This is a genomic window from Paenibacillus lautus NBRC 15380, assembly GCF_004000945.1.
Taxonomy (GTDB): Bacteria; Bacillota; Bacilli; order Paenibacillales; family Paenibacillaceae; genus Paenibacillus_AQ; species Paenibacillus_AQ lautus.
Genome location: NZ_BIMF01000009.1, coordinates 57672 through 115342 on the forward strand (window position 1 = coordinate 57672; position 57671 = coordinate 115342).

A 57671-nucleotide genomic window follows, 5' to 3' on the forward strand; every position below is an offset into this window, starting at 1 on the left:
GCCGAATCCTTAGAGGATTTGAGCACTCCTTGGATTTGGGCCAATATACTGTTACTAACATACCCCCACTATGCCGGGTGAAAGGGGATACTACATGCCGATAAAGATTATTCAAGGACACCATCATACGTTGGACGCATCACACATCAATGTTGTAATTGATGTCATAAGGGCTTTTACCGTAGCGCACTATGCCTTTATCCATGGGGTACAGGGTATCATTCTGGCTGGAACTCTGGACGACGCCTTGCGCCTAAAGAAAATCTATCCTGACTTTTTATTAGCGGGAGAGATACAGGGACTGCCGATTCCGGGGTTTGAGCTGGATAATTCGCCTGTACGTTTACACAACTTTGATCTTCGGGAGAAATATCTGATCCAGAAGACAACAAATGGAGTTACAGCAACCCTAAACGCGCTGAGCACCGAGCACCTTTTTGTTACCGGGTTCACAAATGCAAGAACAACCGCAGCGTTTATAAAGAGGAACTTATTAAAAGACGATGACATGATGATTAATTTAATTGCTTCGCATCCGTCAGGGGATGATGATCTTGCCTGCGCACAATATATATCGGAGATTCTCCAAGACACTAACCGTATAACTGCCGAGGACACCATGGAACGGATTCGAAAGTCGGAAGCCGCCGAGAAATTTTACGATCATGAAAAACCGGAATTTTTACAGGAGGATATTTCGTTTTGCATCCAAGAGATCCCTTCCGACTTTGTAATGAAAGTGAATCTGAATAAAAACCATCCGTTGATTGAAAGGTTCCAGGTGGCGGTCTTTAATCACTGATTATGATAGATACCGCTTGTGAGTTCTGGTTCTTCATCATAAGGGTATAATTTACATTGATAAAAGAACGAATGTTCGCATATAATACAAACAAACGTTCCCGTCAATGAGGTGGTTAATGATGTTGAGTATTGGGTTGAAACCAGATGAAACCCAACTGGTGAAGGATTATATTTTATTACCCCTTTTACTTGATGTGTTAGAGCATGACCGTTCGATCCTATGTAGAGCAGATTTAAAGACTCTAGAGCTAACGAATGCGATCATCGACCATTTGCAGGCAGCCGCATTGTCCGATTTAGCTCAGGCTCGTAGAAAAATGCGTGAATATGCCATTAAGGTTTACGAGGATCGAAAAACAAAGCTTGGGATTGAGGTTGAATTCATCTGTAGAGGGTATCATCACAAGCTGTCCATACTGTGGGGGCTGATTGAGGCAGAGATCGAGCAGAGATCGTACACCTACCTGGGGCTGAAAATCGCAGATAAGGGGAGTCCGTTGTGAAATCATCTAACCGAGTGATCATGTTAGGGGATTGCCAGTCCTTTTATGCATCTGTTGAGAAAGCAGACCACCCAGAGTATAAAGATCGCCCTTTGGTCGTTGCAGGGGATCCGGAAAGACGTTCAGGCATCGTGCTGGCTGCTTGTCCGCTTGCTAAAGAAAAAGGAATAACGACGGCAGAGCGATTAGGGGAGGCGCTGTCAAAGTGTCCGGATCTGGTCGTCATCAAACCCAGGATGCAGAAGTATATTGACGTTTCGATGCAAATCACGGAGATATACAAGAGTTATACCGATTTAGTTGAGCCTTACAGTATCGACGAGCAGTTTCTAGACGTTACCGGTTCGCTGCATCTATTCGGCACACCCGATGAGTTAGCCCAAACCATTCAGCGTCATATCCTGGATGCTACGGGTGTTTACGCCCGCTTCGGCATCGGTGAAACCAAAATCCTTGCTAAAACGGCCTGTGATAACTACGCCAAGAAAAATCCGTCCGGCATCTACACTTTGTCCAAGGACTCGCTTGCGGATACCCTTTGGAAACTGCCCGTTAGCTGTATGTTTATGGCCGGCAGCAAGATGACCCGCCACTTTAACGTCATGGGGCTGCCCACGATCGGCAGCGTGGCTCAGACGCCTCTTGCTAAATTGAAGCAGATGATGCGCCGTAAATTCGGTAAAAATTCCGATATTTCAGCCGAGATGTACTGGCGAATTGCCAACGGAATCGATGATAGCCCGGTAAGGCCAGGTACGCACCAGGTTGACCCTAAATCGGTTGGACACATGATGACCCTCCCTCGGGATTATACCAAGCTGGAAGAAATCAAGGTCGTGCTGCTGGAGCTGACGGAGTTGGTTTGCCAGCGATGCCGCGGTCTTGGTTTTATGGGGCATGTGGTGTCGGTCGGTTGTATGGGAGCCGACTTTGATCGCCCCACGGGATTTAGCCGACAGATGAAAATGGAGGATCCATCGAATATTACGAATCAGGTTTACCGCTGGGCATGCCGGCTGCTTGAAACGTATTGGGACGGCCTGCCGATTCGGCGGGTCGGTATTAGCTTGTCACAGTTTTCCCCGGACACGGAATACCAATTGTCATTGTTTGATACCGGACGGGAGCGGTCGATGGCACTTGAACGGGTGACCGATGCCCTGAAAAATAAATACGGGAATTCGATTGTGATCCGAGCCGTATCCAAAACGGACGCAGGTCAAGCGCTGGATCGATCAGCCAAGATAGGAGGACACTATAAATGACAACACGAAAAAAGCTTGAGGGCAATGGGCTATGGGAATCCAGTCGGATGATGCTGCCGGAACACAAAGAAACCATCATTCGCAGGCAACTGGAAGAAGGCCGGAAAGGCCGGCCGACGCTGGATCCGCAAGAAATGGAATTAATCGAGGGGGCGCTCGCCGAGTCATTTCATGAACACCGTATGATTACCGTAAGGCTATTCGATGAATATGAGGACACGGAATTGACAGGAATTGTCGTGCTGATCCACACGTTTAGACGGGAGATCAAACTATCCATGGCCGAAGAGGAATCGCGTTGGATTAAAATTGATGAGATCATTTCAGCAGGATCATGATAAAACTAAACCCCCAGTGAGATAACGCATCATAAATACCTCTGATCTCGATCAGAGGTATTTATGTTCCTACACATTTGATCCAGAAAAGAATCGATGAGACTATATAGCTGGATACCGTATCCATTGTAATGAATATATGAATTATAATTATTCCTTAAGTGCAATCACGATGGACCCTGCAAATAAATCCGGAGTGAGCAAAAGGCCTTGTTCAGAAGTTTTGGCAACCGCTCCTATGACTGATTCTACTTCATTCATGTTTCTCAGCATAAGCTTCCATGGCTTGCCCTTTCCTTCCGCAGAAATCTTCACTATGCTGCCCATTCTTTCTACGCTGACATAAAGCTCTTCCACTGCTTTTGCATTATACACGGTCGCTTGCGCAGTCGCTCCATCCTGCAATTCGAACAAGTGAAGTTGCACATTGTCAGCATAATCATAGTCCGGGCGACGGTCATTTTGACCGATGGCGATCAAGCTGTTTTCCCTTACAAAGAGCGGCAGGCTGAAGTAATCATACGTCTCAGTGTACCACTGTCCGCCTGCTCTTTTTTCACCTGTGAGAAGATGCGTCCAGCTCCCTTTAGGTAGATAGTATCGCCCTGTACCCTGGTCGTTAAAAATAGGAGCGATTAAGATGGATTCACCTAGCATATACTGCAGATCAAGCGGGGCACAGTTCGGATCATCCGTAAATTCCAGTACCATGGATCTCATGATTGGAAGTCCGCTATTCGTTGTGTCCACGGATGCAGCGTAAAGATAAGGCATCAACGTGCTTTTCAGTTTCGTAAAATAACGGAGTACGTCCACCGATTCCTCATCGAACAGCCAAGGCACGCGGTATGATTCATTCCCGTGTAGACGGCTGTGGGATGACATCAGGCCAAAAGCAGACCAACGTTTGTACAAGTCCGGGGTTGCCGTTTGCTCAAAGCCACTGATATCATGGCTCCAGAATCCGAAGCCGCTCATCCCGAGAGACAACCCGCCGCGAAGCGTCTCCGCCATGGAGACATAGGTAGCGGAACAGTCGCCGCCCCAGTGAACCGGGAACTGCTGGCCGCCGGCCGTAGCGGAACGGGCAAACAACATCGCTTCATTATTACCGCGGGATTCTTCGAGCGCCTCGAATACGGTCTTATTATATAAGTGGGTGTAGTAATTATGCATTTTAACCGGATCGGAACCGTCATGGTAGACGACATTCGTCGGAATCCGCTCACCGAAATCTGTCTTGAAGCTGTCCACGCCCATATCAACGAGCTCAATAAGTTTGTCCTTATACCATCGAACCGCAGCCGGATTGGTAAAATCGACGAGTCCCATCCCCGACTGCCAGCGATCCCACTGCCATACGCTACCGTCCTTATTTTTAACGAGATAGCCGTTCTTCTTCCCTTCGTGAAACAGATAGGATTTTTGCCCGATATAAGGATTGATCCAGACACAGATTGAAAGCCCCTTGCTCTTAAGCCGGTCCAACATTCCTTGCGGGTCGGGGAACACATCCTCATCCCATTTAAAATCGCACCACTGGAATTCCTTCATCCAGAAGCAGTCGAAATGGAATACACGCAGTGGAATATCCCTCTCTATCATCCCGTCGACAAAGCTGTTCACCGTTGCTTCATCATAGTTAGTCGTAAACGAGGTTGTCAGCCACAAGCCGAAAGACCATGCAGGCGGAAGCGCCGGTTTTCCCGTAAGCGCGGTGTAATTGCCCAGCACTTCTTTCATCGAGTCTCCGCCAATGATGTAATATTTTAGGCTTTCTCCCGGAACGCTGAACTGTACCTTGGACACATTTTCGGATGCCACCTCGTAAGAGACGCGTTCCGGATGGTCAACGAAGATGCCATAACCGTAATTGGACAGATAGAATGGTACATTTTTATATGCCTGCTCACTGGATGTGCCCCCGTCCTCGTTCCACATATCAACCGCTTGGCCGTTTTTGACAAAGGGAGTGAATCGCTCGCCAAGTCCATAAATGTACTCGCCGATTCCGAGATCAAGCTGCTCCCTCATGTAAACGTCAGGCTGAAGCATGGATTTAATGTAAGCAGGTCCTTTGTAGCCTGTACCGGTCAGTCTTCGCTCTCCATAGCTATAGTCCACTTTCCAGCCGTGTTCAAGATCGATGCTTGCGCTAAGCTGACCGCTTGTCAAACGTGCGATGCCGTTATCTTTAGCAATATCAATCACCGGGTTCTCTTCTTTATTGATGTGGAACTTAGGGTATACCTCATCGACATCGTTATGAATGTATTCCACGCAAATGACGTTCTTCATGGGTGAACTGTACCGAACCGTAAGGAGCGTTGTATTCAATGTATGTCCTTTATGTTCGATTTTTTTAGTTGATGCATATACGGTAAAGGAGTCTTCCTTCAACTCGATATCACGAATTTCCACGGGATACAGTACATTTAAACCTGATCTTACGTGCCAGTAACCGTCTGTAAATTTCATATATATATTCTCCTATCTCTCTCTGGTTTATAGTTCTTATCTTTGAATGAGGTTAGTTGCTTTCGTTCTTATTTAGTCTTTCATTGAACCTGCTACAATACCGCCCACAACATAACGCTGCAGTGCCACGAAAATAATGATGATCGGGAGCGCCGCAATCGTGGCTACTGCCATCAAATTATTCCATTCGGTTCCGTACTGGCCGATAAACCGGTACAAGCCAAGCGTCAGTGGACGAATGCTGTCATCGGTCGTCAGTGTCAGTGCGAAGACGAAATCACCCCATCCGAAAAGGAAACAGAATACGGCAACCGTCATCATGCTTGGCACCACTAGCGGAAGCATAATTCGTGCAAAAGCCGTAAATCGATTACAGCCGTCAATAGAAGCGGCCTCTTCCAGCCCTTTCGGAAGCGCCATGAAAGCAGGTCTCAGAATGAGGACGGCGAATGGGAGCGCGTGAATCATATCCGCAAGAATAAGCCCCACATAGCTGTCGATCAGTTGGAACTTGGAAAACATGATGAACAATGGCATGGCCATTGTAATCCCTGGCAGCATTTGAATCGCTAGCAGTAAAATCATGATGATCGATTTCCCTTTGACACTCAGTCTCGCGAGTGCATATGCGCCCGGGACTGCGAACAAAAGGGTCAGGATCATCGTACCAATCGCCACAATGAAGCTGTTGCCGATATATCGGAGCATGTCCTGGTTCTTGAGAAAATTATCGACATACGCCTGGAAGGTCGAATTCAGCAGCCCGAATTTAGGCGGGGTTGAGAACAGGTCCGTAATCGGCGTAAGCGAGGTTTTGATCATCCAATAAACAGGAAACAGAAATAGCGCCGTAATAATAATCGATACCAGGGTCAGCAGATACGTTTTTCGAAATGGCATTTGCATCATTATTGAGTCTCCTCCTTACTGGTCATGCGCAGGTAGAAGACGGCAAGCACAATCAGAATGATGAACATAATCATGGATACGGCTGCCCCCTGGCTGAACTCGAATTTTAAGAAAGATAGCTGGTATGCGTAGATCGGCAGCACATTCGATGAGTTAACCGGACCGCCGGCTGTCATGATAAAGATCAGGTCGAAAACTTTAAACGTATTAATGATACCGAGCATAAGTAGGATCAGAATCGTCGGTTTCATCAGCGGAAGCGTAATGTGTCTGAATTGTTTCAAACGGCTAGCGCCGTCCAGTCTTGCAGCTTCATACAACTGCTCCGGCATGCCCTGAAGACCAGTGAGCAGGATGATCATGTTGAACGGGATCCCGATCCAAATGTTTGCAATGATGGTCGACAACAGCGACGTACCGTTATCACTGAGCCAGCTGTGCGGCTCATTAATGAACCCAAGCCATTGCAGCACGTAGTTGACTACCCCGTAGTCCCCGTTCAACATCCATTGGAAGACCGAAGCGGTAATGACCACCGGCAGCATCCATGCCAGCAGCATGAGTGATCGCATCAGGTTCCGCCCTGGGAATTTACGGTTAAAGAACAGCGCCAATGCAAATCCGATACCAAACTGAAAGACCAGACTGAGCACGGTAAACACAAGCGAGTTACGCAAAGCGGTATAGAATACCGGATCTTTAAAGGTACTCGCGTAATTTTCAAATCCGGCAAAATGATGCTCTTTCTTGAAGTTGTAGACATTCACGTCCTGAAGACTCAGTGTAATGTTGTATACAATCGGAAACAGGACGAACACAAGCATAAACAGGATGATCGGCAGAATGAATATATAATTGGTCCACGTTGAAAATAATTTGGATCCAGATTGGCGCTTAACCGAGGGCATCGTATTGGGCTCCATCCCAGATTCCTCCCTTCTGATATTAGGATTCATGTTAAACCCTTAATTCTCTTGTTGTTCATTAAGCAATTCATGAATGACGGCACTTGCACTCTTCTGCGCCGCCTCAGGTGTTTTCGCCCCGGTCAGAGACTCCTGCAGCATCGTCTGGATGGCTTCGGAGATGCTCGCATAGTTCGGTCCGTAAGCTCTCGCTCTCGATCCGAGCATGCTGTCGGCAAATACCTTCATGTTCTCATCTTCCTGCCAAAATGGATCCTTCAACAGGTCTCCGCGGCTCGGCAGGCGCCCGTTGGTCTGAAGAAGCTCCTTCAGCCGGTCCGGCTCATTCGCAAACTGAATGACATCAAATGCAATCTCTTTATGTTTAGATGCTTCGGATATGGCCCAGTTCTCGCCGCCCAGCACCGTTACGGATTGTTCATCCGCAGGCAGCTCTACGATGCCCCAGTTCACTTTCGAATTTTCTTTCAGGAATGGAATTTGCCACGTTCCATTGACCATCATGGCCAGCTTGCCTGCGGCAAATTGAGTTGCGGTGTCAGCCTGCTTCTGCGCCACGACATCTCTGGACATGTAACCTGCATTCACCATGTCCGTCATCATCGTTAGCGCTTTCAAAGTTCCGGGTGAGTCAAAATCGATAATGTCTGCACCTGCTTGCAGCATAAACGGGAGGAATTGAAAGGTTCCCTCTTCGGTTTTCACAGCACTTACAGCAAAACCGAATACATCACCCTGCGTTAGCTCTTTTGCTGTACTTTGCAGCTCTTCCCAGTTTGTAGGCGGTTTCAATCCTGCCTGCTCAAAGTAGTCCTTGTTATAGTACAGTGCCAAATTGTTGCTTCCCACAGGGACGCCGTAGTTTCGGCCGTCATAGACCGTGGAAGACCACGGTCCTTCTATATACTGATCCGCCTGCCCCCAAGCTTCGACTTCCTCTGTGACATCTGCAAGAACTCCAGCAGCTGCGAAAGTCTGATGATCGGCACTGTCGATCCATAGAATATCTGGTCCCTGATTGCCAATGGACCCGAGTAGCAGCTTTGTTTTGATATCGGAGTAAGAGACATACGTTCTCTGAATATCTACATTCGGATGGGCTGTTTCATATTCAGCGATGATTTTGTTAATGGCATTCACGCTTCCATCCGTTGTCATGGTATCCCACCAAGTGATGGTCTGCTTCTTGCCGGAATCCCTGGATTCCGAGCCGGCAGAGCATGCTGTAAGCAGGAGGATCGTCGTAAAAAGTACTGATAGCGCCTTCATTTTCTTGTTCATAGGTACGCTCCCCTCTTTGTATGTGAGTCCGATTTTGCTTCCATACTTTCTCTTTTAGTTTTTTTGCCTCACCTCTCTCACTGTGAGCTATCCTATTTTATAAAATTGCTATGAATTTTCAAAAAATGATGTACGTACATCATTTTGTTCCGCGAGGAGTCCCCCTCCTCTAAGTTATGCATACCAAACTAGTTTCCTCTACTAAATGTAATACCTTGCGTTTTCCTTGATTACTAGCTCTAGCTTTGTAATGTTTTCCTTTACATTGATCCGCTCACCGTAGGCAAGGTAACCAAAAAGTGTTTTGATTGCCAAATACCCCTGGTTTACGGGGTCTTGGCAGATCGTGGCGGTGACGACATCCCGTTGCAGATCATCATAAATTTCTTCCGTTATATCATGACCAATGAGTGCCTTCTTGCCGGCAAGCCCTAACTGTTCCAAATGTTTCCCAACGGCATGAAGCTTTGCGCTCGTCACATAGACTGCATCAACTTGATCAAAAAAGGATTCGAAAATCGAAGCGCTATCGTACTCTTCTTGCTTCAGCTTCAGCAACTGTGTTAATTCCACTCGATAATCAGCGATCACCTCGCGAAAGCCCATAATTTTCTGCTGTAGCTGGAATGTAGTCGCTGACGGCTCGGAAGATGCGTCAGACGTAATGAGGCCAAACTTCGCATCTGGTCCTGTTATTTTGCAGAGCATATTTGCAGCAAGTCTTCCGGCAATGCGATAATCGCATCCCACATAAAACAACCGTTTGCTGAGCGGTGAATCGTTGTTGAACGTGCAGATCGCGATCCCGGCTTCTATGCCTCGATCGATGAGGTCTGCCATTTCCTCCGAGTCATTCGGCGAAATCGCAATAGCATCGAAAGCCTTAGAAGCAATGATATCCTCAACGACTTGCTTCTGCTTCTCCATATCATACTTTTCCGATTTGAACAGCTCGACATACAGCCCATAGTCTCGCAATTCTTCATATGCGACATTTACACCTTTCTCGACCTGCCACCAAAAGTAGTCAGGTAGTTCGGGAAATACGACTGCTATGGACAGTTCTTTCTTCCGGGAAAGGAAGCTCGCCGATTTATTAGGCGTATAATTCATCTCATTCAATTTGTCCATGACCTTGCGATAGGTCTCTGGCTTCACATTTCCCCTATTATTGAGAACCCTGTCAACGGTCGCCACAGAGATACCAATGCGCTGAGAGATTTCCTTTAATGTCAAACGTTTCATGTCGTTCATATTTCGCCTCAATTTTGTACTCGCTTTCATCATAGATCCAACAAAAGCAATTTTAATGTATTGATCATAACGCCCGTTTTGTTGGGTGTCAATCACGAATTGAAGTAAATTGTAATTTAATGATGTTCGTACATCATATTAATTCGGATCAATGGTGCAATTTGAAACGAATTTTACTTTTTGAGTACTACAAAAAGACGGACTACCATTGTCCGTCTTTCATAATCGATAAATTGCCGATTAATACGGCTAAAAGCCCGGGAAGGATCGGGTACCCGGTCGGCGCGGCTATTTCTTCAAAGCGTTCCACGCCTTAAAACCGTCCTTTCTTCTTCGCTAAATTGCATGTTCATTTCTCTTTCCGAGAAATCCACTTCCGTGAGAGCCATAGGAAGATAGTCTGATCTGCTCAGAGGTTTTTGTTGTTTAAGTACATTTTTCTGATATCCAATTTAACTAAGCCTCAAAAAATTCTGTCCCCGTTTCATCCCCAAATCAGTGATTGCTGACCAACCATGTTCTGTCAATCCTCTGCCAATAAATCTTTCGAATCTAACGTTTGTTGACTATAGTATCAAGTTTGTTATCTGGAAGCATCGAATCTTCCTCTTATACAATGAAACTAACAAATGCACGACAAGCGAAATAACACCGTAAGGAGTGACAAACATGAGCTCTAAAGCCGAATCAAAAGAAAAACGAAAGCGCTTACGAATGCGCTGGCACAAGCAGGATACGGAACTAACCCTCTTGGCGTTGCCGACCACGGTTTGGTACATCCTGTTTAGTTTCTTACCGATGTTCGGGATCATTATCGCCTTCAAAAATTTTAGGATCAGCGGCGGCTTTTTGAGCAATGTGTTTAACAGTCCATGGGTCGGCTTCAAAAACTTCGAATTCTTGTTCAAATCGAATGACGCTTGGATCATTATTCGAAACACGATTGGATACAACATGGTGTTTATCGTGTTAGGAATTGTTCTGCCCGTTCTATTCGCGATTATGATCGGACTCCTCCATAGCCGCAAAGCGAGCAAAGTCTATCAGACGATGATGTTCCTCCCCTATTTCCTCTCCTGGGTAGTCGTATCTGCGGTAGGCTGGGCTTTCTTAAGCTTCGATAAAGGGATTGTCAATCAAATGCTCGTCAGTATGGGCAGCGATCCTATTAACTGGTATATGGAGCCGAAATACTGGCCATTGTTTTTGATTCTCTTAAATGTCTGGAAGGGCCTGGGATATGGTATGGTCATTTATTTGGCAACCATCACGAGCATTGACAGCACCTATTATGAAGCAGCTGTTATTGATGGCGCTTCGATTTGGCAGCAGACGAGATTCATTACATTACCCATGCTCAAGCTAGTGATCGTCATGATGTTCATACTGGCCGTCGGGCGCATATTTTACACGGATTTCGGCTTGTTCTTTCAGGTCACGCGAGATTCCAATTCGCTGTTCAACGTGGCGACCACCATCGATGTCATGGTGTATAAACAACTGAAAACCGCCACCGTAGGGATGGCATCAGCAGCCGCATTTGTACAGTCTGTTCTGGGATGCGCAACGATTCTGATCGCTAACTGGATTGTTCGCAGAATCGATCCGGATAGCGCGATGATGTAAGGAGGCAAGACGATGACACCAAAAACCACTTACGAGACGGGCCTTGAGAAGTTCAACCGTACAAACAAAGCCGTCAACCTGTTCTTCAACCTGATATTTATCATCTTGGCGCTGCTCTGCGTCATACCCGTAGTTGTTGTTCTATCCATTTCCTTTTCCAGTGAGGAGTCCATCCGTGAGACCGGATATCACCTGCTCCCGGTTGCTTTGTCGGCTGAGGCTTACGTCTATATCGTCAAGCAGGGAACGATGATTCTGCGAGCGCTTGGGGTATCCGCCCTCGTTACCGTGGTCGGTACCGTGCTCGGCGTATTGCTCACCGCTTCCATGGGTTACGTGCTCTCTCGCCCAAACTACAAGCTCAGGGGCTTTCTGACCTGGGTGGTATTCATCCCCATGGTATTCAACGGCGGCTTGGTGTCCAGCTACTTCATTAATACGAATTTGCTAGGGCTAAAAGATAGCGTCTGGGCTCTTATACTACCGCTCGCTGTTTCATCGTTCAACGTGATCATATGTAAAACCTTCTTCAAGAGCACGATACCCGATGGGCTGATCGAATCTGCTGAAATCGATGGCGCAAGCCAGTTGCGAATCTTCTTCTCTATCATTCTGCCAATCTCATTGCCGGTCATCGCAACCATCGGACTATTTCTCTGCTTTGCTTACTGGAATGACTGGTTCCAATCGATGCTCTATATCGACAACCAGAACCTGTATTCCCTGCAAGCACTGCTCAACAGCTTAATGAGTAATGTAGACGCACTCGCGAAGAATGCAGCAAGTATGGGCGTCAGCTACGCCATGCTCGTCGCCACGATGCCGAAGGAATCTGCCCGTATGGCTGTCGCCATTCTCATCGTTCTGCCTGTAGCATTCGCTTACCCTTTCTTCCAGAAATATTTTATTTCCGGGCTAACGGTCGGCGCTGTGAAGGGCTAATTGGGAAATAAGCCAAGCAAAACTTGGTTTATGATAAATCACGCTGTACAACACGTAAGCGATTTAACTTCAATAAGGGGGAATTGGAAATGAAGAGAGCTTTTAAGTTCATCTCTACTCTGTGCGTAATGGTACTCATGTTGACCGCTTTAGCAGCCTGCGGCGGCTCGAAGTCTCCAGCTGCGACGGATGGATCTGCGGAGACAACGGACACACCGAAGGAGAACACCGAAACAAGCAAAGATATCCCGACGTTGACCTGGTGGACCATCGGCGGCCAGGTGCCGAACAATTTCAGCAAAGCGGTTGATGCCATGAATGCCTACACGGCCGAGAAAATTGGCGTGAAGGTCGACATCAAGGTAGCAAGCTGGGGCGAATGGGACACCAAAATGAACACCATCGTGAATACCGGCGAACCATTTGACATCATGTTCACGAACAGCGGTAAATACAGCAAGCAAGTGGCTATGGGCGCGTTTGCCGATATTACGGATCTGGTTCAGAGCGAAACGCCCGACTTGTATAAACTGATTCCCGAGAAGGTATGGGAAGGTACAAAAATCGGCGGCAAATATTATTCCGTTCCGACTTACAAGGATTCCGCGCTGACGCAGTACTGGGTATTCGATGATAAGTATGTGCAAAAGTACAATATTGATATCAACAATATCAAAACGCTGCAGGATCTGGATAAACCTCTCCGTGACATGAAGGCCGGCGAAGGCAAAAGCTTCTATCCGCTGCCGATGACGCAAGGCGAAGGCTTGAACGGCTTCTTTAACGACTATGACGATTTAACCCTGGGCTTCCCTCCCATCGGCGTAAAAGCGGACGATGCATCACGCACGGTGGTCTCTGTACTCGAGCAGCCTGATGTTATGGCAAATCTGAAGCTGCTGCATCAATGGTACCAGGATGGCATCATCAACCCGGATGCTCCGACAAAAACGGAGAACGACAAAGGCAGACCATTCTTTGCAGCCCAGGCATTCCCGGGAGCCGAAGTCAGCTGGCAAATCAATGATGCCGTTGAAAAGTACGATATGGTTCAGCATTATGGACCTATTTATACAACCAGTACGATTCAAGGCTCGCTCAACGCGATTTCGGCCAATTCCAAATATAAGAAGGAAGCTTTGAAATACCTTGAATTAGTGAATACGGATCCCAAACTTCGCAATATGCTGGCCTTCGGCGAATTAGGCGTAGACTACAACAATGTCGATGGCGAAAAGGTGATTCAGCGTACATCCGATACTTGGCCCCTGGCAGCCTACACCCAAGGCACATTCTTCAATTTGGCGGTGACCAAAGGCGCTCCTGAAGATCAATGGGAACAGGTTAAAAAGCTGAACGATGCAGCGACCTCTTCTACGATCCTAGGTTTTGCGCTGGACATCACCGATCTTCAGACCGAAGTGGCGAACTGCCAAGCCGTATGGGATAAATACAAATATGAACTGATCACAGGCGCATCCGATCCGGAGAAAATGGTGCCGAAGATTACGGCTGAATTAAAGTCAGCCGGCATGGACACGATTATGCAGGCTGCCCAAGAGCAAATCAACAATTACTTCAAGTAAGATTACAATCAAGCGCATCCCTTAATGAGGCTCTCTTAAGGGGTGCTTTTTCCTTACGATCTATGAAGCCAGGCATTAATCGTGTTAAATTGAGATTAGCAACACTTGTTTCAACGACCTGCTGCAATCGAGGTGTCGTATGGGCTCTTTTTTACAAATCAAAATTTATCGTCACAAGTTTATTGCCTATGTCATCTTCGTCGTGGCCATCGGACTCACGCTGGGTACGCTGACCTGTGCCATGCTGCTGAATCAATGGGTTGGCAATGCCCGTATCGAGGCGGCGAATGCCTTCTCGCGTGTAGAGAATGAGCTGCAGTATGATGCCGACCGCATCGAGGCTTACATGCAGCGAATGTATTCCAATCCCGGTCTGATGGATGATGCTCGCAGCTTTTTAAGCAGCAGTGCTGAGGGATACTTAACCAGCAGGCTGCAGAACAGCCAATTCTCACAGCCGCTGGTTTCTTTTCCGGAGGATGTTAAGACCTATCTGTACAGCTGGGCGCAAGGTGAAATCACCCAGATAAGCACGCATACCAACAAGTATGGCAATGTCGTCCGTTTTAATGATAATGGAATTGCAAGCTTTACCTTCGGGCTTCCGAATACGGATGAAGCTTTTCGCGACACCCTGATGAAGGGATTCGTATATCGCAAGAAACTGTCGGATCCAACGTCTGGTTCCCAGGAATTCGGAGAGCTGCGCTTCTTGGTCAGCAGTGAGCAAGTCTTTAAATCCGTTCAAAGCTTTCGATTGGGGAATGCGGCTGCCGTCAGCCCTTCCGGTGAAATATATTTGATCGGTAACGAACAGGACCTGGACCTGGAGGAAGTATCCCGACTAGCCGCGGCGAATGGACGCAGTCACGGTATTATTTCTAAAGGTGTTTTGAAACATATCTTTTTTGTCTCCTTTCCATCCACCAAGTTTAATTTCAAATTCGTCAGCATCATCGATTTATCCATGCTCATTCGTCAGCATGCCGGAATGCTGATCACCATCTTTCTGATCATATTGGCGGCCATGATTAGTGTGCTTCTGCTCATTGCATACAATATGCGAGATGATGCCCTCTTCCTGCGCCGTATCATTCAATCGATTGGACGCGTGAAGATGGCCAATTTTACGCCTAACCGCCCTGCCCGTTACCGTCGGAATGAATACGGCATGATCGCCCGGGAATTGGACGATATGATTCAGCAGCTGGATAAGCATATCCGTAATGAATATCTGTTAAAGATCAAACAGCAGGAAACTGAAATGAAAGCGCTTCAACACCAAATCAACCCTCATTTTTTATACAACACGTTAGAGGTTATCCGCTCCACTGCTCTTGTCAATCAGGACAGGGACACCGCCGACGCCATAGCAACGCTGGGGACGCTCTATCGCGACATCGTCAAAAAGGAAAATATCATTTCGATTGCAAGCGAGCTGGAATTGCTGCAGAAGTACTTGGAGATTATGGAGTTTAAGTATCCCGAGCGCTTTTATTATCAAGTCAATGTAGAGCCGGCGCTGCTCTTCATCCCTACCGTGAAATTCTGGATGCAGCCTTTGGCTGAGAATTTTTTCATCCATGGCTTTAACGCGAATCATGAGTTTAATTTGTACGTCGTTAATGGCTTTGAAGCTGAAGACGGTTATGTTCTGGAGTTCGTGGACAACGGACGCGGGATTCCTCCGGATCGTTTACATACCGTTCGAAGCACACTGTCTAACCATGATGAACCTTCTTCCCATAGTATCGGGCTGCGCAACGTATATACGCGCCTTCACTTTTTCTATGGTGACGGCTTTTCGATCGAGATTGCGAATAATGAGGAAGCTGGAGTCAACATTTCCGTGCGGATTTCAAAAGAGGTGATTGAACATGTACAAACTGATGATTGTGGATGACGAACCTCAGATTTTGGAGGGAATGAAGCGAATCCTGGATTGGAAACAATACGGATTTGGTCGGATCGAAACCTGCGAATCCACGGAGGAAGCCATGTCCAAAGGGGTGGACCTGCTGCCGGATGTCGCCATATTCGATGTCTGCATTGGCAAGGAGCTTGGATATGAAGCGATCCGCAGGCTGAACGAATTTCAAATTCCTACGAAATATATCATTATGAGCGGCTATAGTGAATTTACATATGCCCAGGAAGCCATTCGCTGTGGCGTCAAAGACTATCTGCTCAAGCCTGTCGAACGCACCAAGCTGCAGCAAGTGATTGAGAAGATCATCGTCGAAGATCTGGGCGGTTCGATCGGTAACAGAAACGGCGAAAGCCTGAACAAGGACCCGGTATTAGGTGTAAGCTATGACAGCTTATCCAAGCTGGTCAACCGCATCCTGCTGATGATCAGGACAGAGTATGCTCAGAATATCACCTTGAAATCCGTGGCGGAGCGTTTCCAGATGAACAGCACCTACCTTGGACAATTGTTTCTTAAAGAAACCGCCATGAAGTTTTCCGAATACCTTATGGCTTACCGCATGCTTCTTGCACAAGAACGAATTCAATCGACAGATGAGAAGATTTCCTACATCGCATTTTCCGTCGGCTACAACAATCTCAACTATTTCTATACGCACTTTCACAGCTTTTTCCGAAAATCTCCTTCTGAACTGCGGGGAAAAGGTTAACAACAAACGCGGCGAAAAAAGGAGGATAATCGATGTTAAGGCACCCAAGACCCCGACGCGTCTTCATGATCATCAGTCTCCTATTGCTGCTCACATCATATACAACCGGCTGCTTCCAGCAGCCTGGATCTAACGACGAAACATATGATGGGGACACGGTAAACCTGATCTATTATACGATCGGTGAGCCTGACAAGGATCTGCAGCTCGTCAATGATAAAATCAATGAAATCATGGCTCGTAAAATCGGCGTGACCATCACCTATGTCAAGGTAAGCTGGCAGGAGTATGAAGATCGGCTGAACACGCTGATATCCGCCGGAAGTCCGTTTGATATTGCTTTTGCACCCGATTATGCAACCACCGCGATGCGCGGCGCCTGGTTGAAGCTGGATGACTACCTTGCCGGCCTGGGCAAGGAAATGTACGACGCCATTGACCCTATCTTTTGGCAAGGGGTACGTATGAATGATGGCAGCATTTACGGTGTGCCGACCAATAAAGAGTTAGCCGTGCTGGATCAGTGGATGTACCCCGCTTCCATCGTGAGTAAATATAATATCGACATTACCAAGTACAATACGCTGGAATCGCTTGAACCGCTGCTTCGGATGATTCATCAGGAAGAGCCGGCATACATCCCCATGGAATTGGATCGGGATTCCCACAATTTCTTCGCTCTATATGGATACGAATATATTATGAACCATAAATTGCCCTTGATGATCAAATCACTGGACCCGAATGCTCAGGTCGTGAATATCTTCGAAACCACGGAAGCGCGGCAGGTGCTGGAGACGTTACGGCGTTATTACAAGGAGGGCTTCATTAATGAGGATGCCGCCTTGCGAGAGCCGGGAGGACTTAAACGAGGGGCCAAAGTGTTCTGGAAGTCTTCAGGCGGCGGTCCGCTCTCAGAGACAACTTGGAGCAAGGATCGCGGCTACAAGATTGTAGCGAATCCCGTAACCCCAAGCACCGTCACGACGGAATCCGTCCGGGGAGGCATCATGACGGTGAATGCCAATACCAAGCATCCGGTGGAATGCATTAAATTCCTGAATTTGCTCAATACCGACCCGGAAATACGAAACTTGTTTAATTATGGGATTGAAGGCGTGCACTATACACTGGATGAACAAGGGCAAGTCGTTCTAACTACGGACCAGGACAGCCATGGCGACCCGATTCCGGATGCGCCTGCAAGCCGCTATGCAGGAGTGCAATACACGCAGGGGAATTGGTTTATCCTGAAAACCATGGGCGGCGATAACCCGGACCCCCTCGACAAATGGGATCAATTCCGCAAATACAACGCTGGCGTCGTTAAGTCCACCGTGCTCGGCTTTACGCCCGATCTATCCAAGCTGACCGCCCAAACCGATAACATCGAGATGGTCTGGCATAAATATTATCCGAGCCTTATGACAGGCTCCGTCGATGTGGATACGATCCTTCCCAAATTTAACGAGGAGCTGAAGCAAGCAGGCATGGACGACGTACGGCAGGAAGTGCAGAAGCAGCTGAATGCTTGGCGGAGTGAAATGAGGTGAGTGCTGGCAGCTCGGCTCTCCGATCGGGTCGACCTTGACCCCCACATCGAGACATGGATCATATTCAAAAAGGGACCCTGAAGTGGATAGCTTCAAGGTCCTTTTCGTCGTTTTCTTCACCTGGTCCCCTGAACGGTAACGGGGAGAAGCACATTTGAGTTCATGAGCTACTCCCATTTATCATAGGCTGCGTGCAAATTCACTTCGGACAGGAGTCCCTTTTGCAGCTGTGGATTCGGAACCATTCGATTGTACTTTATAATCTTTTGATTAATGGCCTCGAACGCTGTCTCTGGAATCGCATTCGACTCTTGGCGGTCCAAGAGCCGCTTGATGTCGGCGGCGATTTCTTTTCTCAGCTCAACCCATGCTGGCTGGTAATTCGCGTTCTTCATTATCCCGGTTAGAACATCTCCGTCTTCGATCTTAATCGGCTTTCCCTTCAACGGCAAATCGTCAAAGCCGCCTTCTCTGGCAAATTTGTCGATGGCCGATTCCAGCAGTCCGCTGCTGGTCGACATGGGGCGTCGTTCCTTTTCTTCACGTTGATCTTCTTCAGGAGCAGAAGCTGATTCTTTTGGGTCATCGTTTAAATCCATTCAGTCACCCCCATTTTTACAATTCATATGAAGCTCGTAGTCATTCTTTCGGCAAAAGAAAGGCTATTCCTCTTTTGAATTCATTTTCTAGAAACCAGGTCTTTTACTGCACCTAATAACGCTACTGGGAGTAATGTAATGGCAAGAATGGCAGTGAATAAGTTGTATGAGACTCTTATAAGTCTTTTCTAGTAAATAGGCTTACCGTTAAGAAATAGGAAGCGATGAATACGGCTACGATACCGATTAGAATAAGAAGTAAGGTTTGGTCGCTAATGACGCCTTTCTCGCTCACCATATTCATTAGCACCGCTGCAGGTTGTGCCAGGATGATTAAGGAGATCATGAATACGGCATTGATAATTCCGGCTCCTTTTTTACTAAGCGCGTAAAAAAGAGGCATATAGATAGAAATGAGAACAAGCAGCATTCCTACTGAAACCAACATGGACCATACCGTATAGTCCGGCTTTTCAAGCTGCGGGAATGAAAGATTAATGAGCTGGTGAATCCCGTAAGAAGCAATGACCCCAAAAAGGGTATATATGACGGCTGTTATGTATTTGGCTAGAACAATATGTTTGCGACTGATCGGCAGCGTGACCAGAAATTTATGGTTATGGTTTTTGATATCGATCATCGTGGCGAGAATAATGGAGCCGAAAGCGGTATAGATGCCTACAAAGTAAATAGACATTTCACTTTTTGGTATGAAAGCGACACTGAATACAGCGAGATAAAGAAGAATCGTCCAATGTGAGCTTTTTAAAGCGATGAAGTCTTTGCGAAGCAAATTAAGCATAAACTCGTCCTCCCTTGGCCGTGAAATACATGATGTCTTCTAAGGATGGTTTTTCTAAAATAGCATTATTGCCAAACAGCTGCGCGGCCTTTTGTCTATTATCTACTAAGCCCTCAAAGCCAAGCGCCGTTTCACGAATTCCGATAAATTCCTTTCGAATATCCGAATCAATCAGTTGCAAGTCGCCCTTCACGATCGCGTATCTCTCAAGCACATCATCTTTCGCTTCATTGAATACGAGTTTTCCGTCATTGACGAAAGTAATGTAGTCAGCAATGCGGTCCAAATCCGTCGTAATATGTGTCGAGAAGATAATCGTATTTTTTTCGTCCTGCATCATATCCGCAAGCAGATCGAGCATTTCCCTTCTGAACACCGGATCGAGTCCGGAAGTCGGCTCATCCATGACCAGGAGTTCAGCCTCATGGGATAAAGCAATGGCAAGGGAGAGTTTGATCTTCATTCCCTTGGATAAATCTTCAACCTTTTTCTTAGGAGACAATTCGAATTGTTCGAGGTAACGGTTAAATTTCTTTTCATTCCAATGGCTGTAAAAAGGTGCGATCATTCTCTTCGTATCACGAATCGTAAGATGCTCGTAATAGAAGCAATCATCCGAGACAATGCCGATGCGCTGTTTAATGTCGACTTCATGATTAGGCATTTCAAGGCCGAGTATTTTTACACTGCCGGAATCGGGACGGATCATGCCGAGCATCATCTTGATTAAGGTGCTTTTACCAACACCATTCGGACCAATGAGCCCGGTTATATAGCCTTGTTTCACATCCAGAGAGACATGATCGACTTTAAAAAGAGGGTATGTTTTCGTTAAATTACGTAATTCGATTGCATTCATGGTGTTTGCTCCTCCTCGAACAGTAAAGTCAGATGATCGATTACATCTTGTTGACTCATATTTAATTCCTTGCTTTCTCGAATGATATTCATCATTTTCTCTTCCAATCGCTTCATGCGCTGCTCCCTGATGAAATCTTTATTTGCCCCTGATACGAAACATCCCTTACCTACGACCGAGTCGATTAGTTTTTCGTTCTCCAATTCTTCATAAGCACGCTTCGTGGTAATAACACTAACCTGCAAATCCTTAGCAAGCTGCCTGATAGAAGGGAGACTGTCGCCTGCGTGCAATTCTCCGCTCAGGATACTCTGTCTAATCTGGTTCATAATCTGTATGTAAATCGGATCGCTCGATGCGTTGGATAATATGATTTTTATGCCGTTCACCCCACTGCTGTTAATTAAGTTCATACCGTATATATATAATATATACACTATTCTCTCTTGTGTCAATTCATCCATCTGGGCAGTGATTCTCGTCCATTTCGGCAGCTAAAATAAAAACGCCGAAGCCCTTAAAAAAGGATTTCGGCGTTTTCTATTACCCCAACCCTAATATTAGGGCAACGGTTATCGAAGCTTACATTAAGCTCTGCGAATCGTAAATTCAAAGGACATGTCCGTCGAAGGATCGATTTGATACTCTTCATGAACCGGAGCCCCCCAGCTGTCGTCACCCCCAACCCCCATTTGCCGCCCGGCGATGGTAACAACGGTATGGTGAACGTTCGGCAGCTCATAATGATGCGTCGCATTCTCCAGCTCGAATGCGGTATAGGGCGATATATTGGCTTCTACCGGTGCTGCCGATGGTGCCTCAATCGTAATGCCATGGCCTTGATCGCTGGTTATGGATACCTCCCGCACCCCCGTACGATTGCCCGATTCCTGCGGTACCAAGTAGGCTGATACATTATCCGCCGCACGATTGCGGAAGCGACACAATCTAGCTCCGAACGCACGGTCAATATAATTCTCTTCCGGTCCGTTTGCATACCAATCCAGGTTGTCGTAGTCCGCTGGTACTTTGAACGTAAGCGCAAAGATCGGCAGCTTCGGCAAGCCCGGTTCTCCTTGGTACCCCGCCTTTACCTGAATGCTGCCATCGGTGAATACCGTATACGATACACGCACCCGTATTTCCTCGGACACGCTCAGTTTATACATGTAGGCCACGGTCGCGCGGTCCGAGTCCTCCATAAGCTCGCAGCTTAACGTTCTTCGGGTCAGGCTTGCAGCATACCAAAGCGCGGAGTCGAAAGGCAGTCCCGCTCCTTTATCGTTATCCGTCATCGCTCTCCAGAAGAGCGGCACCGGCGGCGAAGAGATCATCTCCCGTCCCGCATACTTGATGGATATGAGGGTCCCTGCCTGCTTCGAGAATAAAACGGAGAAATCGCGTCCATGAACGCCGATATTTACGTCCCCTTCAACTACACGGAAATCATTCGCAGCTGTATCGTGCGAAACTGCTGAATCTGATCCCAGGCGTTCCGCCGCCGACGCTTGCGTATGGTCAGGAGCGTCAACAGCCAACGGGTTCTCCACTGAGAAAACAAACTGTCCAAAAGCAATTTCGTAGCCGGCTTCCGCCCATAACGAATCCTTCTTGAGCACGAGTGAAACGTCCAGCGCATACTCACCGGTTGAATACCCAGCCTCAGGCAATTCAAGCTTTACATATCTCTCTTCACCGGGACCAACCTGGGTGCATACCGCTCCACTGTAGATTTTCCTTCCCTCATAATTGAGATGATATATAACATCATAAGCATCCAATGTCGCGAACAAGTTCTCGTTTCTAATCGTGACGCCACAACGATCCGGGGTCAGCTTGACGTTCTGATACAGGAATTTCACTTCCTGCATTTTAGGGGACCATGACCGATCCGCATAGACGATGCCGTTGCCGGAGAAATTGTAATCGGTTGAACGATCATCAAAATCCCCTCCATAAGCCATAAAAGGCTTGCCATAACGATCACGTTTCACGATAACCTGATCCATGTAATCCCAGATGAAGCCGCCTTGATACATCGGATACTTCTGCTCCAGCTCCGTGTATTTATGCAAACCGCCGACGGAATTGCCCATGGCATGCATGTACTCGCAGCTGATATAGGGCTTGGAAGGATCGTTTATCAGATACTGTTCAATATCTGCCGGTTTTGCATACATCCGGCTCTCCATATCGCTCGCATCGTCATATTCCCGGTTATGGAACACCCCTTCGTAATGCACGAGCCGGGTAGGGTCCTTCTCCCGGAAAACATTCGCAACGTTCCGAATGACTTCTCCGGCATAAGACTCGTTGCCGCAAGACCAGATCAATATCGATGGGTGGTTCTTGTCCCTCTCGATCATGGAAATCGCACGGTCCATGACGATATCCTGCCATTCAGGCCTGCTGCCCGGTATGTTCCAGGACGGCTCAACGGCCCCCATTTTCTGCCACGATCCATGCGTCTCCAGATTCATCTCGTCGATGACGTACACGCCGTACTCATCACACAGCTCATACCACAGCGTCTGATTCGGATAATGCGACGTCCGTACGGCGTTAATATTCGCCTGCTTCAATGTCTTGATATCCCACAGCATATCTTCTTTCGTAATGCAGCGTCCGCGGCGGGAATTGAATTCGTGCCGGTTGACACCTTTGAATACAATGCGCTTGCCGTTTAAGTGCATCACCTTGTCGATCATCTCGAATTTGCGGAAGCCTACCTTTTGCGGCACAACTTCCACAAGGTTTCCGGATGCGTCATAGACGGATACGTACAGCGTATATAAATTCGGCTCTTCTGCGCTCCACAGTTTAACCTTTCCGGCAGCTAACGCAATCGACGCCGTCCCCCCGGAAGCTCCGGTCTCGCCGCGGACCACTGGATTTCCTGCTGGATCCTTGAGCTCAAGGACTACTTTCGAAGCGGACTTGCCCCTGAGCTGCATGGCAGCCTTCAGCGTTCCAAGTTCATACGTTTCATCCAAATCAGTTTGAACATGCAGATCCTGCACATGAACGTCCGGTACCGTATACAGATACACGTCGCGAAAAATACCGGAAAAGCGCCAAAAGTCCTGATCCTCCAGCCAGCTTCCGGTGCTGCGTTGGTAAACCTCGACAGCCAGCTTATTCTCACCCTCGGTTAAGTACGGCGTGAGGTCAAATTCGCTCGGCGTAAAGCTGTCTTCGCTGTAGCCAACAAACTCCCCGTTGAGCCATACATAGAAAGCCGTTTCAACTCCCTGAAAAGAGATATACAGCGGACGCTGCGACCAGCTTGCAGGAACGTTGAAAAACTTCACATAGCTGCCCACGGGATTGTGGTCCTCTGAGATCATCGGGGGTCTAAGAAACTCCTGACCATCCCAGGGGTACATCGTATTCACATACTGCGGCTGCCCATACCCCTGAAGCTGGATATGTCCGGGAACCTTAATATCATCCCATCCTCTGCAGGAAACGTCCATTTTATAAAAATCCGCTTGACGTTCCTTGGCATTATGAGCATAACTAAACTTCCAGCTTCCATTCAGACTCCGGCGCCAAGGCATCTCTCCAAGCTGTTCGGCTTCAAGTATCGTTTCGTAATACCGATGATCGGAGTGCGCGGGCATCCTGCCTACCGCAAATATGCCGGGGTCGGACAACCATGCAAGACTTGGCGCGACTCCTCGTTCAACCTGCTGTTTCATCTGTTTTCCTCCATTTTCCAACTTTATTTCACTGAACCTGTCATTCCGGCAACAAATTGCTTCTGCATCATGAAGAACACCAGTGCCGTCGGCAGCGTCGTAATGACAATCGCGGACATGATCAAACCATAGTCGGGAGCATAGCCTGATCCCAGATTCGATATCAGCAGCGGCACGGTCATATTCTCCGGCGATTGCAGTACGATCAGCGGCCACAAATAGTTGTTCCAGCTGTTCAGGAAGGTAATAATCGCTGCGGCGGCATAGGTTGATTTCATCGTCGGCATATAGATGCGGAAGAATAAGCCGATCTCCGAAAGCCCATCAATGCGACCGGCTTCCATCATATCCTTCGGGAACATTTTTGTGCTTTGACGGAAGAAGAAGATAAGGAATGCCGTCGTGAATGTCGGCAGGATGACAGCCCCTGCCGTATCAATGCCTAGAAAGGGAACAACTCCCGATACTTTGGCAAACATTTGAAATAAAGGCACCATGATTGCCGCGAACGGAATCATCATCGAGGCCAGCAGGATATTAAATACGATATCTTTGCCGCGGCTGCGGTACATCTCAAATCCATAACCCGCCGCTGATGCTACCAGCAGTGAAAGCACGGTAGTCACCACCGAGATTTTCGCGGAATTCCAGAGAGCCTGCCACATGTCCACGGAGCTGAACAGATTGTTGATATTCTTGACCAGGTGCGAACCCGGCAGCAGCGTCCCTTTCGTTACGTCCACGGACTGATTGGTGGCGCTGACAACCATCCAGATAAACGGGAAGATGGAGACCAGAGCAGCGATAATTAAAAACAGGTAGGTAAATACGCGTTTGGTTCTCATGATCTCTTATCACCTCCAACTTTGTTCTGGATCATCGTCAATATGACCACCATGAGTACAATCGAATAGGAAACGGTAGCCGCGTATCCGAAGTCAGGCGTGTATTCAAAGGAAAGGTTGTAAATATATTGCGATATCGACATGGTTGCGTTTCCGGGGCCGCCCTTGGTGATGTTAACCACCTCGTCAAACAACTGGAGCGTTCCAATGGTCGATGTGATCGTCGTAAACAAGATGATCGGCTTCAACAGCGGAATCGTAATTTTGAAAAACTGCGTGAAGGCATTCGCACCATCGATGCGGGCAGCTTCATATACGGATTTATCAATATTTTGCAGTGAGGATAAATAGAAAATCATATTATAGCCCGTAAAACGCCAGGTGATCGCGATGATAATCGTCACTTTGGCCCAGAAAGGGTCGGTAATCCATTGAATCGGCTCCTGGATGATATGAAGATTCACCAGAAATTTATTGACGATGCCGTCGGCTCCGAACATGTACTTGAAAACGACGGAGTACGCGACAAGCGAGGTTACCGTCGGCAGGAAAATCGCCGTTCTGAAAAAACCTTTAAACTTCAATCGATCGTCATTGAGCAGCACAGCGATAAAGAGCGCCAATACCAGCATGACCGGGACCTGAACGAGTAAGTAAATAAATGTGTTCTTGACGGCCGTAAGGAAGGTGGTATCGCTGAACAGACGAATATAGTTATCTATTCCGACAAACTGAAGATTGCTGCCTCTGCCTGATTTGAAGGAAAGGATTAACGCTTGAACCATCGGATAGAAATAAAAAATACTAATCATGACAACCGGCACAAGGACAAAAAACCAACCTGTCAAACGCATCCGCCTTTGACTGTTAAGGCCCTTGTGAATTTGCGGGCTTAGCCTGGCTTGTTCTGTATTCACACCACTCCACACCCTTCTGTTGATCACATTTCTTACGGATAGAGAACATAAAGCCCTCGCTCTCCTTCCTTCAGCAGATGTCCACTTTACAGGAGAAGAAGGAGCAAGGGCATATATATGGTACTGCCTGAGTGTGTTTAACGAATTTGCGTATCGGCTTGCGTCTGCGCATCTTTCAGAACGGTATCCACATCTTTACCGCCGAGATACGCCTGCATAGCAACGACCATAATATCCTCGATGGCGTAAGTGTTCATGCCGTAGTTCACGTTAGGAATTTGTTCAGTCCAAGTCGCAAAGTCCGATACGACTTTTTGCCCTTGGAAATACTCATCCGCTGCCGCGTAAGCTTCTCCGCTTGCGGCGGCTTTCAGGGTGCCGATAACCCCGACTTTTGTATTCAATGTCTGATACAGCTCAGCATCGGAAGCAAACGTCTTCGCGAGGAACTCCGCTGCTGCTTCTTTGCCATCTACATTCATCACATACCAGGAGCTGCCGCCCAGGTTGGATGCATGGACAGAGCCTTCTGTTGCCGCAAGCTTAGGAAGCGGAGCTACCGCCCATTTACCGGATTGGGAAGCTTCGGCTTTGATCGAAGGCGTGATCCAGTTGCCGGTCGGCACGGTAGCCACTTCACCGCTGTTGAATGCTCCAACGAATTGGCTCCAGTCCGAGTTCACCTTCACGATGCCGGAATCCATCATTTCTTTGTACAATTCAAAGGCTTCCTTCAACGCAGCATTGCCTGCAATCGTCGGCGTTTGGCCATCTTCCGCCGTGTACCATGCCCCCGCTGATTGAATCATCATGCGGATGAGTCCCAGATCATTAGGATCCAGCGTGATCATGCTTTTGCCTGTTTTCTCTTTAACCGCTTTACCCATCTCGATGTACTGCTTCCAGTCGATGTCCTGCAGGTCATCCAGACTGTAGCCTGCCTGCTCGAGATAATCCGTTCGTACGTACATTCCCGTCACGCCGGAGTCAAACGGAACGCCGTACTGCTTGCCGTCAACGCTGGTCGGGCCGATCTTGTAATCTGCGAAGTCATCCACTTTCACGACGTCCGTCAATTCGTAGAAAGAATCCGGATACGCTTGCAAGAAGCTCTGTGCACGGTAATCCTCAATGAGCACGATGTTAGGCAACCCTTTCGTGGAACCGGAATTCAACCCGGTGTTGAGCTTTTGGACGATATCGGCCTGTGCATTCTCTACAATATTAATTGTGACATCCGGATTCACTTGAGCATAGGCTTCTTTAGCAACATTCATGGCGGCAATATTAAATGCCGGGTCCCAAGCCCAAACCGTAATCTCTTTTGACCCGGCACCGCCTTCATTGCCGGAATTGCCGGTGCTGTCCGATCCGCCTTCCGTACCACCCGAGGAACATGCCGACAAGAGTACAACACCTGCGAGCAGTAAGCTCATTAATTTTTTCAATGCGTAAACCCCCTTTTTAATCTGAAAAATAATAAAAGATGGAAGCGTTTTCTCTGCTGCGCCTCCATCTTATCATTTTGTATTCGTTTTCATTGGCACTATCTTTGTTAGCTTTGGTGCTATTATTGGATCCTGTTTTTGCTTTCATACCGGCTCTGGTACTATTTTTAGGTTCTTGTAATATCTTTAGCTTTTGGTCAATGGAAGCGTAATGATGATTTTTGTTCCTTCACTGCGTTTGCTTGTAATGCTGACCCCGTATTTCTCGCCGTACATCAATTTAATTCGGTCATCCACATTGCGTATCCCGATGCCGGAGAACAGTTGGCGTTTACTCATCGGCGCAGGCAACGGGTCTTCCTCCGACGGGTTGTGTTCCAGATTCATTCCGTCCCCGTCATCTGCAACTTCACATACAAGCTGATCTTCCTGGACGGCAATCATGATTAAAATCCTTCCCTCTCCCTTGATGTTGAACCCATGGAAGAATGCGTTCTCAATAAAAGGCTGAAGAATGAGTTTAGGCATATGATAATCCAGGCTATCCGGCTCTACAAAGTAATGAACGCGGATTTTCTCTCCGTAACGCACATGATTGATATATACATAATGCTTCAGCGTCTCCAGCTCCTGCCGGACAGGTATGGTGGAATGAATATCGCTGACCGTATTTTGCAGGAGCGAAATGAGCGCGTTAATCGTACCCGCAGCTTTTTCCTTGTTGCCCTGCTGCACCAGAAATTTGATCGAAGCCAGCGTATTATACAAAAAATGCGGATTGATCTGCATTTGGAGCGCGGCCAGCTCCGCATGTCGCTGCTGCTTCTGGGTTTCCATCAATCGATCCACATAATCATGCAGCGCATCAAGCATATAGTTGAAGGCGTTCCCCAGCTCCTTGACTTCATAACTGCTGTTTTCAACATCGACATGATGATCGAATCCGCTCGTCGGAATGCTCGACATTTGTCCGACGAGGACACGGAGTGACTGCGTCATCCGCCGGGTGATCAGAAAAACAATGACCAGCGATATCGCAACGATGGCCATGATGGTCAAGGTGACTGCTTTCGCATTCACCATCTGTCCGGTCACGGCTTTCTTGTCGATCATATTCACCAAATAAAATTCAAATTCCGGCAGGTATTCCGAGAACACAATTCGTTCGTTCCCCATCACATAGGCAGATTGATCGTCCTCTCCCTCGCCCTGATCCGTTACGACTTCTTGAAGCAGCCCCTCATCCGACATCCCGATCAATTCGGTCCGGTTGCTGGATACAATGACCCCTTCCTCGTTCAACAGCACGACGTCATTGCCTTCGCTTGTAAAATTCGCATAGAAGGGTTTAAAATTCCGATCGCGAATGATCACGTACAGAGTGCCGTAAATTTTGCCGGTCGACTGATCAAAGAGAGCTTTGGAAGCAACGAGCATGGGCTCCTGTGCGTCTGCGCTATGATCCTCGCCGCGATAGAGCTGGTATAAGATTTGCGCAGGATGAGCCATGGTTGCTTTTGTAATCGGGTGATCCTTCAATTCCTCAGCTGAGACAGACCAATACCAAGGATCGGTAGAATAACTTCTGCCATTCGCTCCAACGATCATAATACCAACGTCATAGGCGCTAAAGTTGGACTGAACCGACTTCATGCCCTCTGTCATCTGGTACGTTTTCATCGCAAGCGCCACGGCCTCCGTCTCTCCGCCTGATAAATAGCTGCGGATTGCCGCATTCTGGGCGATCATGGTGGCACCGGTTGCAATAGCGTTATTATAGGACTCCAGGTTTGACTTCATCTGGTTCAACAGCTTGCCGTTCGTGATGCTGAAGGTCTGGAGAAATAATTTTTCCGACATGCTGATGGTAATAGACAACGTCAGGAGTGATACGGTAACGATGCTGATGAGGGTCACAAGAAACAGCTTAAGGAATAGGCCCTGTTTTCTAAAATTGTTTATGACTTTTCCGATCATGATTCCCGTATCTCCTGCACGTCTTGTCTCCGAAACTGGCTCGGGGAGATGCCAGTCTGCTTCTTGAACACCTTAGTGAAGTAACTCTGATCCGAATATCCCACGCTTGCGCTGATATCGGAAATCGTGTGTTCCGTTGTCATGAGCAGCTCCATCGCTTTTTCCAACCGAATTTTATTGAGGTACTCACTGAAACCTTCTCCATTATACGCAGCGAAATAACTCGACAGATAAGAAGCATTGAAGTGGAACTGCCTGGCCACTCCGGTGAGCGTGATGGGATCTGCGTAATGGTCCTGAATATATTCGAGCAGCCGGGTCATATTGGGATTCACGGATGTATTCGTCTCGCCTATCGCGCGTTCAGCTTCCTGAATAAAGGTTTCAACAACGGCGATGGCTTCTCCGGCATACCTGGCTTCGTCTATTTTTCGGAAATAGTCGTATTTGGCATTCTCCAGGCTCCCAGTCTCCACCTTCATTTTTCCAAACGTGGTTGTTACGTTAAATATGAAATTCCCCAGAAATGATTTAAATTCGAAAATATCCGTACGATAATCCATCGAACGCAGGTGAACGTATTCCAAAAAACTGGTGAAGGCCTTCTGGTACTGCCTACGTTTCAACTGTTCCATGAATTCACCCATGTCATATTCGAGATACGCATCCGGAAGGGCGGGCAAATGTTCATGTTCAATCAAAGTCCGATCCTCCAGGAAAAAGCCATATCGCATGAGTTTCAAATAATTGTCATGATAAATCTCACCAAGACTCTTAAATTCTGTAAAGCTCCGGCTGATCACGAAATGCGTCTCTTTCGTAAAATGTGCCATTTGGGAGATGAGATGCCGGAGTTCAATAACAAGCTCGTCCCACCGCTCAGGACTCACGTTGAGCAGAAAAAGCGCCGTATCGTTGATAAACTTCAACCGCATATACACGATCTCGGACAAAGCAAGCTTCTGGAGTCCTCGTTCCATTTCGTTTCCGAAACTCCATTTGTCACCGGAATCTTTCATATGTTTCATATCCGCCCCAAAGAACAAATACTGCCCATAAGGGAATTTCGAATCCAATACCACAGGCTCCAGCGCAGTCTCATATCCAGTCATAAGTTTCTCAACGGCTTGCAAGATCTGCCCTTCCTCTCGATCCGCGCTTGGATCATCCTCCGGCTTCATGGCGACCATTTTGGCCGTAGTCTTATTTAGGATGGATAACAGATAATCGGCTTCCAGCTTCGGCTTCAGGATATAGTCCGCTACACCACTCTGAAAAGTAGACCGGACGTAATCGTACTCACTGAAACTGCTGAGCACGATGATTTCAATGTGAGGATACTTTTCCTTAACGAGCTTGACCAGTTTCTCTCCGCCCATGACAGGCATTACGATATCGGTAAGAATGACGTGAGGATTCACCTCATCCATCAAACTCAGTGCTTCAGAACCGTTAGAAGCCTCACCGACGATTTGGTACCCCTCCTGTTCCCAATTGAGCAGATGCTTAATTCCCTGCCTGACAAGCATTTCGTCATCCACGATCATGATCTTGAATATGAGTTTCATACCTGTCCCCCTTGCAGCTTTGTAACCTTTCGCATTCATACATGTATGAATACCATTAAAAAAAAGCCCTGAGATTACCAGGGCATATCCCTTTCATACCCGCCGTGATTTCTAATGTAACCGTTTACGATTTGCTGGATATGGCAAAATCCTCATCCGTCAATGGAAGAGAATCTGCGCGGAAAGAATGAAGACATACTGTTATCATACACTGCAAAATACAATTAAGAAATAGATGGTTCAAAGTTCCACCATCGCCTTAATCACCTTGGCGGAAGGACGGAGCCAGCCCTGAAATTCTTGGATTAAATCGTCAAAACGGCAGCGATGGGTTATGTACGGATTTACATCAATGCCGCCTTCCGAGATCCGCTTCATCACATCATGGAAATCATCCCTGGTCGCATTACGGCTGCCCATCAGCGTCAATTCCCGTTTATGGAATTCGGGATCCTGAAATGTAATGTCTCCTTGGATCAAACCGACATACACCAGGGTCCCCCCGTGTGCGACCCTATGAAAAGCGTTGGTCATGGATGATTGGTTTCCCGTTGCATCCAAAACGATGGAGGGAAATTCACCATTCGTTAAAGCCGAAAGAACGGACGGTTCTTCTCCCGCCTGGATGGTATGATCTACCTTTGCCCAGGCTTTGCAGAAGGCTAACCGATCGGCATTCATATCCATGGCCATAACGGTGGCTCCCGATGCTTTGGCAAAAGCCATGATCCCGAGTCCGATCGGACCGGCTCCGATGACTAAAACCGTATCCCCGGGGGTCACATTCGCCCGTTTAACGCCATGAGCCCCGATAGCCAGCGGTTCTATCAAGGCAGCCTGATCCAAGGTCAGCCCTTCCGTCCGCATCAAATGGCGAATCGGAACGGAGATGCGCTCGCGCATGCCGCCATCGATATGCACGCCCATCACCTTCAACGATCTACAACAGTTTGTTTTGCCTCTAAGGCAAGGCAAGCATTCCCCACAGTGAATGTAAGGAATGATGCTGACGGTGTCTCCGGGCTTCAATCCCTCTTCGTTAGCTCCGACTTCTTCAATGATCCCGGATAGCTCGTGGCCGAGAATACGCGGGTACGTAAAAAAAGGCTGATTACCACGAAAGGCATGCAGATCCGTGCCGCAAATTCCGATCCGCTTGATGCGGACAATAGCTTCTCCTTCGAGCAATGAAGGTTCGGGCAAATCCTCGCGGTATTGAAATTCCCCGATCCCTTGACATACGATTCCCTTCATCCCAGCAGCCTCCTCCTCATCATCCGATGCCTTCATTGTATTCCGGACGTCCACTTGTCCAGGTCCGCCCTTGTACGGGCTCCAATATCTTCAATACTTCGGCTAAGAGGGTTTGATCCAGCGGCTCCTCAGTCCAAGCAGCATTACGTTTTATATTGTCGGGATTGGCCGTACTGACCAGCGTCGTCGGAATCTGTTCATTCGAGGTTGAGAATTGCACGGCTAGCTTCGCAATATCCGTTCCAGCTTTAGCACAATGCTCGGCAGCACGCCTGCAGGCTTCCTTGATTTCCGCTGAAGCCGGATGCCAGGACGGCGCTCCTCGGGGACCGAGAAGGCCCATAGATAAGGGAGATGCGTTGATGAGCCCGATTCCCTCTTCGTCAAGCAGCGGCAGCAAACCGGTAAGCGTCTGGTCGTTCAAAGAATAGTGGCAGTAAGAAATGATGGCGTCCACTTCGACTTGAGGCAGCAGTTTTTCGAACAGTTGCAGAGGCAGACCGCAAATCCCTCCAAAACGGATTTTGCCCTTTTCTTTTAATAGTCGGAGTGCAGGAAGGGCCTCCTCCATCACAACGGATGCGGGAGCGAACTCAATATCATGCAAAAAGAGAATGTCCACGTAATCGGTTTGGAGTCGCTTCAAGCTCTCATCGATACTGTCGATAATCCGCTTGGACGTGAAATCAAAATCATTCTCGCCATAACGGCCTGCTTTCGTTGATAGGATGAACTTATCCCTCGGTACCTGTTGAATAGCTTTGCCAAGCACGGTTTCCGCCTTCGTCATTCCGTAATAAGGGGATACATCGATCAAATTGATGCCCGCCTCCATGGCTGCGTGCACGGTACGGATTCCCTCGTTGTCGTTAGTTTCCCGAAAGACGGAGCCTAACGAAGAAGCTCCGAAGCCTAATACGGAAACATCCAGACCGGTTCGGCCTAACTTACGGTATTTCATGATGAACACCATCCTTTTCCAACTTATAGAACGCCTTGGCATTCAGACCGAACAAACGCGCATGTTCCCGTTCCCCCCATGGCTTCGGCAGCGCTTCTGCCAGTACGTCAACCACTTGGTCATATTCAGCCGATAGCAGGCACACGGGCCAATCGCTGCCGAACATGACCCGATCAGGACCGAACATCGCCGTCACTTTATGTACATACGCATTAAAATCTTCCTGGCTCCACCGGCGATGCTCCGCCTCGGTCACCATACCGGAGAGCTTGCAGTAGATGCGCGGAAAACGGGCGATTTGTTTCATGAAGCTCTCCCAGGGTTCGACCTGTCCGCTTCGGATCGGCGGCTTGCCCAGATGATCGATGACTCCGCGGATGCCGGGGACCTGTTGGATTAACTTCAGCAGCGGCTCCAACTGATGACTCCGAACAAGAAGATCGATCGGAACATCATCCTTGACATATTCGTTCAATGCTTGGATGAATGAAGGCTCCAGGATCACATTGGCATCCGGCATATCCTGAATCATGATGCGAAAGCCGATAAATTTCGGGTGTTGCCGAAATCGCTCATAATGCCGGCGGTGCTCCGGATCGAACAGATCGATCCATCCTACCACTCCGACAATGGAAGAATCGCGATCCGCCAACGATAACAGATAGTCCGTCTCTTCCACGGTCGGTGCCGCCTGAACCGTTATACTGCCGTCCAATTGGTGCGAATCCAAATGCGGCTGAAGATCGGAGGGCAGGAAGTTTCGATAAAGCTCCGGAACCTCCGGCGTGATCCATTCATAATCCCCTCGCTCAATCAGCCAATAATGCTGGTGGGCATCCAATCTCATAAACATCCCTGCCTTTCAGGTGTCATGTTCGCTATCTTTATTGTACGTTCAAAATCTGTGTACAAAAATAGCTCAGGATTGCATTTTTATAACTTATTTTGATATTGTTGTTCTTATTAGAGGATAAGGAGTGGTGGTCATGACTCCCCTGCGTAAACCATTTCAAGGGGATCCCCTGTTTCCGATGGAATTGGTTTATCGGACTAAGAAAAGCCCCCAATTAGAGCTGCCTCATCATTTGCATGATCTTTACGAATTGGTTTATGTGTACCAGGGAAAAGGCACTTTTTTTATTGAAAACAAGCTGATGGAGAAAAAAGAAGGCGACCTTTTCATCATACCTGGAAACACGATTCACAGCTCTTTCCCTGACCCGAACCAGCCGATTGTTTCGAGTGCTTTATTCTTTGCGCCTTCGCTTGTCCTCGGTGCGAATGGAAGCGATTTGCAATACTCCATCCTCAGCTGCTTTGAATATGCTCAAAAAACAGGGTCCTATCGTTATGAATTGCCCAAGTCGAACCAAACCTATATCGAGGACATGCTGAAAGGGATCTCGGAAGAGATCCGACTTGCCCAGCTGGGATTCCGTGAGGCGCTTGTACTTCAGCTGCGCTCCTTACTGCTGCATATCAATCGCTATATCAGTAACCTGTCCGCAGAACAAACGGCCCACTCCCAGATCGGCCCCGCCTGGCTGATGGATTCCATCCAATGGATTCACGAACATCTGGACCAGCCTATTGGACTAGCTGCTCTGTCGGCCTATGCAGCGGTAGACCCCGCCCATTTTTCCCGCATGTTCAAGAAGTACACCGGTTTGCATCTGACGGGTTACATCCAGGCAAAACGGATCGCCCGTGCCAAAGAGTTCCTGCGAAATCATGAGGAGTCTGTCGGGCAAATCGCTGAAATCTGCGGATACGCCACGCTGACGCACTTTCATCGCAATTTCAAAAAATTGACGGGCTTGACCCCCGGAGCGTACAGGAAGCAGGCTGTTTCGCATCGTTAAAGCACGCCAACAAGCACTTGCGATCATCGCAAGTGCTTATTGCTTTACCTGGAACGAACGGATTCAAGAATTTCGTCCGTTGACAATGGCTCCCTCTAGAATTACGTTGAATATAGTTAAGGACTTAACTATATGAGAGGCATGATCACTTTGGACGACCTGCAGCAATACGTGCTGGATTTGCCGCTGCCCACCCTTGCTTTTTTCACCCTGGTGGAGACAACGGCAAAGCTGGTCGACGTATCCGAAAGCTATTGGAAATCGCAAGGGCTGAACGGAGCCAGAATACGGATTTTAGTTGAGCTTATGAAAGAGGGAGGAACGATGCTTCCTTCAAAGCTGGCGCAAAAAATCGGTGTAACCAAGCCCAATATCAGTCTGCTGCTTACCCCCTTGGAACACGAAGGCTTGATTCGCCGGGAACCTCATCCCCGGGACGGTCGAAAGTCGGTCATCACCATTACAAGCGAAGGTCAGCGTCTATTGACCCACAACCTGCCCGCGAACAGGCAGCGGATATCCGAAAAAATGAACGTGCTGACTGAACCTGAATTAAAGCAGCTCCTGGGCCTTCTCCAAAAATTAAAGGAAGCGTAACGATGTTTTTACGCCGATTTAGTTAAGCACTTAACCCAATAAGGGAAGGATGACATTCGATGTCTATGGCGGCCCGATTTGTGCAGTATGTACTCTAGTACATGGGACAAAAAAAGCACAGGCCCCATGGTCTGTGCAAAATATGGTTCACTTCGCGATTCCCCTGTTCATCGTACCTTTACAAAAAATCGCATCCTTTCATTCGGTACGATCTGTGTTCACTAACCGGTCATCATCGTGTTTTGCGGATCGCTGCCCCATGAATCTGACTATTCTGTTGGCGTCATGATTGGCAAGGTGACAATGAAAGTCGTTCCTTGACCAAGTTCGCTTTCCACTCGGATATCGCCTTGATGAAGCGACACGATCTGTTTAACAATGGCAAGCCCCATGCCGCTGCCCTCATATTTACGACTGTGGGAACGATCGGTTTTAAAGAAACGCTCGAATATACGCTTCTGATCCTCAAGAGAAATACCTATGCCCGTGTCGGAGATTCGGACTGTCACGTTTTTAGTATCTTGTTTGATGCTGACATTAATCACGCCGCCATCCTCGGAAAATTTGATGCTGTTGCCAATGATGTTCGTCCATACCTGGTTTAATTGATCATGATCAGCCGTTACTTTAAAGGTCTGTAAATCAAGCTCAAAATGAATGCTGCGGGCAGTCCATTGCGGCTGGAGCGCCACAATGACCCGCCTGATCTGTTCATCCAGGCTGAGCGTGATGAGCCCCAGATGCTGTGACTGGGATTCAAGCAAACTCAGCTTAAGCAGGCTATCGCTCATTTTGGACATCCGTTTCGCTTCAGCGATGATAATATCCAGATAACGACTTCGCTCGTGTTCTGAGAGGTCTACTTGCTTCAGTGCTTGAGCATAACCGGATATCGAGGTGAGCGGTGATTGTACCTCGTGCGACACGTTCGTTACGAATTCCCTGCGCAGCTGCTCCAGCTGCTGCAGATCGTGCATCATGTCTTCAAAGCTGCGAGCCAGCGTACCCAGCTCACTTGTTTGCTTAATATTCAGCTTGACGCTGAAATCTCCAGCTGCAATACGTCTGGTCGCTTGGGTCAGCTTTTTGATTGGCCTTACCAAGTATATGGAGGCAACGAGAATCAATAAGCTCCCTGTAATCAAAGAACTGGTTGCAAAGATCAATCCCCACTTGACAACAAAAGAGGTAGAAGGGGGGGCGAGCATTTCCAAAAACATCGCTTTCGTTCCCATTTCCGTTTTCAACGGCAACCCTAAAAGAACCGTAGCAATACCATTCGGCGTGTCTTGAACAACGCCTCCTTCTATTACTTTCTTTAGTTTTTCCATCGTTACTGCAGCAGGTTGATGTCCGTTAAGATTACCGTAAGACTGGAACTGACCCGTTGCTTCGTAAATGCGAATATAATAGGAATCGAGCTGCTTCATTTCACTGACGAACAAGTCCGCTTCGCGTAACGGAAGAGTTTTGTAAATCCGGACGACGTCTTGACCGAAGTTGCGTAAGTTGATTTGCGCGTTCTCGTTCAACTCTTCTTTGAACATCCAAGTAGACATAAAAAATGATAGGATCGTGCCCCCGATAACGGACACTAGAAATGTCAGGACTACTCGAATATATAAGGATCTGATCATTCGTAGACCTCAAGCCTGTACCCTAGCCCGCGCACCGTTTCGATCCGAAAATCAGGTGTCGTCGCAAACCTTTCGCGAAGACGTTTAATATGTACATCAACCGTTCGATCATCTCCTGCGTAATCGATTCCCCAAATCTGATCGATCAGCTGCTCGCGTGTATAGACTTGTCCGGGTGTTCCAGCCAGCTTGTACAGCAATTCGAACTCTTTGAGCGGCAGCGTGAGCGACTCCGTCCCTCTAATCACCTTATAGGTCTGCCTGTCAAGAATGACGTTGCCGAACTGGATCGTCTGCGTGGAGCCAATCCGGTATCGTTTCAGCAATGCCTTAACGCGAACCGTCAACTCCAACGGATCGAATGGTTTCGTCAAATAATCGTCCGTCCCAAGTTCGAAACCCTTTACTTTCTCCCATGTTTCGCCTCTTGCTGTTAGCATAAGCAGCGGCAAATCCGGATTGGCTTTTCGAAGCTCCTTGCATAACGTCCAACCATCCATCATCGGCATCATAATATCAAGCACGACAAGATCGACGGGTGTTGAGCCATAGACGCTAAGCGCTTCCTTGCCGTCAGCGGCTTCGACTGTTGTGAATCCGTCGTTGCGAAGAAATAAACAGACGAGTTCGCGAATGTTCGCATCGTCGTCAGCAACCAGTATAGTAGGCATTGCTTCCCTCTTTCCTTAATTTCAATCCTATAATGTAATAACTATTGTACTATTATATATACAAGGATATGGAGATTGGTTTCAAATTGAACCTCGAACCGGCCTCGCCAGCGAATACCTAGCTGCCGTTCTCAGGCAATACAACTTCATTCTCTCCGCGTGGTGCTTAAGTAAGTTTAATCAAGGAAGATGAACCGCTCGTGACGTCAATATGAACGGAATATGAACGAATCAAAATGGTGAATTTTTAATTTCTTTGAAGCAATCGGCATTGGGCATCATGTTCTTGTCCACGGCATACCAAAAAGTCGACCTATTTAGGTCGACTTTTAGTCTTAAAGTAACTTTAAGTATGTTGTAAGTTTAGCGAATGGTGAATGATTTTTAATATTCGACATGCGTTACTGGGAGGCAGCAGCTTTCTTGACGCCGCTGATCTGCCCACTATGCTGAACGACAAGCACGTCTTGTCCGATGAGCGTCGGCAATGGTGTGCCTTTGTATTGAGCGGAAGCCAGCGTACGTCCGCTGTTCGTATCGATCGTTAACAGCTTGCCGTTTTCCAGTCTTACATAGGCCATGCCTTTTTCTCCGAGGGACCATTCGGCCACCCCCGCTTCAAATGCATAGGTTTTATCCGGCTCGGCTTTGGAACGACTATCCGTCGGGAATCGGGAGACTACAGCTTTCTTTTGAGTTTCATCATACTTTTCAATGACATAGAAATATTCCCCATCGGATACGACATCGGATGCACTTTGATCTTCCACTAAATATACAGATCTGACGTTGAGATAAGAATTGAGTATCGAATCTATTCGTTTGTATCATTGTAGTATGACTGGTAAGTTTTTTCAAGAACTAATCGGTTTTTAAGCAGGCATAAGAAATGACGCATTCGTTGGATAACTCGAACCCATTAAATGCATCACCGTTGTTTAATCGAATATGAACAATTCCTCAATAGCTGCTCCCACCGCCCGTGAAATATCGATCGCCAGCTTTAGGGAGGGATTATATTTGCCCGCCTCCAGACGAATGATGGTTTCCCTGCGAACCCCAACCTTGCCCGCCAACTCATCTTGGGTCATTCCCGCTAACTGCCTGTACTTTTTTAAATTGCATTTGAATGGTTCCATGGGCATCCACCTAACAATATTTATCCAGATAATAAAAAGTTATGGAATACGTCAGAAACGTAGCTGCCCAACCCGCTGCGCTCACAATGATCATGAATTCTCTTGTTCCGAAGGAGAACATGCTGCCGATTCCGATCATAAACAGACATGCGGCCGGCACCCACATGGTGATGGACCTCGCCTTCTGGGCATTCATGTAGTACCGTTCATCCGGCATCTCCTCTGCCAGCTTCCCATGGAAATAGAAACTGAAAAAGCTAAAAAAACTAAAGTAAAACAAAAACGAAGGATCATGGGTCTTAAAATACTGCAGTCCGTTAAACCCCAACAAACCAAGCAGCCATCCGTGCTTACCAATTCGTACGTAACGCTTTCGCTGTCCCTTATACATTCCTGATTCCTCTCCTGCGGTTAAAAATCAAAACCATCTCGATCCCCACCAACAGAGCGACCATATAAACGGCCCCCTCTATGCTTATAGCCGTGACCGCCAATAGGCACATGATGAGCGGAACGGCATATTTGCGGGGATGATGCCATAAATCGCTCTCCACCCGCCAATGGAATACGGGATGTTTCCATTCGAGCCAAACGGTCGAAATGGCGCATTGGGCGGCAAATAATACGCTAAGTACATAATACATGATTTCTACCGATCCATGAAACATATGCCAGCATGCTAAGTAGATCGTGTATATGAATAAGTTTACTGCCAGTATAAACAATCCGTACGGAACTCCGATACGTTGAAGTTCGCCGGGCAGCATTTGGATTTTCCGGTGAAGCCCGCGATTGCTGGACAACAGGATGCCGATTGGCGTGTTAAAGGATAGGACCGCGAATCCGAGCGGCAGGTACGAGGCGAGATGCATCTGCTCCAGCATGTACGCCATGAAACCTGCAAATAAACATAATGCGATCGTATTGTATAGATAACTTTTATGCGAGAATAGGTAGCGTTCTATATACCGGAGGAACGAAGCGTTTCGAACCGGCGCTGCATGGATCTCCTTCAGCTTCAAGTCCTTGTAATATCGGTACGAATCCGTTCGATACAGGATGAACCATTGAAAGGCCGTGCTGATCAGCATTCCCGCCAAACGATGGGACGGCTCATGGAGCAGGCATAGCGCCGCTTGCAGCAGCATCCAGAAACAGGCCGGCATCCTTTTCCCTCTGCTCAGCAGAGCGAATACCACGAAGGCGGTCAACCCCGCATTCAGGAAGCTAAGCAGAAATGCCAGTGCATGCATACCCGTAAAGGGAGAAACCGACATGTAAAAAACAAGGATGTACGAAGTCTTGGTGACCAAGGTATATAGTGCTACCGCAAGAAAATAAGCTGCGTTGAACATGCTTGGCCTGAATGGAAGCATGAACGCCCCCTTCAGCTTCCTCCGGTTATCGTCCGACGATAAGGTTCTAACCACCATTCCGAACGTAAATACGGAGATGGCCGTCATGAATACATTCAAGGATACTTGGTAATCGATATCCAGGCTGCTCATCGCCGCATAAATTACAAGCAGGGCTGCGGCATGCTTCCACAAACGGTCGTAGCTTGACCCCAGGAACTTTTTGGCGAATCCATGAAATGTCGAGTTCACTTGTTCAGTACCCCTCTAATAAACTCGGGATCCATGTCACCCTGCAAAAAGGTATGACGGATTGATCCGGCTTCCAAAATGATGATGCTGTCCGACGTAAGGCATAAACTCTCCAGAACGTGGGAAGAAAACAAGATCGTCCCATGTCTCCTGTACTCGTTCATCATTCGATACAGAAATTCCGTGCTTTCGAAATCCAGTCCGTTGATCGGCTCATCCAGCAGCAGCAGCTCCGGACGCAGCGCAAATCCTGTGATCAGATAGGCCTTTCTCCTGCTGCCCAACGATAATTGGCCCAAGAATGAGTTCCTGTAATTCTGAAATTTGAATCCTGCAACGAGCTCGTCCAAGATTTCGTTACGACCTCTTGTCCGTAGGATTGAAACACATGCCTTACATATTCCTCGAATGTAAAATACTCAAACGACTCATCCTCCGAGAACACGGTATACCGGCTTCGTTTAAATGCAGGGCTTGTCAGCGAAGTTTCCTCGTTCTTCCACAACAGCCGCTCCAGCGAATAATGCCGGTGAATGCCGCTCAGGACATGGAGCAGCGTGCTTTTACCCGCCCCGTTCAATCCCACCAACCCTATGATCTGATTGGGGCCAATCTCCAAATTAAGATTCGAGAGGACGGCGTCTGTTTCCGCACGGTACCAAGCAGCTAACCCCTTCATGCTTAATAAATGCGGCTGCTGCATCCCCTCATTGCTTGCCGACTTTCCAACCTCTCCAGCCTGCATAAACAAATAGAACGCCTCCTGCCAAAAATAATAAAGCCAGCGGGTACGACTGTTGAGTAAGTCTCTGAATGCCAATACCGATCCAGAGCAGTCCCATCGCGAATCGAAGAATGATTTTCATCGCAAATGCCCCTTCCAAAAAGTGATGTATTTGTAACTTTACGTGATAAATATATCACTTTATGATTTGAGGGTCAAATGGGATCGTGAATTGACATGCGGCAGGAAATCTTTTACAATACGTGGCGAATATCCGCAGCAAAAGTTTAATAAACTGGAGTGAATAATACGATGCAGATTCGATTGATGACCGACAAGGATATGGACAGCGTCATTGACATTTGGCTGGCCGCCTCGAAGGAGGCCCACCATTTCATCACCCCCGAATACTGGGAATCCAAGCAGAAGGACATGCGAGACGTCTATTTGCGAATGGCCGATACCTATGTGCTGGAGGAAGCGGGCTGCACGGTCGGCTTTATTTCGACCGTTCAGCATGCCTTGGCCGCTTTGTTTGTTCACCCTCGCGATCAAGGCAAGGGATATGGCCGGGCTCTTCTTCAATTCGTGAAGGAACGCAGTCCCAAACTCGAGCTCAAGGTATATAAAGAGAACGGGAGCGCTTTTCGTTTTTATTCCCGGAACGGCTTTGCCGTCGTTGAAGAAACCATCGACGAGGATACCGACCAGGCGGAATTCGTCATGGCCTGGGAAGAACGATAAATGGCATCATGCGCCTTCCTATTCAAACAGGCAGAAGGTGACCGGACAATTCCGGTCACCTTCTGCCTGTATTTTTTACTGAACCTCCTGATGGCTCAGAGCGAATATATAGGTGAGGTCACATTAAAGGAGGAGCAAGCTTGCAAGGTTCAGACTTAACGCTTGTAAATAGATTCATTTACTTACCGGACAAATAAAGACCGAGCTCTGATAACAGCGCGCTTCCCACGTACGTTCCCGTGAACACGAAAACCGCAACGATGGCGACGCGCCACGATGTTTTGCGAAGATCAACCAGCCTGTCGGCAACGGAAATGCCGGCAAACGCCAAAATCGGGGTCGTAATGGACAAGAAGTTGACGTTGGCGATGGCATCCACGAACACATCGGAGATCAGGCAGCAGATAAGCGAAACGATCGATACCCAGCCGAGAACCGGGAAGTCCTGCAAGAATTTCAGCGGAGCTTTTTTCATGAGCGTCGAGATCAGAACCCCGATGAAGGAAAAAAGCCACAGCACGGCCAAGCCCGCTATCGTCCCTAACGTAATATGGCCTTCGCCGCTTTTGATGAATTTCATTTGCTCCGTAAATAAAATAAGACCAACGCTAAGCAGCAGGACGAGGGCGTATTTTGCGTATTTATTCAAACCGGTGCTCATTTCTTCTCACCTCTGACCATTAATTTGTACATAAACCGCTGCAGCGGCACCGCGAGAAATACCATCGTATACGTTCCGAGAAAGCTGGTAAGCAGCTGGCTCGCAGCAGCGTATCCGTTAATGGTCTCCGTCATCTCAGGAGAATGCGCGATTAACGCGGAAGAAGAGCCTGTCATCATACTGGCGGAACCAACCCCGGAGGACATGGCCAGCGCTTCGATCGAGAAGCCGGCAGCAAGCATGACCGGCGCAAGAATGCTGAAGAACAGCGTGCCGAATAAGGTACCTATAATATAGAGGGACAGCACCCCACGGCCTTCGTCGGAGTCGAGCGTATATTTCTCGGATATGTAGGCAAGTTCCCCTTCCCTCCCAAGTCCAAGCGTAGCGCCGATGGCTTCCCTTCTCAGGCCGAGCAGGATGGCGATGGGAAGCCCTAACAGAATCGTACCCAGATTACCGATTTCCTGAATGATGAACACCCAGCCAACTTTTAATATTTCTTCTAGTCTGGGCGCAACGTCGGCGCCGTATCTCGCCATAAGCGGCAGCATAATGAAGATTAGATACTTGCTGGAGAAACCGACGTTCTCCTTGCTGTAAATCTTCCGCATAAGGCCTTTCCGGAATATCGACAAGCCGAGCACCATGGTGATCAAAATGGCGAATACGAGTGGGAGCAGGCTTATTTTCACGGAGCCAAGCTGGATCGACTGAATGCCGATAAATTCGGCAACCGCTATTACAATGAGCACGAATGCAAGCAAATAGAGATACTGTAGTTTTAACTTCATGCCATGATGTCCTCTTTTCTATTTCTTAATTGGAGCTAACTATCGACGCAAGGAGCTGCTCGTATTCGGCAAATGTACGGCGATACAGCTTCGATCGATCGATACGTCCGCTCATTCGCTCTAGTACCTGGGTTAAAAATCTCGGAAACACTTCATAGATAAACTCGGGATCGATATCCTTGAAATCGTCGCCGTGGATCGTTCCCGTAAAGCCGCTGTATCCGATCTGAATGCAAGGCATCATGAAGGCCAGATCGCCAATGTCCCCTGCCGCGCTAATGGCGTTATTGTTCCAAATATGGGATATCTCCTCGTTATCCTGGAACGCCTCCAACACGAATTCGGACAAATACCGGTCCTGAACGAACGGCAAATATCCCATCTGCGTCTTAATCTCGACCTCGCCTTGAAGTGCCAGCGCACTGCCCCTGGCCGCATCATCCATTTTGGAGGCCGCTTCCTTCATGTAGTCGACCGACTGGGTGCGCAAATCGCTGCCCACCGTAATCCGATTTGGAATGACGTTTGTCGACATGTCGGACTCCAGGACGATCGGATTCATGCGGACCTTCTCACTGTCCTTCATCTGCTGTCTGCTGAGGCCTAACGCCACATTGAACAGGGTCGACATGCTGTAGGCATTTTTGGCGGAGAAAGGATCGAAACCCGCATGGGTTGCTTTTCCGGTAAACGTATAATGCTTATATAAGAATCCAGCCAGGTCGCAGTTGATTTCGATCGTGCGCTCCGCAAACTCTCCACCCATGGCGTGTACGCATAGTCCGATGTCAATATCGTCGAACACACCGAGTTTCATCGCTTCGGGTTTCCCTCCGTAATAGGAGATCTTACCGCTTCCGAGCAGCTCGTCCCTATAGGCAAGATCCAAATACTCCTCAGCTGGAATGAAAATAAACGTTATTCTATAATCAAGGGTTTCGTACGCCTTTGATTCAAAATAATGTTTGTACAAAGCCAGTGCGATCGCCACCTGCGTATAATGACCGCAATTGTGTGCCGCCCCCGTCTCCTTATCTGATCGCCAATGAGTAGGAGCGTATACAGCATCCAACTCCGCAATAAAAGCGATATTCAGCAGCTTGCCGCTGCCGAGGGTTGTCCGAAGCCCGGTTGTGCTGAATGATTGCAGCTCGATATCCGGATTTACCTTCTTCAAAAAATCGGTCACAGTTTGATTGGTCTTAAATTCTTTGTAGCCAAGTTCGGGGTTATCGAATATAGTCCGTCCAACTCCAGCAATTTCTTCGTACTGTTCTTTAAAGCTCATAGCTGCCTCCTTCTTGATGAAAATAATTCTTATGTTATTTTAATTCTCTTAATTATGTCAATAAAAATCACGTTATATTATTTTTCTATAAAGGTAATCAGAATTTGATATAACTCGCTCTTCCCACACCATGATTAAAACTGTCAACAGCTCAACACCTATTTTCTACCATTATAAAAAAATTACACCTTTTTTTCTGTAAAGCGTTAAAAACCTCTAGTTTAATCTCCTATGTAAGAAAAGTGAACAGAACACGTTAAAAATTTTCAACTGAGTTATGACTCTAGCCCAAACTGCTGGCCCTGCTGTATCTCGGCGTAAAAGACATTCACCTAGGGCCGATGCCTTCCTCTCGCCGAACGTGGCCGAAATTCTCGTCCACAAGTTCGGAATCGGCGGCATTACAAATGTGGAAGAGGATATGAAGAGATTCCTAGGCGCGTAGAAGGGCTTTCGTGCAAGAAAGACCGTCAGGGGAGTTCGCCCTGACGGTCCTTTTGAGTTTGAAGATATTCGAGATTTGTAATCGTGTCCGTGCGTAGTTTTGTTGCAGCCGGATCTAGCTTTTCCCGATAAATGAACGATTTAGAACACGCATTCCGTGGCGATTAAAGGACGCTTAAGCAATTCCATCCGGTATTGGCGGATATAAAAGAGGCAAGCTCCCAGCCCATTCGGTAATGCGTCTGATAGCCGGGATGATATCGGCCGCCCCATCCTTCCACCTCTGGATGAATCAGTCCTAAATCCACTAAAAACACCTTCCCGCTTCCACTTTGATTGAAATAGGTCACCACCTTATTCACACTCGCAAGATAGTTGTTATTCATGGTTCCAACACAGCAAAAGATATAGGGATCGTTATACTTTTCCAGGATAACCCGGATAAATTCAATATAAGCGGCAATATATGCCTCATCATCAATTGGCGTAGAATAATCGTTCTGGCCAAGTCGAAAAGGACCTCTTCCGGTAAAGCACCTCAGTGCTTTTCGGAAAGGTCCTTATTCGGTTATTTTAAGTAGTCTGGCGCTCTATTGACCGGTTGTTCCTTGAACCGGCTCAAGCCCTAGCTTTGGATTCGCCAAGTCGAGTTTATACATGACTTGATTGTAGTTATACCGCGGCGTTGGGACATGATTCGTGAATGTATTCGTATAGGTTCCTTCGAAATAGATGACCCGGCCGCCGTCCTTGTTGAAGTGTTTATGCTGGGCTACGTTATAAAAAGTATAGTCGTTATGCGTAACGATATGCTTGGCATTGGTCCAAGGACCATGGGGCGATGGTGCTTCCGCGTACCAGATTTCTCCGAGCACCGACGTCTTGCCCTGCAGCTGCTGTCCGATCATCACGTAGCGCTGCCGGTAATCGTTCCATTCGATGGAGCTTGAGGCGATTTCCACCGCTTCGCCGGTATCTGCATCTTTCAATTGATAATAGTGCGGGTCGTCCGCTTGGATCAGACCTAATTGAATCAGTTCCTTCTCTTGATTTTGGGTAAGCGGAGGGGTGTTCTTTTTCCAGCCCCATATCAGCTTGCCGTTCGCGTCGCGTTCCAGGGACGTTTGAGCCCCGTCGTATGTTGTTCCCGGCGTCAGGCTCGTAAACGATTCGTATTGGGTATAGTCGATGATGGCATCATAGCTGGCCGCAACGCGCAAATTCGGCATCCGGTGTTCGGTAAAGAGCCAGTAGCCCGAACCGTTCTCCTCATAATAGGTCGCTTGGCCGCCCGGATGGCGCCAATCGTCCTTGGAAGGGAACTGGACGACCTGCTCGAACTCCTTCGTATTGTCGTTAAAGGCAAGAATGCCGAAGGCGGTGGGTTCAGGATTGTGCGTGCTGTAGCCGGCGAGCAGACGCTCCTGTCCGGCGCTGTCCTTGGCGGTCATCAGACCGAATACCCAGGCTATGCCTGCACCGTCAGGCAGAGGCGGAACCAAACTTTTGACGAAGCCGTCGTCTTTCGTAAAATAGTCCAGATTTACGCCGACATCCGGGTCCAGTCCCCCCTTACTTGGAAGCTTGGAAGTCGCACCCGTCACGCGGAAGTTCCCCAGCGGATAGGCCGGTCTGTCCGTATCGCCCCAGAACCAGTACAGTTTATTGTTGTACTCGATCGTCTGCACGGAATCCTGTCCCATGACCAAGCCGTTGATCAGCGGCTCCTTAATGGGCGGCTTCTGGCCAACGAGTAAGCTGTCGCGATAAATGCCTTGGCCTGTCAGCCGGTACAGCCGCTCTGCAATGTTGATCCGATTCATCTCGAGCGTAATCATGCCCCCGGGTGTGATCTGTACGGCCTGCCCCCGGTTGCCGAACATGTCGGCGGGGATGTCGTAGCCGTCACTCGACATATGGAAGAAGACCGTCTGATCCATCAGACCTGGCTCGTCGAATGCCACAATACCGGCACTGTCCGTATAATACAGCACACTGTTCGTCGTCTTCAGTTGGACATGAGGAATGCCCCTGCCTGTCTCGGCATCCACGACCTTGATCATGAATGGCTTCTGGACCTTTATCTTCTCGGTGCTCACATCCTGCTCGGCGCTGCTTCCGGCTGCCTGCGCTGCTATCGCGGCCCCCGGCGCCGTCATGGCCATCAGCAGGATGCAAGTCCATATCCCCGCACGTTTCCACTGTTTCATTTTCATTTTCATTTCTCTTACCTCCCGACCTTTATCGTTTTGATACAAAGAAATCGTTGCATTGACCCGATACCGTCTGTTCAAACCATATCTACAGCCATGGGTACGAAATAACTCTGGATGCGTTTGCTATCGCGGTCAAGCAATCGAAGTGAAGCTAAAGCGGCATCGCTTCTCCGTTGATGAACTCCTCACTGACCACCTCCTTTCGCAGCATGGGAGCAATGTTCGAGATCGAGCAATAAAAAAAACGTCTATCAACGTGCATTTTCAATGAAGCCAGACCACATTTAGCGGAAGTTTTTCTTACGATATGAGGAAGCCCCGTCTCGAAGCTTATAATGTAAGCGAATATAATATTCTTTGTGAGTAACAGCCGCTCAAGCTGCGCGGCTGTTCTCTGTATAGAAATGTCTTTCGAACCCATAAATCTGCTTATGAGGAATTATTCGAAACAACTAAGACAGTTGACGTCAGGAGCCGATTCGCATGCGCGACCAATCGAAGCCGATCGCCTCCAGCAGAGCGCGCCCAATTAGCAGATGACCCGTCAAGCTCGGATGCACCCGGTCGGACGCCAGCGCAGTAGGATGCACGTAGTCGAAATGGCTGGCGAAAGCTGCCTGCGTATCCACAAACAATGCGCCTACACGCTCCGCAACCCTCTTGGCTGCGCGTCCGAATTCATCCATCCGGCTGCGCATACGATCTTGGTCATTCGGCTCCAGATAGAACGGCGTCATGATCACGAGTCCTTGCAGACCGGGCAGCGCTGAACGCACTAGTTCTTCCAGGGTCTGCTCATTTTCTTCAAGGCTCACATGCGACTCCGGAACCGCAGGTTGGTCGAACTGCCGCCATACATCGTTGATGCCGATCATGACCGTTAACCAATCCGGATTCAGATCCAGCACGTCCGTCTGCCATCTGGCCTGCAAATCCCGAACCGTATTGCCGCCGATGCCCATATTCGTCACGCGAATAAAGAGCTCGGGATATGCCGCCTGCAGCATCCCGTCTACGAGTGCGGCATACCCTTTACCGACGCCCTGGAACAGCCCTTCCCCGTATGGATATTTACGCTCGCAGTCGGTGATCGAGTCGCCGATCATGACTAGGCGTTGTCCTTCTTTCAGCTTCATCCCTTGTTCCTCCCATTCAATTGGAGTCGAATCGTCTTCACCTCGAACGGACGGAACTGAAGCAGTACGTTTCCGCCCTCGTGCGGCAATTCCGCATTCTTTTCTTCCAGCATATTTGCTTCATAAACAACCTTAACGGACAGCCCAACGTGAAGCTCGCACGCTACGGAGGCTCCCTTGCTCTCGTACAGACGCACGATCCAATCGCCCGAACCGTCTTCGGCAAGCTTGACCGTCTCCGCGATCACATTGGCTTGATCGATGCAGAGCAGCGATTGCTCCTCCCGGCTTCCTCCAGACACGAGGCTGACAGGATAGTTCAGCTCGTAGGCTTCCCGCACGACAGGACTGCCTAGGAACGCGCCGTTCCAGAACGTAAATCCATATGTAAAATGATGTGTCCCTTGATCGGACGTCTCATCCGGCCACGTCGGAGCTCGAAGCAGCGTTAGGCTCATCGTGTTGTCGTTGACGGAAATCCCGTATTTGCAATCGTTCAGCAGCGCGAAGCCGCGATTCGCTTCTGCAAGCGCCGACCACTTATGCTGAACCACTTCGTAACGATCCGCATCATGCGGACGCGAAGCATGATTCGGCCTCTTGACGTAACCGAACTGAATTTCCTGCAGCGACTCGTTCGCATGAACGCGAACAGGGAAATCGACTTTTAGCAGCTTGTTCTTCTCTCGCCAGTGAATCGTTGTATGGAATTCCACCCGGCGGCTGCCGGCACAAAGCCGGATATCCTGGATCAGGGTCGATTGGTTCAGTTCGCGCTGAACCCGAATATTGGCGAAGAGCGGGCCGTTTGCGGTAACGGATACCTTGGCGCTTGTTTTCAGCTCGATGGGTGCCAAGCGGTAGCGCCGATCGAGCTCCCAAGCATCGAAATCCGAATTTTGATCCCGGTACATCCGCATGACGTTGCAGCGATCCGCCGCCCATTCCGTGCCGGTCTCCTTGTCAAAAATACGCGTAAACTCGCCCTGTTCGTTCATTTCGAGCACGATCCATTCGTTCTCCATATGCGATTCCGTTGCAAGGACTGCAGACACGGCAGAAACATCCGCCGTTTCCGGTCCCGCCTTGTATGTCGACCAGCCCATGGAAGGAGCTTCCACCTCGGCATAACGAACGCCTTCATGCAATTGCACCGGCATAACCGCTCCATTCCCGTCCGCAATTCCGTGGACGCCGGCAGGCAGCGCGACCAGTTCCTTTCTCGGCCAGGACAGGGAATTAAAGACGGTAACCCGGGAGACATCGTCGTCCGTGAGCGCATCTCTTGCGTCTGAAGCCATGTCATATACGTTCTGATTCAATTCCTTCAGTTCCAGCTGCGCCTCTTCGTGAACGCGATGGATGGATGAGCCCGGCAGAATATCGTGGAATTGGTGCAGCAGCAGAACCTTCCATAGCCGGTCCATATCCTTGTAAGGGTAGGCCCGGTTAAACAGCATCTCCGCCGCAGCCCCCCAAAGCTCTGCCTCGCGGAAACCGATTTCTGCCTTTCGGTTCAGCTTTTTGATGATCGCTTGCGTCGTATACGTCCCGCGGTGAGCCGGATAATAGAGCTCCCCTACATATTTGGCATCAGGGATGCCTTTTTCGATCTGATCCTCAAAAAATTCGATCGGCGAGCCATGCTTCGTCTTGGGAACGCCCTCCAAATTGCCGAGCCTGCGCATAAACTCGAGATCATCCCGATTGGAGCCGCCGCCTCCGTCGCCGTGTCCGAACTGCGTGAGCCGCGTGGAAATTCCCTCAAGCTGGACTCGATCGCTCCACTGATGGATTAAGAACGACGGGTTGATCCGAATCGGGTAGTAATCGCCGTAGTTCATCAGATGCGTCAAAATTTGCGAGCCGTCGATTCCTTCCCACATGAACGTATTATACGGGAACGGGTCCGCTACATTATCATAAGTACCGAACAATTTTGTAGACGCGAAATAATGGATCCCGCAGCCCTTCATAATTTGCGGCAGGTTTCCGGAATAGCCGAATACGTCAGGCAGCCACAGCATCTCGTTGTCCACGCCGAATTCATCCTTGAAGAACCGCTTGCCATGCATCGCCTGGCGGATCAGGCTCTCGCCGCTGGGCAGATTCGTATCAGGCTCTACCCACATGGAGCCTTCGGGAATGATCCTTCCTTCCTTCACCGCCTGTTTGATTCGCGCATACAGCTCTGGATACAACGTCTTGACCAGTTGGAACAAATACGGCTGGCTCTGGGTGTAAGTATATTCCGGATATTCGTCCATGAGCGCCAACTGATTGGACAGGGTCCGCGCAATCTTCCGCTTCGTCTCCGCGATCGGCCACAGCCAGGCGACATCCAGGTGGGACTGTCCCATCAGGTACAGGGTCGGCGCCGTTGAACCGTTCACGCAGGAGAGGAGCGGCTCCATCAACTTCCGGCACTGTTTTGCGTTCTCACAGAGCGATTCCTGACGCAGGGTCAGGTCAATCGTCGCGAACACCTGAGTCAGGCAACGATCAACCTCCGCAACCCGGAGGGATTTGGCATCCAGATGATTGCGAAGATCGTACAAGCATTCCAAATCGATGAAAAACTGGTAGACTTCCTCTTCCAAAACGCAGAGCTGCGACTCTCCGAACGTCGGCTGAGAATCCGCATGGCCGGCGTACGCCTCCGCGACGATTTCAAATGCCTCGCCGGCTTTCGCCGAACGGGTTAAAGTTACGTAATGATGGTTAAGGTCCTTTGCGCCGCTCACGATGCCGTTTATATATATGGTCGCTTCGGATCCAAAATCAAGCATGGCCACAAGCCGCTTGCCTTCAGCCTCCTCGGGAACGACGATGGCCCCACGGAACCAGCCGTATCCCCAGTTTTCTCCCCACCGTTGACCCGGAGCGAAACTCTCAAACGGTTGTCCATCCATTTCATGAATAAACAGTTGTTCCATGGTCGTAAAACCGGAAAAATCGATAGCAGAAAGCTTCGTCATCATAAATTGATTTCTTTTGTGTAGCAGCTTTTCCACATGGAATAAAATCTCTTTCTTTTCATTCAAGGTTTCTCACATCCTATGGTTTCGTTATCTATGACCCTATCGCCTTGCGACATGCCGACCCTCCGCTGAGGCCTTCCAGCGAAGGGTCGATTTCTATTCGTTTCCTAGAGCTCTTTGTGCAGCATCATTATAGATTTTCAGCGCTTCATCAATGCTGCCCATTTTATTGACCTTATCGATGAATGCCTGCCAATTGTCGAAGCTGTTCTTGCCTGCTACGAATTTGGCCTGTTCTTCCGTAACGAACGTCTTGATCGGGTTCATAATTTCCGAGACCCGCTGGCTTTCACTGCCCGTGAGTTGAATCGACGGCTCGCTCAACCAGGAAGGAACATAGTCGTTCTCGGGCATGGGCAGGCTCGTCAGGAATTCCGCCTTCTCAATCGGCACCTCTTCATATTTGCCGTTAAATACCGTATAGTCGGTCGCGGCAAAATCCACGAACGCTCTTGCATCGCTCACCATCTGCAAGCCGGGGTTATGGTTTCGGCTTGCGCGCATGCCGTATTTATCGCCCTCCAACCAGGGATCCTTGGCCGTTTTCAGCGAGTCGACAAAGGTCGGCACGCCGTCTTCCCCGATCGTATAGGTCGTGCCCTCGATTCCCCAAGTGATGAGCTGGATCATTTCATCCGAATATTGATAATCGATGAATTTGATCAATTCTTCCGGGTTTTTAACTTTCGAGCTTACGCCGTAGACTCCCCAGCCCAAGTCAGGTGTATTGCCGTTCACAACCTCCTGCCAGGCTTTTCCGTACTTCGGATTGTCGGGATACAGCGAAACCGCGAAAATCTTGCCGTCGTCGGCTGTTCTCGTGTACTCGGCCGGCGTCGTAAACCACTGCGTAAGCCACATAAGGTTGTCACCGTTCAGCGCTTTTCTTTTCAGCGTATCGTCCGTATCAATGGTATACTCCGGATCTAACAGCTTCTCCGCATACAGCTTATTCGCAAATTGGAGCGCATCTTTATATCCTTCATCCAGAACTCCGTATACATATTTCTCGCCGTCCCAGAAAATTTCATCCCGGATATGGTTCGCGGAGAACAGCGATCTCAAGCTGTTCCATTTGGTCGCGACGGGATATTTATCGGGGTAGAGCTCTTTAAGTTTTTTGGCAGCATCATAAAATTCATCGAGCGTTTCCGGAATTTTGATGTTATTGGCCTCGAACACGTCATAGCGGTAAGCAGACGTATTCTGGATGAGCATGCCGCGATCCTCGGGGAATCTGGGCGTGGAGGTTTCTTTAAAGGTGAACATGTTGCCGTCGGCATCCGTTACCCGCTTCATCCCGTTCTTTACCTTGCTAATGTACTTCATATAATTCGGCATTAAATCTTGATACTGGCCCAACTCAAGCAGTTGGCCTTGTTCGGCCATTTCGGTCGTATCATAGAATAACGGCGTCACGAAGAAGTCTGTCAGATCGTCGCTCGCGATCATAAGCTTGACCTTCTCGTCATATTCGGAAGACGGAATATAGTTATATTCAATTTCTACCTTCTTGCCCATATAAGCTTCCATGCGTTTGTGCCATTCCTTGCCCACCAGACTATTCGGATTATCCACGCCGTTTGCCGGCAGCGTGACCGAAAAGCGCATGACTTCTTGATTCTCTTCATGGGTATCGGATGTTTCGGAATCATTCGAACATCCGGAAAAAACCATCAGTAGGGCCAATCCGAGGACAAGCATTTTTGCCAATTTGTTCATTCCATTTCCCCCTAATCTGCACAATTAACCGCTTCTTCAAATCTGCTATTCATTACGGGTCACGACTGCGCACGCAGCTTGCTTACACCGCCGTATCCGCATTTTTAGCCTTTGATGGAGCCGACGAATATCCCTTTGGTGAAATGCTTCTGGAAGATCGGATAAATACACATGATCGGAAACATGGTAATAATGATGACGCTCATTCGTACCGCCTTGGGATCAAGTGTTTCCCCCGGAGCATTAATGGCGACCGCGCCGCCTCCTACTCGTCCTTGAATCGCAGTCGTATCCAAGGTAAACAGGTAGTTTCGGAGCACCATCTGCAATGGATACTTATCCTGATCTCGCAAATAAATCAAAGCCTCGAACCAACTGTTCCAGCTTCCGACCAGACCGAATAGAGCAAAGGTTGCAAACAGCGCTTTCGACAACGGCAGTATGATCCTGAAGAGAACCACCAAATCACTCGCCCCATCGATATAGGCGGAGTCCTTCAGTTCAGAAGGAATATTCAGAAAGAAGGTCCGAAACAGAAACACATTATAAGCACTGATCGCACCGGGGAGAATCATGACCCAGACCGTATCCAACAGGTTCAAACCGCGCATAAGCAGATAGGTCGGGATTAAGCCGCCGCCGAAAAACATCGTAATCATGAGAAAAATGGTCAGAAATTTCTTGCCCGCAAATCCCGGGATCGTGAGCGGATACGCCATCAGTGCCGTAAACAGCAGCATGATGCCCGTAGAGCCGGCCGCATAAAGGATCGAGTTCAGATATCCTTTAAAAATGTACGGATCCTGAAATACCGTCGTGTACGCCTCCAGATTAAATCCCTTGGGCCAAATCGTTACGCTCCCCGAGGAGATGTAACGCGTGCCGCTTAGCGATGTCGCGATAATGTTCAGAATCGGATACAGCACGACAATCAGGATGAATAGCATGATAACAACATTGAATACATCGAACGCTCTGGAACCCAAACTAGTCTTTTTCAACATCCCACCACCTAGAACAAACTCGTCTCTGATACTTTCCGGCTTAACCAATTGGTCAAGTAAAGGATCGTAAAGGAAATAACCGACATGAATAATCCGATGGCCGTCGTGTACTCGTATTGTGCGCCTAGTATACCTTGACGATAAACATAGGACCCGATGACATCTGCTACTTCGTAAGTCTCAGGCGAATAGAGCAGGATGATCTTCTGGAAATCGCTCCCGAGGACTCCTCCGACGGCGAAAATCAGCAAAATAATGGTGGTCGGTTTAAGCGACGGCCATGTGATGTGCAAAACCTTCTTCCACCGGCCTGCGCCGTCTACCTCGGCCACGTCATACAGGGTAGGATCAATTCCGCTTAATGCAGCAAGGTAGATGATCGTGCCGAACCCGACCCCCTGCCATATGCCGGAAGAGATGAAGATGGTCCGGAAATAGTCAGGCTCGAGCAGAAACATGATCGGGTCTCCGCCGAAGAAGCCGAGAATATGGTTAAACAAACCGTCTCTCGCCGTAAATTCCTTAAGCATCCCCGCAACAATGACAACCGAAATAAAATGCGGGAAATAAGAAACCGTCTGCACAAGCTTCTTAAAGCCCTTGTTTTTCAGTTCATTAAACAACAGAGCCAATATGATCGGTGCGGGAAATGACCAGAATAAAGTATACAAACCGAGAAGCAAAGTATTCTTTAAAACCCTGAACGCCATCGGATCGTTAAAAAAAGAAGTGAAGTATTTTATCCCCACCCACTCGCTTCCCCAAATCCCCTTGGAAGCATTAAAATCTTTGAAAGCGATTAATATTCCGTACATCGGAAAATAGTGAAAGATTAACAGCGTCAGAAAGCCGGGAAGCACCATAAGGTAGAGATAGCGGTGCTTGACGATCCTGGCCACCAGCCTGTTATTGGTTGTCTTCAAAGGAACACCTCCTGACTGTTAACATGTTGTGATCGGATACAGCTGGTCTATTGCTCGAGGCCGCATGAGCCTGGCCATTTGGTTTGTTTTATATGTAAGCGCATTCATTTTCACCCCCAGACCGTATCCTAACGTTCGTCGAAAACGCATTTGCTTCCGGCTACCGTCCCCTATAGATGTTATTATCATGATGCCTCATGACTTATTATGCTAAGTAGAAAATAACACATACTATTTTCATCGTCAATACATAAAAATGTTTATGTATTCACCGTTAATTAGCATACTATCTTCGGGTTGTCCCGAACTGACGATATCGATGCGGCGTTAGGTTATGCCTCCGCTTGAACAAGTCGTAAAAGTAGCTGACGTTGTCAAGTCCAATCTCAAGGCTGATGTCCACGATGTCCATATCCGTATTTAGCAGCAAATTCTCGGCATAAGACACTCTCAATTCGTTAATGTACTGGGTCGGGGACATTCCGAGATGCTTCCTGAACATTCTGCATACATAGGCATGCGATTTGCCCGACAGCTGGACAAGCACAGCCGTTCCCCGCGTGAAGTGCTCTTTCTTTTTCGCCTTTCGGCATAGTGACTTAAACCACTCCGGCTGTCCGGTAAGCTCAATCGGATCCGCGTCAGCCTTGATATACCTGGAGAACAGGTCGGTCAAGACGGCTCTTACCTCCGCTTTGACGGCCAGCTTCTTCTCCTGCGGGATCAGACTGAGCTGGTCCAGCCGGTACCGCACATATTCCTTCTCCGTTTTGGACAGCAAGGTCGACGGCGGCATGGCCGGCCCAAGCAGTCTTTCGCTTGGGAACCCTCCTCCCAAGAAAGCTATGAGGTCGTCCAGGACCTCGCGATGGAACGACAAATTGATGAACTGGCAATCGCTGTCCACCGTCTGCTCATAATAATGAACGTCACGGTCACGTATGAACACGAGCGTATTTTCCTGCAGCAGCTGCCTTTTCCCGTTAATGACATGCACAACGCTTCCTTTCAGGATAAGAAACAATTCAAAGAAGTCGTGCGTATGCATGCCGATCGTATCGCGCACCGAAGCGATCAGCCGATAGTGGGCCTGAATTTCAGAATCAATGCCGTCCGCCGCATAAAGCTTCAACATAGGCGATATCCCTCCTTGTTTGTATACTGACAACTTCCTCCGATGTCAAAACACCATAAAGCGTTCCAAAATAGAGCAAGATCGGGAGCAGCTCTTTCGATTAGGATAGAGTGGTTATTGAAGCCTGAAAGGAGATTTGACACGAATGAACTTACTGGAACTACGTCAGCAATTCGAAGCAAACAAACGCATTTATGAAAGCGCCAAGCTTGTCTTCCACGGAGTCGAAGGCTTCGATGTCTACAACCCTACGATTCCATTTCAATGGAACGGCAAGCGCTACATTTACGGACGCGTGGAGAAGCGAAATGAGTGGGCGAGGTCGTGGGTTCGCTTGTTCGAGCAGAGCGGTCCGGACGAGTGGACGGCCGTGCCGGATACGATGATTTATCAGCTTGAGGACCCTTATATTAGCGTGATCAACAAACAGCTCGTATTGGGCGGCACGCATGTCCGTTACAAGCAGGGACGGCTCGATACGTTCTACGGTTATTTCTACAAAGGCAGCGATCTTCACGATCTCTTCTACTTCACGACCGGTCCGGATTATATGAAGGATATTCGGCTCGTAGAGCTCCAGGACGGGAGGATCGGTGTCTTCTCCAGGCCGCGCGGCGAAGAGATTCGCAAGGAATTCGGAAGCGAATCCTTGGTAGGATTCACTGTCATTGACAGCCTTGACGACCTCTCTCCCGAAGTCATCGAGAACGCCCCTTATATCCGCGGATTATTCAGCAAGGATGAGTGGGGCGGCTGCAACCAAGCCTACTTGCTCGATAGCGGGAAGATCGGCGTCATCGGCCATATCTGCTACGCGCAAGGAGATACATCGACTTATATGAACATGGCCTTCGTATTGGACCCGCAGACGAATCATTTCTCGGATTTGAAAATCATCGGCACCCGTCCTTGTTATCCGGATGGCCCCGCCAAGAAGCAGCATCTGACCGACTGCGCGTTCACCGCCGGCATCGAAATGCGTCCCGACGGCAAGGTCAATCTGTACAGCGGCATCGGCGATACCGAAGCGGCGCGCATCGTCATCGACTACCCGTTCGAGAAGGAAGGCGCCATTGTAACCTTATAGAAGAAATTCCAAGATCAAGATTCCAAGATCGAGCTGCTGGATTCCCCAGCGGCTCGTTTTTATGTCCGATTGCGTCTTGATATAGCGCCATTCTTTTTTCTGCAAGGTGTTAAGGTTAAAAGTTGTTATGATAAGTCAATTAAAACACATACTTTATTTGACCCCATAGTAATACAAACCTTCATGAAATTCAAAGATTTTATA

The 57671-nt window shown here is 48.4% G+C and carries 52 protein-coding genes; 14 read left to right on the plus strand and 38 right to left on the minus strand.

Features of this window, described 5'->3' with window-relative positions:
- Positions 1 to 94 precede the first annotated feature (94 nt).
- The 4 genes from PLA01S_RS16925 (at position 95) to PLA01S_RS16940 (ending at position 2910) form a co-directional block, all read left to right on the plus strand.
- On the plus strand, positions 95 to 802 hold the full coding sequence (locus PLA01S_RS16925) for a 2-phosphosulfolactate phosphatase (RefSeq protein WP_127593245.1): 708 nt from the start codon (positions 95 to 97) through the stop codon (positions 800 to 802).
- Between the two features lie 121 nt (positions 803 to 923).
- Entirely contained in the window at positions 924 to 1307 is a 384-nt protein-coding gene (locus tag PLA01S_RS16930) for a YhjD family protein (RefSeq protein ID WP_127593361.1), read from the plus strand.
- Positions 1304 to 2572, plus strand: a complete 1269-nt coding sequence (locus PLA01S_RS16935; RefSeq protein ID WP_246059625.1) for a DNA polymerase IV — start codon at positions 1304 to 1306, stop codon at positions 2570 to 2572. The genes PLA01S_RS16930 and PLA01S_RS16935 overlap by 4 nt, the downstream gene beginning before the upstream one ends.
- The gene (locus PLA01S_RS16940) at positions 2569 to 2910 is read left to right on the plus strand and encodes a YolD-like family protein (protein WP_127593246.1); all 342 of its coding nucleotides are present in this window, start codon (positions 2569 to 2571) and stop codon (positions 2908 to 2910) included. Before PLA01S_RS16935 ends, PLA01S_RS16940 begins: the two co-directional genes overlap by 4 nt.
- Positions 2911 to 3060: 150 nt before the next feature.
- Here the strand turns inward: PLA01S_RS16940 and yicI are convergent, their stop codons facing one another.
- From yicI to PLA01S_RS16965, 5 genes are all read right to left on the minus strand, one after another.
- The gene (gene yicI / locus PLA01S_RS16945; protein WP_127593247.1) at positions 3061 to 5388 is read right to left on the minus strand and encodes an alpha-xylosidase; all 2328 of its coding nucleotides are present in this window, start codon (positions 5386 to 5388) and stop codon (positions 3061 to 3063) included.
- 72 nt (positions 5389 to 5460) lie between these two features.
- Positions 5461 to 6297 (minus strand): carbohydrate ABC transporter permease, encoded by an 837-nt coding sequence (locus PLA01S_RS16950; RefSeq protein WP_127593248.1) that lies wholly within the window; start codon positions 6295 to 6297, stop codon positions 5461 to 5463.
- A complete protein-coding gene (locus PLA01S_RS16955; RefSeq protein ID WP_127593249.1) occupies positions 6297 to 7220 on the minus strand; it encodes a carbohydrate ABC transporter permease in 924 nt (307 codons plus the stop codon). Before PLA01S_RS16955 ends, PLA01S_RS16950 begins: the two co-directional genes overlap by 1 nt.
- 42 nt (positions 7221 to 7262) lie before the next feature.
- Entirely contained in the window at positions 7263 to 8504 is a 1242-nt protein-coding gene (locus PLA01S_RS16960) for a sugar ABC transporter substrate-binding protein (RefSeq protein ID WP_127593250.1), read from the minus strand.
- 201 nt (positions 8505 to 8705) lie between these two features.
- Entirely contained in the window at positions 8706 to 9854 is a 1149-nt protein-coding gene (locus PLA01S_RS16965; protein WP_127593251.1) for a substrate-binding domain-containing protein, read from the minus strand.
- 573 nt (positions 9855 to 10427) lie between these two features.
- Between PLA01S_RS16965 and PLA01S_RS16970 the strand changes: the two genes are divergently transcribed.
- The 6 genes from PLA01S_RS16970 to PLA01S_RS16995 all read left to right on the plus strand — a co-directional run bounded on the left by PLA01S_RS16970 (position 10428) and on the right by PLA01S_RS16995 (position 18104).
- Positions 10428 to 11384 (plus strand): ABC transporter permease, encoded by a 957-nt coding sequence (locus tag PLA01S_RS16970; RefSeq protein ID WP_127593252.1) that lies wholly within the window; start codon positions 10428 to 10430, stop codon positions 11382 to 11384.
- Positions 11385 to 11396: 12 nt separating this feature from the next.
- Positions 11397 to 12326, plus strand: a complete 930-nt coding sequence (locus tag PLA01S_RS16975; protein WP_100538722.1) for a carbohydrate ABC transporter permease — start codon at positions 11397 to 11399, stop codon at positions 12324 to 12326.
- Between the two features lie 89 nt (positions 12327 to 12415).
- Positions 12416 to 13912 carry an ABC transporter substrate-binding protein gene (locus PLA01S_RS16980; protein ID WP_127593253.1) on the plus strand — a complete coding sequence of 499 codons (1497 nt, stop codon included), beginning with the start codon at positions 12416 to 12418 and terminating at the stop codon, positions 13910 to 13912.
- 139 nt (positions 13913 to 14051) lie between these two features.
- On the plus strand, positions 14052 to 15815 hold the full coding sequence (locus tag PLA01S_RS16985) for a sensor histidine kinase (RefSeq protein WP_127593254.1): 1764 nt from the start codon (positions 14052 to 14054) through the stop codon (positions 15813 to 15815).
- On the plus strand, positions 15790 to 16551 hold the full coding sequence (locus tag PLA01S_RS16990) for a response regulator transcription factor (RefSeq protein WP_127593255.1): 762 nt from the start codon (positions 15790 to 15792) through the stop codon (positions 16549 to 16551). The genes PLA01S_RS16985 and PLA01S_RS16990 overlap by 26 nt, the downstream gene beginning before the upstream one ends.
- A gap of 32 nt (positions 16552 to 16583) precedes the next feature.
- Positions 16584 to 18104, plus strand: a complete 1521-nt coding sequence (locus tag PLA01S_RS16995; RefSeq protein WP_127593256.1) for an ABC transporter substrate-binding protein — start codon at positions 16584 to 16586, stop codon at positions 18102 to 18104.
- Between the two features lie 167 nt (positions 18105 to 18271).
- Here the strand turns inward: PLA01S_RS16995 and PLA01S_RS17000 are convergent, their stop codons facing one another.
- The 13 genes from PLA01S_RS17000 to PLA01S_RS17060 form a co-directional block, all read right to left on the minus strand.
- Entirely contained in the window at positions 18272 to 18703 is a 432-nt protein-coding gene (locus PLA01S_RS17000) for a DnaJ family domain-containing protein (protein WP_127593257.1), read from the minus strand.
- 175 nt (positions 18704 to 18878) lie between these two features.
- Positions 18879 to 19505 (minus strand): ABC-2 transporter permease, encoded by a 627-nt coding sequence (locus PLA01S_RS17005; RefSeq protein WP_127593258.1) that lies wholly within the window; start codon positions 19503 to 19505, stop codon positions 18879 to 18881.
- On the minus strand, positions 19498 to 20364 hold the full coding sequence (locus tag PLA01S_RS17010; RefSeq protein ID WP_127593259.1) for an ABC transporter ATP-binding protein: 867 nt from the start codon (positions 20362 to 20364) through the stop codon (positions 19498 to 19500). Before PLA01S_RS17010 ends, PLA01S_RS17005 begins: the two co-directional genes overlap by 8 nt.
- Positions 20361 to 20744, minus strand: coding sequence for a GntR family transcriptional regulator (locus tag PLA01S_RS17015; protein WP_127593363.1), 384 nt, complete (start codon positions 20742 to 20744; stop codon positions 20361 to 20363). The genes PLA01S_RS17010 and PLA01S_RS17015 overlap by 4 nt, the downstream gene beginning before the upstream one ends.
- A 207-nt stretch (positions 20745 to 20951) precedes the next feature.
- Entirely contained in the window at positions 20952 to 24065 is a 3114-nt protein-coding gene (gene lacZ / locus PLA01S_RS17020; RefSeq protein WP_127593260.1) for a beta-galactosidase, LacZ type, read from the minus strand.
- Positions 24066 to 24088: 23 nt separating this feature from the next.
- Complete coding sequence (locus PLA01S_RS17025) at positions 24089 to 24910, minus strand: carbohydrate ABC transporter permease (protein WP_127593261.1); 822 nt, start codon at positions 24908 to 24910, stop codon at positions 24089 to 24091.
- Positions 24907 to 25764: a carbohydrate ABC transporter permease gene (locus PLA01S_RS17030; RefSeq protein WP_127593364.1), complete on the minus strand. Its 858-nt coding sequence runs from the start codon at positions 25762 to 25764 to the stop codon at positions 24907 to 24909. The genes PLA01S_RS17025 and PLA01S_RS17030 overlap by 4 nt, the downstream gene beginning before the upstream one ends.
- Positions 25765 to 25964: 200 nt before the next feature.
- The gene (locus PLA01S_RS17035) at positions 25965 to 27275 is read right to left on the minus strand and encodes an ABC transporter substrate-binding protein (RefSeq protein ID WP_127593262.1); all 1311 of its coding nucleotides are present in this window, start codon (positions 27273 to 27275) and stop codon (positions 25965 to 25967) included.
- Positions 27276 to 27461: 186 nt separating this feature from the next.
- Positions 27462 to 29252 carry a cache domain-containing sensor histidine kinase gene (locus PLA01S_RS17040; RefSeq protein WP_127593263.1) on the minus strand — a complete coding sequence of 597 codons (1791 nt, stop codon included), beginning with the start codon at positions 29250 to 29252 and terminating at the stop codon, positions 27462 to 27464.
- Positions 29249 to 30820 carry a response regulator transcription factor gene (locus tag PLA01S_RS17045; protein ID WP_127593264.1) on the minus strand — a complete coding sequence of 524 codons (1572 nt, stop codon included), beginning with the start codon at positions 30818 to 30820 and terminating at the stop codon, positions 29249 to 29251. The genes PLA01S_RS17040 and PLA01S_RS17045 overlap by 4 nt, the downstream gene beginning before the upstream one ends.
- Before the next feature lie 240 nt (positions 30821 to 31060).
- Complete coding sequence (locus PLA01S_RS17050) at positions 31061 to 32074, minus strand: zinc-binding alcohol dehydrogenase family protein (protein ID WP_127593265.1); 1014 nt, start codon at positions 32072 to 32074, stop codon at positions 31061 to 31063.
- A 19-nt stretch (positions 32075 to 32093) separates the two neighbouring features.
- Complete coding sequence (locus tag PLA01S_RS17055; RefSeq protein ID WP_127593266.1) at positions 32094 to 33035, minus strand: aldo/keto reductase; 942 nt, start codon at positions 33033 to 33035, stop codon at positions 32094 to 32096.
- Entirely contained in the window at positions 33022 to 33882 is an 861-nt protein-coding gene (locus PLA01S_RS17060) for an amidohydrolase family protein (protein WP_174819227.1), read from the minus strand. Before PLA01S_RS17060 ends, PLA01S_RS17055 begins: the two co-directional genes overlap by 14 nt.
- A gap of 139 nt (positions 33883 to 34021) precedes the next feature.
- Here PLA01S_RS17060 and PLA01S_RS17065 point away from each other — a divergent pair, with 139 nt between their 5' ends.
- Both PLA01S_RS17065 and PLA01S_RS17070 read left to right on the plus strand, forming a co-directional pair.
- On the plus strand, positions 34022 to 34897 hold the full coding sequence (locus PLA01S_RS17065) for an AraC family transcriptional regulator (RefSeq protein ID WP_127593268.1): 876 nt from the start codon (positions 34022 to 34024) through the stop codon (positions 34895 to 34897).
- Between the two features lie 132 nt (positions 34898 to 35029).
- Entirely contained in the window at positions 35030 to 35494 is a 465-nt protein-coding gene (locus tag PLA01S_RS17070) for a MarR family winged helix-turn-helix transcriptional regulator (protein WP_127593269.1), read from the plus strand.
- A gap of 269 nt (positions 35495 to 35763) precedes the next feature.
- Here PLA01S_RS17070 and PLA01S_RS17075 read toward each other — a convergent pair whose 3' ends face one another.
- The 9 genes from PLA01S_RS17075 to PLA01S_RS32015 all read right to left on the minus strand — a co-directional run bounded on the left by PLA01S_RS17075 (position 35764) and on the right by PLA01S_RS32015 (position 41414).
- A complete protein-coding gene (locus PLA01S_RS17075; RefSeq protein WP_127593270.1) occupies positions 35764 to 37131 on the minus strand; it encodes a sensor histidine kinase in 1368 nt (455 codons plus the stop codon).
- Complete coding sequence (locus PLA01S_RS17080) at positions 37128 to 37802, minus strand: response regulator transcription factor (protein ID WP_127593271.1); 675 nt, start codon at positions 37800 to 37802, stop codon at positions 37128 to 37130. Before PLA01S_RS17080 ends, PLA01S_RS17075 begins: the two co-directional genes overlap by 4 nt.
- Positions 37803 to 38203: 401 nt before the next feature.
- Entirely contained in the window at positions 38204 to 38572 is a 369-nt protein-coding gene (locus tag PLA01S_RS17085) for a hypothetical protein (protein ID WP_127593272.1), read from the minus strand.
- Between the two features lie 168 nt (positions 38573 to 38740).
- Positions 38741 to 38941: a helix-turn-helix transcriptional regulator gene (locus PLA01S_RS17090; protein ID WP_100538748.1), complete on the minus strand. Its 201-nt coding sequence runs from the start codon at positions 38939 to 38941 to the stop codon at positions 38741 to 38743.
- Between the two features lie 10 nt (positions 38942 to 38951).
- The gene (locus PLA01S_RS17095; RefSeq protein WP_100538749.1) at positions 38952 to 39332 is read right to left on the minus strand and encodes a DUF2178 domain-containing protein; all 381 of its coding nucleotides are present in this window, start codon (positions 39330 to 39332) and stop codon (positions 38952 to 38954) included.
- Positions 39325 to 40548: a hypothetical protein gene (locus PLA01S_RS17100; protein ID WP_127593273.1), complete on the minus strand. Its 1224-nt coding sequence runs from the start codon at positions 40546 to 40548 to the stop codon at positions 39325 to 39327. The genes PLA01S_RS17095 and PLA01S_RS17100 overlap by 8 nt, the downstream gene beginning before the upstream one ends.
- Positions 40545 to 40832: an AAA family ATPase gene (locus PLA01S_RS32285; protein WP_218033658.1), complete on the minus strand. Its 288-nt coding sequence runs from the start codon at positions 40830 to 40832 to the stop codon at positions 40545 to 40547. Before PLA01S_RS32285 ends, PLA01S_RS17100 begins: the two co-directional genes overlap by 4 nt.
- Positions 40805 to 41293 carry an ATP-binding cassette domain-containing protein gene (locus PLA01S_RS17105; RefSeq protein ID WP_246059646.1) on the minus strand — a complete coding sequence of 163 codons (489 nt, stop codon included), beginning with the start codon at positions 41291 to 41293 and terminating at the stop codon, positions 40805 to 40807. Before PLA01S_RS17105 ends, PLA01S_RS32285 begins: the two co-directional genes overlap by 28 nt.
- Complete coding sequence (locus tag PLA01S_RS32015; RefSeq protein WP_164817449.1) at positions 41256 to 41414, minus strand: hypothetical protein; 159 nt, start codon at positions 41412 to 41414, stop codon at positions 41256 to 41258. Before PLA01S_RS32015 ends, PLA01S_RS17105 begins: the two co-directional genes overlap by 38 nt.
- A gap of 170 nt (positions 41415 to 41584) precedes the next feature.
- Here PLA01S_RS32015 and PLA01S_RS17110 point away from each other — a divergent pair, with 170 nt between their 5' ends.
- Positions 41585 to 42016 (plus strand): N-acetyltransferase, encoded by a 432-nt coding sequence (locus tag PLA01S_RS17110; protein WP_127593274.1) that lies wholly within the window; start codon positions 41585 to 41587, stop codon positions 42014 to 42016.
- A gap of 178 nt (positions 42017 to 42194) precedes the next feature.
- Here the strand turns inward: PLA01S_RS17110 and PLA01S_RS17115 are convergent, their stop codons facing one another.
- The 11 genes from PLA01S_RS17115 to PLA01S_RS17165 form a co-directional block, all read right to left on the minus strand.
- Positions 42195 to 42677 carry a hypothetical protein gene (locus PLA01S_RS17115; protein ID WP_127593275.1) on the minus strand — a complete coding sequence of 161 codons (483 nt, stop codon included), beginning with the start codon at positions 42675 to 42677 and terminating at the stop codon, positions 42195 to 42197.
- Positions 42674 to 43471, minus strand: a complete 798-nt coding sequence (locus PLA01S_RS17120; RefSeq protein WP_127593276.1) for a DUF3100 domain-containing protein — start codon at positions 43469 to 43471, stop codon at positions 42674 to 42676. The genes PLA01S_RS17115 and PLA01S_RS17120 overlap by 4 nt, the downstream gene beginning before the upstream one ends.
- 25 nt (positions 43472 to 43496) lie before the next feature.
- The gene (locus tag PLA01S_RS17125) at positions 43497 to 44759 is read right to left on the minus strand and encodes a M20/M25/M40 family metallo-hydrolase (protein ID WP_127593277.1); all 1263 of its coding nucleotides are present in this window, start codon (positions 44757 to 44759) and stop codon (positions 43497 to 43499) included.
- Between the two features lie 608 nt (positions 44760 to 45367).
- Positions 45368 to 45589 carry a hypothetical protein gene (locus PLA01S_RS32645; protein WP_246059628.1) on the minus strand — a complete coding sequence of 74 codons (222 nt, stop codon included), beginning with the start codon at positions 45587 to 45589 and terminating at the stop codon, positions 45368 to 45370.
- 204 nt (positions 45590 to 45793) lie between these two features.
- Positions 45794 to 47425 carry a hypothetical protein gene (locus PLA01S_RS17135; protein WP_246059629.1) on the minus strand — a complete coding sequence of 544 codons (1632 nt, stop codon included), beginning with the start codon at positions 47423 to 47425 and terminating at the stop codon, positions 45794 to 45796.
- 461 nt (positions 47426 to 47886) lie between these two features.
- The gene (locus PLA01S_RS17140; protein WP_127593278.1) at positions 47887 to 48555 is read right to left on the minus strand and encodes an SGNH/GDSL hydrolase family protein; all 669 of its coding nucleotides are present in this window, start codon (positions 48553 to 48555) and stop codon (positions 47887 to 47889) included.
- Complete coding sequence (locus PLA01S_RS17145) at positions 48552 to 51533, minus strand: alpha-mannosidase (protein WP_246059631.1); 2982 nt, start codon at positions 51531 to 51533, stop codon at positions 48552 to 48554. Before PLA01S_RS17145 ends, PLA01S_RS17140 begins: the two co-directional genes overlap by 4 nt.
- Before the next feature lie 159 nt (positions 51534 to 51692).
- Complete coding sequence (locus PLA01S_RS17150) at positions 51693 to 53318, minus strand: ABC transporter substrate-binding protein (protein ID WP_127593280.1); 1626 nt, start codon at positions 53316 to 53318, stop codon at positions 51693 to 51695.
- A gap of 104 nt (positions 53319 to 53422) precedes the next feature.
- On the minus strand, positions 53423 to 54319 hold the full coding sequence (locus PLA01S_RS17155; protein WP_127593366.1) for a carbohydrate ABC transporter permease: 897 nt from the start codon (positions 54317 to 54319) through the stop codon (positions 53423 to 53425).
- 11 nt (positions 54320 to 54330) lie between these two features.
- Entirely contained in the window at positions 54331 to 55245 is a 915-nt protein-coding gene (locus PLA01S_RS17160) for an ABC transporter permease (RefSeq protein ID WP_127593281.1), read from the minus strand.
- A 286-nt stretch (positions 55246 to 55531) separates the two neighbouring features.
- A complete protein-coding gene (locus PLA01S_RS17165) occupies positions 55532 to 56380 on the minus strand; it encodes a helix-turn-helix domain-containing protein (RefSeq protein ID WP_127593282.1) in 849 nt (282 codons plus the stop codon).
- 145 nt (positions 56381 to 56525) lie between these two features.
- On the opposite strand from PLA01S_RS17165, the gene PLA01S_RS17170 reads away from it, so the two are divergent.
- A complete protein-coding gene (locus PLA01S_RS17170) occupies positions 56526 to 57467 on the plus strand; it encodes an MTP-1 family protein (protein WP_127593283.1) in 942 nt (313 codons plus the stop codon).
- Positions 57468 to 57671: the final 204 nt, after the last annotated feature.

Coding starts and splice junctions, on each gene's coding strand:
- PLA01S_RS17055 (WP_127593266.1), bottom strand. CDS start 33,035: ATGAAATACCGTAAGTTAGGCCGAACCGGTCTGGATGTTTCCGTATTA.
- PLA01S_RS16970 (WP_127593252.1), top strand. CDS start 10,428: ATGAGCTCTAAAGCCGAATCAAAAGAAAAACGAAAGCGCTTACGAATG.
- PLA01S_RS17065 (WP_127593268.1), top strand. CDS start 34,022: ATGACTCCCCTGCGTAAACCATTTCAAGGGGATCCCCTGTTTCCGATG.
- PLA01S_RS17030 (WP_127593364.1), bottom strand. CDS start 25,764: ATGCGTTTGACAGGTTGGTTTTTTGTCCTTGTGCCGGTTGTCATGATT.
- PLA01S_RS16995 (WP_127593256.1), top strand. CDS start 16,584: ATGTTAAGGCACCCAAGACCCCGACGCGTCTTCATGATCATCAGTCTC.
- PLA01S_RS17075 (WP_127593270.1), bottom strand. CDS start 37,131: ATGATCAGATCCTTATATATTCGAGTAGTCCTGACATTTCTAGTGTCC.
- PLA01S_RS17050 (WP_127593265.1), bottom strand. CDS start 32,074: ATGAAGGGAATCGTATGTCAAGGGATCGGGGAATTTCAATACCGCGAG.
- PLA01S_RS17090 (WP_100538748.1), bottom strand. CDS start 38,941: ATGGAACCATTCAAATGCAATTTAAAAAAGTACAGGCAGTTAGCGGGA.
- PLA01S_RS17080 (WP_127593271.1), bottom strand. CDS start 37,802: ATGCCTACTATACTGGTTGCTGACGACGATGCGAACATTCGCGAACTC.
- PLA01S_RS16960 (WP_127593250.1), bottom strand. CDS start 8,504: ATGAACAAGAAAATGAAGGCGCTATCAGTACTTTTTACGACGATCCTC.
- PLA01S_RS16975 (WP_100538722.1), top strand. CDS start 11,397: ATGACACCAAAAACCACTTACGAGACGGGCCTTGAGAAGTTCAACCGT.
- PLA01S_RS17170 (WP_127593283.1), top strand. CDS start 56,526: ATGAACTTACTGGAACTACGTCAGCAATTCGAAGCAAACAAACGCATT.
- PLA01S_RS17140 (WP_127593278.1), bottom strand. CDS start 48,555: ATGAAGCTGAAAGAAGGACAACGCCTAGTCATGATCGGCGACTCGATC.
- PLA01S_RS16955 (WP_127593249.1), bottom strand. CDS start 7,220: ATGGAGCCCAATACGATGCCCTCGGTTAAGCGCCAATCTGGATCCAAA.
- PLA01S_RS17115 (WP_127593275.1), bottom strand. CDS start 42,677: ATGAGCACCGGTTTGAATAAATACGCAAAATACGCCCTCGTCCTGCTG.
- PLA01S_RS17000 (WP_127593257.1), bottom strand. CDS start 18,703: ATGGATTTAAACGATGACCCAAAAGAATCAGCTTCTGCTCCTGAAGAA.
- PLA01S_RS17125 (WP_127593277.1), bottom strand. CDS start 44,759: ATGAGCTTTAAAGAACAGTACGAAGAAATTGCTGGAGTTGGACGGACT.
- PLA01S_RS16930 (WP_127593361.1), top strand. CDS start 924: ATGTTGAGTATTGGGTTGAAACCAGATGAAACCCAACTGGTGAAGGAT.
- PLA01S_RS16940 (WP_127593246.1), top strand. CDS start 2,569: ATGACAACACGAAAAAAGCTTGAGGGCAATGGGCTATGGGAATCCAGT.
- PLA01S_RS17145 (WP_246059631.1), bottom strand. CDS start 51,533: ATGACGAAGCTTTCTGCTATCGATTTTTCCGGTTTTACGACCATGGAA.
- PLA01S_RS16925 (WP_127593245.1), top strand. CDS start 95: ATGCCGATAAAGATTATTCAAGGACACCATCATACGTTGGACGCATCA.
- PLA01S_RS17135 (WP_246059629.1), bottom strand. CDS start 47,425: ATGAAAATGAAAATGAAACAGTGGAAACGTGCGGGGATATGGACTTGC.
- PLA01S_RS17070 (WP_127593269.1), top strand. CDS start 35,030: ATGAGAGGCATGATCACTTTGGACGACCTGCAGCAATACGTGCTGGAT.
- PLA01S_RS16980 (WP_127593253.1), top strand. CDS start 12,416: ATGAAGAGAGCTTTTAAGTTCATCTCTACTCTGTGCGTAATGGTACTC.
- PLA01S_RS17120 (WP_127593276.1), bottom strand. CDS start 43,471: ATGAAGTTAAAACTACAGTATCTCTATTTGCTTGCATTCGTGCTCATT.
- PLA01S_RS17010 (WP_127593259.1), bottom strand. CDS start 20,364: ATGAATGCAATCGAATTACGTAATTTAACGAAAACATACCCTCTTTTT.
- PLA01S_RS17040 (WP_127593263.1), bottom strand. CDS start 29,252: ATGATCGGAAAAGTCATAAACAATTTTAGAAAACAGGGCCTATTCCTT.
- PLA01S_RS17095 (WP_100538749.1), bottom strand. CDS start 39,332: ATGTATAAGGGACAGCGAAAGCGTTACGTACGAATTGGTAAGCACGGA.
- PLA01S_RS17045 (WP_127593264.1), bottom strand. CDS start 30,820: ATGAAACTCATATTCAAGATCATGATCGTGGATGACGAAATGCTTGTC.
- PLA01S_RS32015 (WP_164817449.1), bottom strand. CDS start 41,414: ATGAAAATCATTCTTCGATTCGCGATGGGACTGCTCTGGATCGGTATT.
- PLA01S_RS16990 (WP_127593255.1), top strand. CDS start 15,790: ATGTACAAACTGATGATTGTGGATGACGAACCTCAGATTTTGGAGGGA.
- yicI (WP_127593247.1), bottom strand. CDS start 5,388: ATGAAATTTACAGACGGTTACTGGCACGTAAGATCAGGTTTAAATGTA.
- PLA01S_RS16985 (WP_127593254.1), top strand. CDS start 14,052: ATGGGCTCTTTTTTACAAATCAAAATTTATCGTCACAAGTTTATTGCC.
- PLA01S_RS17150 (WP_127593280.1), bottom strand. CDS start 53,318: ATGAACAAATTGGCAAAAATGCTTGTCCTCGGATTGGCCCTACTGATG.
- PLA01S_RS17005 (WP_127593258.1), bottom strand. CDS start 19,505: ATGCTTAATTTGCTTCGCAAAGACTTCATCGCTTTAAAAAGCTCACAT.
- PLA01S_RS17025 (WP_127593261.1), bottom strand. CDS start 24,910: ATGAGAACCAAACGCGTATTTACCTACCTGTTTTTAATTATCGCTGCT.
- PLA01S_RS17165 (WP_127593282.1), bottom strand. CDS start 56,380: ATGTTGAAGCTTTATGCGGCGGACGGCATTGATTCTGAAATTCAGGCC.
- PLA01S_RS17110 (WP_127593274.1), top strand. CDS start 41,585: ATGCAGATTCGATTGATGACCGACAAGGATATGGACAGCGTCATTGAC.
- PLA01S_RS16950 (WP_127593248.1), bottom strand. CDS start 6,297: ATGATGCAAATGCCATTTCGAAAAACGTATCTGCTGACCCTGGTATCG.
- PLA01S_RS17060 (WP_174819227.1), bottom strand. CDS start 33,882: ATGAGATTGGATGCCCACCAGCATTATTGGCTGATTGAGCGAGGGGAT.
- PLA01S_RS17105 (WP_246059646.1), bottom strand. CDS start 41,293: ATGCAGGCTGGAGAGGTTGGAAAGTCGGCAAGCAATGAGGGGATGCAG.
- PLA01S_RS32645 (WP_246059628.1), bottom strand. CDS start 45,589: ATGAATAACAACTATCTTGCGAGTGTGAATAAGGTGGTGACCTATTTC.
- lacZ (WP_127593260.1), bottom strand. CDS start 24,065: ATGAAACAGCAGGTTGAACGAGGAGTCGCGCCAAGTCTTGCATGGTTG.